This window comes from Streptomyces sp. NPDC001709 (assembly GCF_053596375.1).
Window position 1 is genome coordinate 1 of the sequence record NZ_JBSFGB010000050.1, and the last position, 55955, is coordinate 55955.

Annotated in this window: 52 protein-coding genes and 10 pseudogenes (1 of these 62 running past the window's edge); 32 read left to right on the top strand and 30 right to left on the bottom strand. The window is 68.5% G+C overall.

Annotation, left to right across the window (positions count from 1 at the left end):
• Window positions 1-375: 375 nt before the first annotated feature.
• Window positions 376-738 carry a hypothetical protein gene (locus ACWC0C_RS41890; RefSeq protein WP_450869936.1) on the bottom strand — a complete coding sequence of 121 codons (363 nt, stop codon included), beginning with the start codon at window positions 736-738 and terminating at the stop codon, window positions 376-378.
• 55 nt (window positions 739-793) lie between these two features.
• Here ACWC0C_RS41890 and ACWC0C_RS41895 point away from each other — a divergent pair, with 55 nt between their 5' ends.
• The gene (locus tag ACWC0C_RS41895; RefSeq protein ID WP_450869938.1) at window positions 794-1339 is read left to right on the top strand and encodes a hypothetical protein; all 546 of its coding nucleotides are present in this window, start codon (window positions 794-796) and stop codon (window positions 1337-1339) included.
• Between the two features lie 505 nt (window positions 1340-1844).
• Here ACWC0C_RS41895 and ACWC0C_RS41900 read toward each other — a convergent pair.
• Window positions 1845-2813, bottom strand: coding sequence for an NADP-dependent oxidoreductase (locus ACWC0C_RS41900; protein ID WP_450869940.1), 969 nt, complete (start codon window positions 2811-2813; stop codon window positions 1845-1847).
• Window positions 2814-2942: 129 nt separating this feature from the next.
• Between ACWC0C_RS41900 and ACWC0C_RS41905 the strand changes: the two genes are divergently transcribed.
• Window positions 2943-3923: a GlxA family transcriptional regulator gene (locus tag ACWC0C_RS41905; protein WP_450869942.1), complete on the top strand. Its 981-nt coding sequence runs from the start codon at window positions 2943-2945 to the stop codon at window positions 3921-3923.
• Window positions 3924-4431: 508 nt separating this feature from the next.
• Here ACWC0C_RS41905 and ACWC0C_RS41910 read toward each other — a convergent pair.
• The gene (locus ACWC0C_RS41910; RefSeq protein WP_450869944.1) at window positions 4432-5172 is read right to left on the bottom strand and encodes an SDR family NAD(P)-dependent oxidoreductase; all 741 of its coding nucleotides are present in this window, start codon (window positions 5170-5172) and stop codon (window positions 4432-4434) included.
• Window positions 5173-6062: 890 nt separating this feature from the next.
• On the opposite strand from ACWC0C_RS41910, the gene ACWC0C_RS41915 reads away from it, so the two are divergent.
• Window positions 6063-6971: an aldo/keto reductase gene (locus ACWC0C_RS41915; RefSeq protein WP_450869946.1), complete on the top strand. Its 909-nt coding sequence runs from the start codon at window positions 6063-6065 to the stop codon at window positions 6969-6971.
• A gap of 82 nt (window positions 6972-7053) precedes the next feature.
• Here ACWC0C_RS41915 and ACWC0C_RS41920 read toward each other — a convergent pair whose 3' ends face one another.
• The gene (locus ACWC0C_RS41920; protein WP_450869948.1) at window positions 7054-8592 is read right to left on the bottom strand and encodes a flavin-containing monooxygenase; all 1539 of its coding nucleotides are present in this window, start codon (window positions 8590-8592) and stop codon (window positions 7054-7056) included.
• 147 nt (window positions 8593-8739) lie between these two features.
• On the opposite strand from ACWC0C_RS41920, the gene ACWC0C_RS41925 reads away from it, so the two are divergent.
• Together ACWC0C_RS41925 and ACWC0C_RS41930 are read left to right on the top strand one after the other, a co-directional pair.
• The gene (locus ACWC0C_RS41925; RefSeq protein WP_450869950.1) at window positions 8740-9765 is read left to right on the top strand and encodes an aromatic ring-hydroxylating oxygenase subunit alpha; all 1026 of its coding nucleotides are present in this window, start codon (window positions 8740-8742) and stop codon (window positions 9763-9765) included.
• A gap of 30 nt (window positions 9766-9795) precedes the next feature.
• The gene (locus tag ACWC0C_RS41930) at window positions 9796-11163 is read left to right on the top strand and encodes an MDR family MFS transporter (protein ID WP_450869952.1); all 1368 of its coding nucleotides are present in this window, start codon (window positions 9796-9798) and stop codon (window positions 11161-11163) included.
• Between the two features lie 157 nt (window positions 11164-11320).
• On the opposite strand, the gene ACWC0C_RS41935 is transcribed toward ACWC0C_RS41930, so the two are convergent.
• From ACWC0C_RS41935 to ACWC0C_RS41945, 3 genes and pseudogenes are all read right to left on the bottom strand, one after another.
• Window positions 11321-12400, bottom strand: a complete 1080-nt coding sequence (locus tag ACWC0C_RS41935) for a MerR family transcriptional regulator (protein ID WP_450869954.1) — start codon at window positions 12398-12400, stop codon at window positions 11321-11323.
• A 110-nt stretch (window positions 12401-12510) separates the two neighbouring features.
• Window positions 12511-12642: pseudogene (locus ACWC0C_RS41940) on the bottom strand (IS21-like element helper ATPase IstB); the annotation flags it as partial.
• Window positions 12600-12957: pseudogene (locus tag ACWC0C_RS41945) on the bottom strand (CGNR zinc finger domain-containing protein); the annotation flags it as partial. The pseudogenes ACWC0C_RS41945 and ACWC0C_RS41940, both read right to left, overlap by 43 nt.
• A 252-nt stretch (window positions 12958-13209) precedes the next feature.
• Here ACWC0C_RS41945 and ACWC0C_RS41950 point away from each other — a divergent pair.
• Entirely contained in the window at window positions 13210-13944 is a 735-nt protein-coding gene (locus ACWC0C_RS41950) for a rhomboid family intramembrane serine protease (RefSeq protein ID WP_450869956.1), read from the top strand.
• Between the two features lie 484 nt (window positions 13945-14428).
• On the opposite strand, the gene ACWC0C_RS41955 is transcribed toward ACWC0C_RS41950, so the two are convergent.
• From ACWC0C_RS41955 to ACWC0C_RS41965, 3 genes are all read right to left on the bottom strand, one after another.
• On the bottom strand, window positions 14429-14836 hold the full coding sequence (locus ACWC0C_RS41955; protein ID WP_450869958.1) for a nuclear transport factor 2 family protein: 408 nt from the start codon (window positions 14834-14836) through the stop codon (window positions 14429-14431).
• A 261-nt stretch (window positions 14837-15097) separates the two neighbouring features.
• Complete coding sequence (locus tag ACWC0C_RS41960) at window positions 15098-15259, bottom strand: hypothetical protein (protein WP_450869960.1); 162 nt, start codon at window positions 15257-15259, stop codon at window positions 15098-15100.
• 536 nt (window positions 15260-15795) lie between these two features.
• Window positions 15796-17055: an MFS transporter gene (locus ACWC0C_RS41965; protein WP_450869961.1), complete on the bottom strand. Its 1260-nt coding sequence runs from the start codon at window positions 17053-17055 to the stop codon at window positions 15796-15798.
• Window positions 17056-17114: 59 nt separating this feature from the next.
• Here ACWC0C_RS41965 and ACWC0C_RS41970 point away from each other — a divergent pair, with 59 nt between their 5' ends.
• Window positions 17115-17999 (top strand): winged helix-turn-helix transcriptional regulator, encoded by an 885-nt coding sequence (locus ACWC0C_RS41970; protein ID WP_450869963.1) that lies wholly within the window; start codon window positions 17115-17117, stop codon window positions 17997-17999.
• A gap of 270 nt (window positions 18000-18269) precedes the next feature.
• On the opposite strand, the pseudogene ACWC0C_RS41975 reads toward ACWC0C_RS41970, so the two are convergent.
• Window positions 18270-18612, bottom strand: a pseudogene (locus ACWC0C_RS41975) (NAD(P)H-dependent glycerol-3-phosphate dehydrogenase); the annotation flags it as partial.
• Between the two features lie 431 nt (window positions 18613-19043).
• Between ACWC0C_RS41975 and ACWC0C_RS41980 the strand changes: the two are divergent.
• The gene (locus tag ACWC0C_RS41980) at window positions 19044-20237 is read left to right on the top strand and encodes a hypothetical protein (protein ID WP_450869965.1); all 1194 of its coding nucleotides are present in this window, start codon (window positions 19044-19046) and stop codon (window positions 20235-20237) included.
• A 125-nt stretch (window positions 20238-20362) separates the two neighbouring features.
• Here the strand turns inward: ACWC0C_RS41980 and ACWC0C_RS41985 are convergent.
• Window positions 20363-20407, bottom strand: a pseudogene (locus ACWC0C_RS41985) (hypothetical protein); the annotation flags it as partial.
• Between the two features lie 123 nt (window positions 20408-20530).
• Between ACWC0C_RS41985 and ACWC0C_RS41990 the strand changes: the two are divergent.
• From ACWC0C_RS41990 to ACWC0C_RS42010, 5 genes and pseudogenes are all read left to right on the top strand, one after another.
• Window positions 20531-20726, top strand: a pseudogene (locus ACWC0C_RS41990) (transposase); the annotation flags it as partial.
• 316 nt (window positions 20727-21042) lie between these two features.
• A complete protein-coding gene (locus ACWC0C_RS41995; RefSeq protein WP_450870016.1) occupies window positions 21043-21942 on the top strand; it encodes an oxidoreductase in 900 nt (299 codons plus the stop codon).
• A gap of 432 nt (window positions 21943-22374) precedes the next feature.
• The gene (locus ACWC0C_RS42000) at window positions 22375-22503 is read left to right on the top strand and encodes a hypothetical protein (RefSeq protein ID WP_450869967.1); all 129 of its coding nucleotides are present in this window, start codon (window positions 22375-22377) and stop codon (window positions 22501-22503) included.
• 236 nt (window positions 22504-22739) lie between these two features.
• A complete protein-coding gene (locus tag ACWC0C_RS42005; protein WP_450869969.1) occupies window positions 22740-23051 on the top strand; it encodes a hypothetical protein in 312 nt (103 codons plus the stop codon).
• Window positions 23052-23221: 170 nt separating this feature from the next.
• The gene (locus ACWC0C_RS42010; RefSeq protein ID WP_450869971.1) at window positions 23222-23452 is read left to right on the top strand and encodes a hypothetical protein; all 231 of its coding nucleotides are present in this window, start codon (window positions 23222-23224) and stop codon (window positions 23450-23452) included.
• A 576-nt stretch (window positions 23453-24028) separates the two neighbouring features.
• On the opposite strand, the gene ACWC0C_RS42015 is transcribed toward ACWC0C_RS42010, so the two are convergent.
• Entirely contained in the window at window positions 24029-24544 is a 516-nt protein-coding gene (locus ACWC0C_RS42015) for a transposase family protein (RefSeq protein WP_450869973.1), read from the bottom strand.
• A 56-nt stretch (window positions 24545-24600) separates the two neighbouring features.
• Complete coding sequence (locus tag ACWC0C_RS42020) at window positions 24601-25293, bottom strand: DUF6193 family natural product biosynthesis protein (RefSeq protein ID WP_450869974.1); 693 nt, start codon at window positions 25291-25293, stop codon at window positions 24601-24603.
• Window positions 25294-25533: 240 nt separating this feature from the next.
• Here ACWC0C_RS42020 and ACWC0C_RS42025 point away from each other — a divergent pair, with 240 nt between their 5' ends.
• The 5 genes from ACWC0C_RS42025 (at window position 25534) to ACWC0C_RS42045 (ending at window position 30776) form a co-directional block, all read left to right on the top strand.
• The gene (locus tag ACWC0C_RS42025; RefSeq protein ID WP_450869975.1) at window positions 25534-25995 is read left to right on the top strand and encodes a pyridoxamine 5'-phosphate oxidase family protein; all 462 of its coding nucleotides are present in this window, start codon (window positions 25534-25536) and stop codon (window positions 25993-25995) included.
• Window positions 25996-26455: 460 nt separating this feature from the next.
• Window positions 26456-26665 carry a hypothetical protein gene (locus ACWC0C_RS42030; RefSeq protein ID WP_450869976.1) on the top strand — a complete coding sequence of 70 codons (210 nt, stop codon included), beginning with the start codon at window positions 26456-26458 and terminating at the stop codon, window positions 26663-26665.
• 24 nt (window positions 26666-26689) lie between these two features.
• The gene (locus tag ACWC0C_RS42035) at window positions 26690-28336 is read left to right on the top strand and encodes an NACHT domain-containing protein (protein WP_450869978.1); all 1647 of its coding nucleotides are present in this window, start codon (window positions 26690-26692) and stop codon (window positions 28334-28336) included.
• On the top strand, window positions 28333-29100 hold the full coding sequence (locus ACWC0C_RS42040) for a dienelactone hydrolase family protein (RefSeq protein WP_450869980.1): 768 nt from the start codon (window positions 28333-28335) through the stop codon (window positions 29098-29100). The genes ACWC0C_RS42035 and ACWC0C_RS42040 overlap by 4 nt, the downstream gene beginning before the upstream one ends.
• Window positions 29101-29456: 356 nt before the next feature.
• Window positions 29457-30776: a hypothetical protein gene (locus ACWC0C_RS42045; protein WP_450869982.1), complete on the top strand. Its 1320-nt coding sequence runs from the start codon at window positions 29457-29459 to the stop codon at window positions 30774-30776.
• Between the two features lie 493 nt (window positions 30777-31269).
• Here ACWC0C_RS42045 and ACWC0C_RS42050 read toward each other — a convergent pair whose 3' ends face one another.
• Window positions 31270-31644 carry a winged helix-turn-helix transcriptional regulator gene (locus ACWC0C_RS42050; RefSeq protein WP_450869983.1) on the bottom strand — a complete coding sequence of 125 codons (375 nt, stop codon included), beginning with the start codon at window positions 31642-31644 and terminating at the stop codon, window positions 31270-31272.
• Window positions 31645-31718: 74 nt separating this feature from the next.
• Here ACWC0C_RS42050 and ACWC0C_RS42055 point away from each other — a divergent pair, with 74 nt between their 5' ends.
• Complete coding sequence (locus ACWC0C_RS42055; RefSeq protein ID WP_450869985.1) at window positions 31719-32402, top strand: NADPH-dependent F420 reductase; 684 nt, start codon at window positions 31719-31721, stop codon at window positions 32400-32402.
• A gap of 206 nt (window positions 32403-32608) precedes the next feature.
• Here the strand turns inward: ACWC0C_RS42055 and ACWC0C_RS42060 are convergent, their stop codons facing one another.
• Window positions 32609-33376, bottom strand: a complete 768-nt coding sequence (locus tag ACWC0C_RS42060) for a MerR family transcriptional regulator (RefSeq protein WP_450869987.1) — start codon at window positions 33374-33376, stop codon at window positions 32609-32611.
• Window positions 33377-33675: 299 nt separating this feature from the next.
• Here ACWC0C_RS42060 and ACWC0C_RS42065 point away from each other — a divergent pair.
• Window positions 33676-34396 (top strand): annotated as a pseudogene (locus tag ACWC0C_RS42065) (IS630 family transposase); the annotation flags it as partial.
• Between the two features lie 62 nt (window positions 34397-34458).
• Here ACWC0C_RS42065 and ACWC0C_RS42070 read toward each other — a convergent pair.
• The 3 genes and pseudogenes from ACWC0C_RS42070 to ACWC0C_RS42080 form a co-directional block, all read right to left on the bottom strand.
• Window positions 34459-35112 (bottom strand): class I SAM-dependent methyltransferase, encoded by a 654-nt coding sequence (locus tag ACWC0C_RS42070; protein WP_450869989.1) that lies wholly within the window; start codon window positions 35110-35112, stop codon window positions 34459-34461.
• A gap of 136 nt (window positions 35113-35248) precedes the next feature.
• A complete protein-coding gene (locus ACWC0C_RS42075) occupies window positions 35249-35716 on the bottom strand; it encodes a GNAT family N-acetyltransferase (protein ID WP_450869990.1) in 468 nt (155 codons plus the stop codon).
• Between the two features lie 57 nt (window positions 35717-35773).
• Window positions 35774-36791, bottom strand: a pseudogene (locus tag ACWC0C_RS42080) (IS630 family transposase).
• A 559-nt stretch (window positions 36792-37350) separates the two neighbouring features.
• Between ACWC0C_RS42080 and ACWC0C_RS42085 the strand changes: the two are divergent.
• A pseudogene (locus ACWC0C_RS42085) lies at window positions 37351-37916 on the top strand (ATP-binding protein).
• 21 nt (window positions 37917-37937) lie between these two features.
• On the opposite strand, the gene ACWC0C_RS42090 reads toward ACWC0C_RS42085, so the two are convergent.
• On the bottom strand, window positions 37938-38495 hold the full coding sequence (locus ACWC0C_RS42090; RefSeq protein ID WP_450869991.1) for a GNAT family N-acetyltransferase: 558 nt from the start codon (window positions 38493-38495) through the stop codon (window positions 37938-37940).
• Between the two features lie 202 nt (window positions 38496-38697).
• Here ACWC0C_RS42090 and ACWC0C_RS42095 point away from each other — a divergent pair, with 202 nt between their 5' ends.
• Window positions 38698-38868, top strand: coding sequence for a hypothetical protein (locus tag ACWC0C_RS42095; protein ID WP_450870019.1), 171 nt, complete (start codon window positions 38698-38700; stop codon window positions 38866-38868).
• Between the two features lie 172 nt (window positions 38869-39040).
• On the top strand, window positions 39041-39232 hold the full coding sequence (locus ACWC0C_RS42100) for a hypothetical protein (protein ID WP_449199985.1): 192 nt from the start codon (window positions 39041-39043) through the stop codon (window positions 39230-39232).
• A gap of 481 nt (window positions 39233-39713) precedes the next feature.
• Here the strand turns inward: ACWC0C_RS42100 and ACWC0C_RS42105 are convergent, their stop codons facing one another.
• The 3 genes from ACWC0C_RS42105 to ACWC0C_RS42115 all read right to left on the bottom strand — a co-directional run bounded on the left by ACWC0C_RS42105 (window position 39714) and on the right by ACWC0C_RS42115 (window position 42789).
• Window positions 39714-40493, bottom strand: a complete 780-nt coding sequence (locus ACWC0C_RS42105; RefSeq protein ID WP_450869994.1) for an NAD(P)-binding domain-containing protein — start codon at window positions 40491-40493, stop codon at window positions 39714-39716.
• 342 nt (window positions 40494-40835) lie between these two features.
• Window positions 40836-41816: an aldo/keto reductase gene (locus ACWC0C_RS42110; RefSeq protein WP_450869995.1), complete on the bottom strand. Its 981-nt coding sequence runs from the start codon at window positions 41814-41816 to the stop codon at window positions 40836-40838.
• A gap of 10 nt (window positions 41817-41826) precedes the next feature.
• On the bottom strand, window positions 41827-42789 hold the full coding sequence (locus ACWC0C_RS42115) for an alpha/beta hydrolase (protein ID WP_450869996.1): 963 nt from the start codon (window positions 42787-42789) through the stop codon (window positions 41827-41829).
• A gap of 126 nt (window positions 42790-42915) precedes the next feature.
• Between ACWC0C_RS42115 and ACWC0C_RS42120 the strand changes: the two genes are divergently transcribed.
• On the top strand, window positions 42916-43569 hold the full coding sequence (locus ACWC0C_RS42120) for a TetR/AcrR family transcriptional regulator (RefSeq protein ID WP_450869997.1): 654 nt from the start codon (window positions 42916-42918) through the stop codon (window positions 43567-43569).
• 146 nt (window positions 43570-43715) lie between these two features.
• Here the strand turns inward: ACWC0C_RS42120 and ACWC0C_RS42125 are convergent, their stop codons facing one another.
• Together ACWC0C_RS42125 and ACWC0C_RS42130 are read right to left on the bottom strand one after the other, a co-directional pair.
• Window positions 43716-43883 carry a hypothetical protein gene (locus ACWC0C_RS42125; protein ID WP_450869999.1) on the bottom strand — a complete coding sequence of 56 codons (168 nt, stop codon included), beginning with the start codon at window positions 43881-43883 and terminating at the stop codon, window positions 43716-43718.
• Between the two features lie 626 nt (window positions 43884-44509).
• Window positions 44510-45856, bottom strand: coding sequence for an MFS transporter (locus tag ACWC0C_RS42130; protein WP_450870000.1), 1347 nt, complete (start codon window positions 45854-45856; stop codon window positions 44510-44512).
• A gap of 507 nt (window positions 45857-46363) precedes the next feature.
• Between ACWC0C_RS42130 and ACWC0C_RS42135 the strand changes: the two genes are divergently transcribed.
• From ACWC0C_RS42135 to ACWC0C_RS42145, 3 genes are all read left to right on the top strand, one after another.
• Window positions 46364-46846 carry a hypothetical protein gene (locus ACWC0C_RS42135; RefSeq protein ID WP_450870002.1) on the top strand — a complete coding sequence of 161 codons (483 nt, stop codon included), beginning with the start codon at window positions 46364-46366 and terminating at the stop codon, window positions 46844-46846.
• A 258-nt stretch (window positions 46847-47104) separates the two neighbouring features.
• A complete protein-coding gene (locus tag ACWC0C_RS42140; RefSeq protein ID WP_450870003.1) occupies window positions 47105-47407 on the top strand; it encodes a hypothetical protein in 303 nt (100 codons plus the stop codon).
• 872 nt (window positions 47408-48279) lie between these two features.
• The gene (locus ACWC0C_RS42145) at window positions 48280-48783 is read left to right on the top strand and encodes a hypothetical protein (protein ID WP_450870005.1); all 504 of its coding nucleotides are present in this window, start codon (window positions 48280-48282) and stop codon (window positions 48781-48783) included.
• Window positions 48784-48873: 90 nt separating this feature from the next.
• Here ACWC0C_RS42145 and ACWC0C_RS42150 read toward each other — a convergent pair whose 3' ends face one another.
• Together ACWC0C_RS42150 and ACWC0C_RS42155 are read right to left on the bottom strand one after the other, a co-directional pair.
• Window positions 48874-49257, bottom strand: a complete 384-nt coding sequence (locus ACWC0C_RS42150) for an ISL3 family transposase (RefSeq protein WP_450870007.1) — start codon at window positions 49255-49257, stop codon at window positions 48874-48876.
• A 389-nt stretch (window positions 49258-49646) separates the two neighbouring features.
• Window positions 49647-49724 (bottom strand): annotated as a pseudogene (locus tag ACWC0C_RS42155) (Mobile element protein); the annotation flags it as partial.
• A gap of 135 nt (window positions 49725-49859) precedes the next feature.
• On the opposite strand from ACWC0C_RS42155, the gene ACWC0C_RS42160 reads away from it, so the two are divergent.
• Window positions 49860-50915: an alpha/beta hydrolase gene (locus ACWC0C_RS42160; RefSeq protein WP_450870008.1), complete on the top strand. Its 1056-nt coding sequence runs from the start codon at window positions 49860-49862 to the stop codon at window positions 50913-50915.
• A gap of 338 nt (window positions 50916-51253) precedes the next feature.
• Here the strand turns inward: ACWC0C_RS42160 and ACWC0C_RS42165 are convergent, their stop codons facing one another.
• Window positions 51254-51751: an N-acetyltransferase family protein gene (locus tag ACWC0C_RS42165; RefSeq protein ID WP_449199970.1), complete on the bottom strand. Its 498-nt coding sequence runs from the start codon at window positions 51749-51751 to the stop codon at window positions 51254-51256.
• Window positions 51752-52420: 669 nt separating this feature from the next.
• Here ACWC0C_RS42165 and ACWC0C_RS42170 point away from each other — a divergent pair.
• Window positions 52421-53629, top strand: a complete 1209-nt coding sequence (locus ACWC0C_RS42170) for a globin domain-containing protein (RefSeq protein WP_450870010.1) — start codon at window positions 52421-52423, stop codon at window positions 53627-53629.
• Window positions 53626-54297: a pyridoxamine 5'-phosphate oxidase family protein gene (locus ACWC0C_RS42175; protein WP_449199968.1), complete on the top strand. Its 672-nt coding sequence runs from the start codon at window positions 53626-53628 to the stop codon at window positions 54295-54297. The genes ACWC0C_RS42170 and ACWC0C_RS42175 overlap by 4 nt, the downstream gene beginning before the upstream one ends.
• Before the next feature lie 375 nt (window positions 54298-54672).
• On the opposite strand, the gene ACWC0C_RS42180 is transcribed toward ACWC0C_RS42175, so the two are convergent.
• The gene (locus ACWC0C_RS42180; RefSeq protein ID WP_450870012.1) at window positions 54673-54810 is read right to left on the bottom strand and encodes a hypothetical protein; all 138 of its coding nucleotides are present in this window, start codon (window positions 54808-54810) and stop codon (window positions 54673-54675) included.
• A 169-nt stretch (window positions 54811-54979) separates the two neighbouring features.
• On the opposite strand from ACWC0C_RS42180, the pseudogene ACWC0C_RS42185 reads away from it, so the two are divergent.
• Window positions 54980-55138: pseudogene (locus tag ACWC0C_RS42185) on the top strand (cupin domain-containing protein); the annotation flags it as partial.
• Window positions 55112-55498 carry a helix-turn-helix transcriptional regulator gene (locus ACWC0C_RS42190; RefSeq protein ID WP_450870017.1) on the top strand — a complete coding sequence of 129 codons (387 nt, stop codon included), beginning with the start codon at window positions 55112-55114 and terminating at the stop codon, window positions 55496-55498. The pseudogene ACWC0C_RS42185 and the gene ACWC0C_RS42190, both read left to right, overlap by 27 nt.
• Window positions 55499-55751: 253 nt before the next feature.
• Here the strand turns inward: ACWC0C_RS42190 and ACWC0C_RS42195 are convergent, their stop codons facing one another.
• Window positions 55752-55955, bottom strand: partial view of an FKBP-type peptidyl-prolyl cis-trans isomerase gene (locus tag ACWC0C_RS42195; protein ID WP_450870014.1) — the 3' end only. It continues 822 nt past the right edge of the window; the window shows 204 of its 1026 coding nt (coding positions 823-1026); its start codon lies off the right edge, out of view; its stop codon occupies window positions 55752-55754.

The window sequence follows — 55955 nt, forward strand, 5'->3', positions numbered from 1 at the left end:
AGACCGCGGACCTGACATCGGCGCGGCCGATGTGAACACCGAGCCCCGCCGCCATCCGCGACGTCTCCCTGCCTACCGTGCACGAGCTCGTTAGGTGACCCCAGGGGTGCCGCGCGCCCACGGGTGGGAGATCCGCTTGGTGTCGAGGACGAACGCGAGCGAGCCGTAGTGGAGCATCTGGCAGGTGATGCAGCGCAGGGTCACCGAATTGCCGCCGCGGTGGAGACGGTATATCCGCGTCGTCGTCAGAGAAGCTCTTCGGGGCATGGAGGTAGCAGCGTCGTGGGTCTGTCTGCTCCGCGATGCCCAGCGGCTGTAGGAGGGCCTGGTGCAGCGGAATGCTCCACTCGTGCGTCAGTTCCCGGCGCTCGCGGGTCAGCAGCCCGTACGCGATGCCGCCCACGGCCGGGGCGGGGGCCGCGCCGATGCCGCCGGCATCCAGGCTCGCAAGGGCTTGGTCCCGGTTGTCCCAGAGGTCCTGGGGGTCTGCCCGGTGGCTTGGCGGTCCCGGCTGAGCAGGTAGCCGCTCTCCGTGGCTCCGACTCCCAGCGCGAGGCGGAAGGCGAGGCGATGCCACCCGGCCCGGTAGGAGCGGCGGGGTACGCGGACCTCCACCTTCGGCAGGACGAGGGTGCCCGGCCGCGAGAAGGTGGCGCCGGTGCGCGTCACGCCGTCCAGGTCGCGGCCGGCCACGATGCGGCCGATGCCGAACACGAGGGATTCGGCCGTCTCTTCCACTAGATTCCGTGTGTCTGGGCGGGCAGGTACGCCTTTGCTGGGTGAAGCTGAAGGCGTGAGCATCAGTAGCGAGCGCCCGGTAAGTGTTCAGCAGATCTACGCGGCTCTGGCCGCTCTTGCGGGGGAGCCGGTGGCAGAGCCGGAGAAGCGGCCCGAGGGGCCGCAGGAAGAAGACCGCCTGCACCTGTTGGGCAGTCTGCTGGCGAGAACGGAGCTTGAGATCACCGCCGCAACCCGTCTGACCGAGGAAGGGGAGATCGAGGACGTCCTCGAGACGTTGCTCGGCTGGGGGGAACAGGTAGGAGCGGATTCCGGTCTCGCGGTCAACGTCCTGACGAACCGGCTGCAGCGCACCGCGCTGCAGGTCTCCGAAACCGAGGCGGAAGAAGTGCCACCGGGCCGGGAGGCAGCCTTCGCGGCTTCCATGACAGCGGTGTACGCGCTCAGCGCCCAGCTGCACGCCGAGCGTGGCGACACAGAGGGAACCCGACGCGCTCTGAGCGGGGCGGAAGAAGCCCTCATCGACATCCTGCAAGGCATGCATGACCTGCGCGTCGCCATCGGCGACGCGCCCGGGCCTGAGAACGAAGCCGACGACTGACACGCTCGGCACCTGACCGGCGCCTCCACCCACGGGAGCCGGTACGCGGCCGCAGTTCGATCCCGGCATCCTGTGAGCCCGCAGACTCTCCTGCTCGGGCGCCAATGACCAGAACCGTGTCGAGTTCCGTGAAAGAACCCACCGGAATCCATGGGAGCGCGCGCCTCATCCCCGGGCTGCGTCCACACCGCGCATGCCGGGTCCCGGATGGCGAACCGTCCGGGTCCGTCGCCTGGATGCAGCCGTTGCGTCGGTGATCTCGTTGACGAAAGTAACCGCGCTCCAAGTCGGTCTCATCGCAGCCGTAGTAACACCCCTCGACTTCGCCCCTGGCATCCACAGCTCGATGCCCCCTGCGCAGCAACCAAGCGATACGACATGCCAGGGTGAACGTTGGCTGATGCGGCACTAGCGCAGGCGGTGAACGGGGCCTCGATACGGTTCAGCCAAGAACTGTTCGTCGGTTTGCAGGCGACTCGCCCGCCGCCGCGCGTCGCGGGGTGGGTCAGGGGGCAACGGCGAGGACGATCTTGCCGGTGGTGCGGCCGGTCTCACCCAGTGTGTGGGCTCGGGTGACTTCTTCGAGGGGGAAGCTCTTGTCGACGACCACGCGCAGGCGTCCACCCTCGACCAGGGAAGCGATCTCGCGCAACCCCGCATGGTCGGGCTCGACAAGCATGAACACCGCCCGTGCTCCGGCCGCTTCGGCCTCCTTGGCGGGGAAGGTGTCGTCCAGCGGAAGGATCGAGACCAGCATGCCGCCCGGCCGCAGCGTTCGCAGCGACCGCGCCCAGTTGGGGCCGCCGAGGGAGTCCAGGGCGACATCCACGTCGCGCAGGGTCTCGGCAAAATCCTGGGTGCGGTAGTCGATCAATTCGTCGGCGCCCAGCGAGCGCAGCAGCTCATGCTTGGCGGCGCTGGCCGTGCCGATGACATACGCACCGCGGGCCTTGGCGATCTGCACGGCCAGATGACCGACTCCTCCGGCAGCCGCGTGGATCAGGACGCGCTGGCCGGGCTGGACGTTCGCGGTGTCCACCAGGGCCTGCCAGGCGGTCAGGGAAGCCAACGGCAGGGCGCCGGCCTCGATGTGGGTCAGGCCCTGGGGGCTCGGGGCGAAGTGCCGGGCCGGGGCGGCGATGTACTCGGCATAGGCGCCCGCCGGGTGCGGGAAGCGTGGCATCCCGAACACCTCGTCGCCGACCTGGAAGAGTGTCACCCCGTCGCCGACCGCCTCGACCACCCCGGCGACGTCGAAGCCGAGCGTGAACGGCGGCTTGGCACCGTCGGCGAAGACGCCCCGCTCGCGGATCTTCCAGTCAGCCGGGTTCACGCCCGCCGCATGCACACGGACCAGGATCTCGCCCCGGCTCGGAACCGGCCGTTGCGTCTCGACGAGCTTGAGGACGTCCGGTGCTCCGGCGGTGTCCTGGGAGATGGCGCGCATGGTCGCGGGGGTGGTGGCCTGGTCCATGATGGCTTGCTCTTTTCAGCAGTGGGCTTCTTGTGGTGTGTGCCGGTCCTCTTGGGCACGCCCTCAGACTCCCCGGGCGGACAGCCCCCCAGTAGTGGCCTGATGGTCGCGGAGTGAAAGGATCGGGCCATGCACCACGTCGGCGTTCTGGCCCTGGATGGGGTCGTCCCTTTCGAGCTCGGCATTGCCGCCCGGATCTTCGGCGCCGCCCGCGACGCCGCGGGCAACCGGCTCTACTCCGTGACCACATGCAGCTTGGACGGCCACCCCGTCCGAACCGAAGCTGACTACCAGCTCACCGTCTCCCACGATGCCTCCCTGCTGGCCACCGTCGACACCGTCGTCATCCCGCCCACTCACGCGCTGGGCCCCATCCGTGAGGAGGGCCGCCTGCCCGACACCCTGCGCAAGGCCCTGGCTGCAATCCGGCCCGGGACCCGGATCGTGGCGATCTGTACCGGCACGTATGTGCTGGCCGCCGCCGGACTGCTCGACGGCCGCCCCGCCACCACACACTGGCGCGAGGCCGACCGCCTGCAGCGTATGTTCACCTCCGCGCGCATCGACCCCGGCGTCCTCTTCATCGACGACGGCGAAATCCTCACTTCCGCCGGGGTAGCCGCCGGCATCGACCTGTGCCTGCACATCGTCCGCCGCGACCACGGCAGCGACATCGCCAATGAGGTCGCCCGATCCTGCGTCGTACCGCCCTGGCGCGACGGCGGCCAGGCCCAGTACATCCGGCGCCCCGTCCCCGCCCCCTCTGCCCCCGGCACCGCCCCCACACAGGCATGGGCCATGGAGCGCCTCGCCGAACCCATCACACTGGCTGACATGGCTGGCCACGCCAACGTCAGCGTGCGTACCTTCACCCGCCGCTTCCGCGACGAGGTCGGCACCAGCCCCGGCCAGTGGCTCATCCGCCAGCGCGTCGACCTGGCCCGGCACCTGCTGGAGACCACCGACTGGCCCATCGACCTGGTCGCCAACCGCGCCGGATTCGGCACCGGTGTCTCCCTGCGCCAGCACCTTCACGCCGCAATCGGAGTCACACCCCAGGCATACCGCCGCACCTTCCGCCCCACACCCGTCGGCGGTTCAGCGCAGTAGCGGCGAACAACTCACCGTTCCGCCTGGCCTACGCCACATCTCCGGCGCCTTCTACCCTCCCTGGAGACGCAGACGACGCTCGCCCGCTGGCGCGCCGCGTGGATGAAGTCGCGTGACGCCCATGACGCGGTGGCGCACGTACTGCTCCCGATGCGGGTTGGCCCCTCGCTCTGCGCGCAACGACCTACCGCAGAGCCCCCAGAGAACAACGGGCGGATGCGTAACCGCGCTGGTGCGAGATCGGGACCGTGAGGTCTCGTACAAGGAAATCGGTCAGGGCTACGAGCTTTCTCGGGGGGGATGGACCCGGCGCGGTGCAAGCCGTCAGGTGGACGGTGCCGGTACTGGGGCCATTGTGGAGTGGCCTCAACCGCTTATCGGGATCGTTTTCGCGAGCCTTGGGTGGAGTTGCCGGGGCGTTGGCGAACTTGAGGGACACGCCGAGTGAGGCAGAGGTGATCAGTAGGTCCGTTGAGGCGCGACTCGTCCCGCAGTGAGTGCGCGCGAGTCAGACGATGTGCCGTCCCCCGTCCACAGTGAGCACGTCACCGGTGGTGTACGCGGCGTTGGCAAGGTAGTGCACGGCCTCGGCCACGTCGGCGGGTGAACCGACGCGGCGCAGCGGGGTGTTTGCGGTGATCCACTCGCGGGAGTTCTCCCACACTTCCTCCGCCTCGTCGTACCACGACGTGTCGATGAGGCCGGGAGCCACCGCGTTCACCCGGATGCGCGGGCCGAGCTGGGAGGCGAGCAGCCGCGTCATGTGGTTGAGGGCGGCCTTGCTCACCGCGTAGGGCACCGAACTCCCCAGGGCGCGGGTGGCCGAGACCGACGAGATGTTGACGATTGCTGCGGACTGCGACTGCTCCAGGTACGGGACCGCGGCCGTGGTCAGCTGCCAGACGCCGAAGACGTTGACGTCGAAGATCTCCCGCCAGGCGGCGGCATCGGCCGCCTGCAGGTCGTCCAGCGGGATGAAGCGGGTGGTGCCCGCGTTGTTCACGAGGATGTCGAGCCGACCGTATGTCTCGACCGTCTCCGCCACGATCCGGCCCGCGTCCGCCGTATCGGCCACGTCGCCCTGCACGTACACCGCGTTGGGCAGTTCGGCTGCGAGTTCCTTACCGGCCGACGCACTCCGCGCGGAGTTGATGACGAGCCTGATGCCGTCGGCGGCGAACCGCCGGGCGATGGCCGCCCCAATGCCGGATGACGAACCCGTGACCAGCGCTACTCGGCTCTCACTCACTTCTTCCCCCTCGTGGAATTGATCGCTGACGTGTCGGGAGGCGGAGCATAGTCTATCGGTAGACGGAATCCATATTCCATATTATGGAATTCACTTCTGGGTGACCGTGACCGCAGCGCAACGCGGGCGGTTCCGCCCTTTCTCCGTGTCCGAAGGGCGTGAGCAACCTGCCAACACCAATCCTGGATGGCGGGCGGGGGCGCTTGGGTGGGGGCAGCCGGTGGCGTTCGGCTGTCTCCTGCGTGCGACTCGGCGTGGGGTGCGGGGCCGGTGTGGGTGTACCGGCCTCGGTGTCAGCTACCCGAGCGGCGCCCAACCCGACCTGCTGCGCCCGGCGCTGGAAGCCGCAGGAGTCATCGCGCCACAGGACTCCATCGATGACCTGCTCGGCGACGACAAGGAACTCTCGCCTCTCGAAGCCAAGCGCAAGGCCCTTCAGGTCATCAGTGGTACTTCGGACTGGCCCTGTCGCGACAGTGATCGAGAGCGGGCGGCTTCCCTCCGTGGTCACCCGCACCTCGCCACCCACATCCTGGTGACCATCCGTTGTCTCCTACCGCGCTGATCAGCGCCCAACCCCACTCACGGGTAACCGCCCTTCCTCGACGGTCAAGTTGAACGCACGCAGTCCTTCCCTCGAAGCCCCCGTATCCAATGGCTTGCTGGTAAACGCCCTGCCCTGCCTGCCTGCCCTGCTAGAATGCTGGTCATCACGCAAGCCTTCTCGGTGCGGATTCCAATCCGCCGGGGAGGCTTTTTTCGTGCCCGGGGCCCGTCTGCCTCGACCCTGGTGGACCCGCTTCGAGGTTCTCGCCCTGCCGATCGACCTGAACGCGCCGCAGCGCCGCCCATCGGTTCTTTGTTTCTAACGGCAAGAGGAGATCCATGTCATGAGCTCACGGACGAACACCAGGCCAGCCACGGGTACTTGGCAACTCGGTGACCGGACCGTCAACCGCGTCGGGTTCGGCGCGATGCGCCTGACGGGTACCGCGCCCTTCGACCGCGGTGTGCCGCGTGACCGCGAGCGGTCGATCGGGGTGCTGCGGCGGGCAATCGAGCTCGGCGTGAACCACATCGACACCGCCGCGTTCTACTTCTCGGCGACGCGCTCCGCCAACGAGCTGATCAACCGGGCGCTGGCGCCATACCCGGAGGACCTGGTCATCACCACCAAGGTCTGGCCGGGCCGCGATCCCTCGGGCGCCTGGTGGTGGGCCGCGCCGGCGCAGTTGCGCGGGCAGGTCGAGGAGAACCTGCGCCAGCTCGGTCGCGATCACCTGGACGTGGTGAACCTGCGCGTGCCTCCGAGCCGGCGGACCGGCTCGATCGGCGAGCACTTCGGCGCGTTGGCCGAACTGCGCGATGCCGGGCTGATCCGCCACCTCGGCGTCTCCAACGTCACGTCCGAGCAACTGGCCGAGGCCCGGGCCATCGCCCCGGTCGTCTGCGTGCAGAACCCCTATGGGATCGGTGCGTCGGGCGAGGACCGGGCACTCCTGCGGCTCTGCGGTGAACTCGGCCTCGCCTTCGTCCCGTTCTTCGCGATCGCCGGTCCCGGGCGCGAGGCGGGTCCGGCTGTCAGCGACCACGAGGCGGTGTGCGCCGTGGCCCGCGCGCACGGTGTGTCCGTCGCGCAGGTCCGGCTGGCCTGGACCTTGCAGCAGGGTCCGCACGTGCTGGCGATCCCGGGGACCGGTGATCCGAACCACCTCGCGCAGAACGTGGCGGCCGGCGCGCTGCGGCTCTCGGAAGACGAGATGGCGCGCCTTACCTCGCTGCGGCCGACCGGAGCCTAGCGGCGCCACCGCCGGCCGGATCCATTCCACCGGCCACCGCTCGCACTGAAAGGGTCCGCCAGAGCCGTACTGGCGGACCCCCTTAGTCATGCAGTTCGCGTCCTGCGACAGATGACAGGGTGGGGACGGACTCGGCGGGCTGTGGTGCTGTCGACCAGGTGTAGGCGCCGGGGGCGAAGGAACGCAGTTGTCTGACGAGCCGGTTCGTGGACCACGGCCAGCAGAAGGTGTTCACACCGGGGAGGCCGAAGTAGTAGCTGGAGTAGTCGGCGGTGTTGTAGACGGTGGTCCGCAGGGCCGACTGCAGGGCGGCGTAGTACGCCTCCTGGACGTCCGGCCGGACATCGAGGGCTGTGTGTCCGCCGGCACGGAGGTGGGTCAGGGCGCTGATGACATGACGGAGTTGGGCTTCGACGACGGTGGGGACCGCAGTGGTGCCGGAGAGCAGGTTCGGTCCCGTGAGCAGGAAGAGGTTGGGGTAGCCGCTGACGCTGGTCCCGAGGTAAGCGGGGCGGTGGTGTGCCCAGGCATGGGCCAGGGGGGTGCCGCCGGTGCCGTACAGGTGGCGGGCGAAGGGCGGTTCGCCGATGTGGAAGCCGGTGGCGAGGACGACGGCATCGGCACGGACTCGGGTGCCGTCGGCACCGATGAGGTCCTGGCCTTCCACGGCGGTGAGCCGGGTGGGGTGGAGCCGGACGTTGGGGCTGGTGAGGGTTGGGTAGTAGGTGTCGGAGGCGATGATGCGGCGGGCCCCTAGGCGGTAGCGCGGTGTCAGTGCCCGGCGCAGGGCGGGGTCGGGCACGGAGGTGCGCAGATGGTGCCGGGCGGCGGCCTCCAGCGGCGGCAGCAGGCGGGGGTGGCGCAGGAGGAAGCCGATGGCCTCCTGGGTCCAGTAGTGCTGGCCGCGGAGCGCGCGGCGCACCGCCGGGTGACGGGCAAGGAACCGGTGGAGGGCCGGGGGCAGGGCGTAGTCGGGTTTGGGCAGCACCCAGTGCGGGGTGCTCTGGAAGACGTCGATGAGGGCTGCCCTGGGCTGGATCTCGGGGAGGAACTGCACGGCGGAGGCCCCGGTGCCGACCACGGCGACGCGACGGCCGGTCAGTTCGGCGTCGTGGTCCCAGCGGGCGGAGTGGAAGACGGGGCCAGGAAAGGTGTCCAGGCCGGGGATGTCCGGGTAGCGGGGGCGGCGCCAGGAACCGGCGGCCGCGATGACGACTCGGGCGGTGCGGGTGCCCGCAGTGGTCCGCAGGATCCAGTGGTGGGCGGCCGTGTCCCATCGGGCCTCCAAGACCTCCACGCCGTGGTGGACGACCTTGTCCACACCATGTTCCGACGCCGTGGCTCGCAGGTAGTCCAGGATCTCGGACCGGGAGGCGAAACACCTGCTCCAGGCGTGGGGAGCGAAGGAGTACTCGTACAGCATGGCGGGGACGTCGCAGCCGCAGCCGGGATAGGTGTTGTCACGCCAGGTGCCGCCCATCCGCGCGGATTTCTCCAGCACGGCGACATCATCGATGCCCGCCCGCCGCAGGGCGATCGCGGCCGCCACACCGGACATACCGGCACCGATGACAAGGACCTCCGTCGTGCCGGACTCGTGGTCGACGGCATTGTCGCTCATGGCATCGCCCCCTTGGTTGCCCATCGAGGCGGCGAACCTACCCAGGGGGCGAACCGGGAACGCGGGTGCGGGATGAAAGCAACTCGCACGGGTGACTCGCCCCGTTGGACGGTGTACTGAGGCTCTCCCGTGTGCAGGCTCCCTGTCATGACGATGGGTGTGGAACCGCCGAGCAGGGTCGGCCGACGTCGCTCCACAGACGGACAAGCCGGCAGTCCGGCAGGTGAACTCCCCTTTCCAAGCGGTTGGTTCGCCCTGGCACGCTCCGGCGAACTGGCCCCCGGCCGCGTGCTGACCCGTCGGCTGGCGGACGAGGACGTGGTCCTCTACCGCACCCGCGACGGCCGGCCGTACGCGGTACGGGCCTACTGCCCGCACCTCGGTGCCCACCTGGGCGTCGGCGGCACCGTCGAGGACGACAACCTGGTGTGCCCTTTCCACCGCTTCGCATTCGCCCCCGACGGTGTCTGTGTCAGCACGCCCGACGGCCCGCCGCCACGTGCCCGCCTGGAGCACCACACCGTCCGTGAGCGCAATGGCTTCGTCTTCGTGTGGCGCGGGCACGACGGTTCTCCGCCCACCTGGGAACTGCCCGACACCTCCCCCGCGTCGGCCGCCCCAACCGCCAGCTGGGCAACCGACGTTCATGCTCACATCCAGGAACTCGCCGAGAACACGACCGACCTACGGCACCTGCCCGTCGTACACGACGTGACCGTATGGAAAGCCGACCCGGCACAGGTTCAAGGTCCCTACCTGCGCACGTACTTGCGTCTGGGGCCCAATCACTCTCTCCTGAAGAAGATCCAGTGGGATCACACGTTCCTGCTGGCCGGGATGGGATACCTGCGTATCGAACTCCCTCTGCCCGCGCTCGGACTCGTCGTCCACCTGTGGGTCATGCACATCCCGACCGGGCCACGGCTCACCCGCCTGATGCTCGCCACCGCCTGCACGGACACACGGCCACGCTCAGCCGGAGCTTCGCTCCTTCGGCGTCCTGTGCGCCGCGCCATCGCCCGCGCCATGCTGTGGACCGCGGTCGGTAAGGTCCAGGACGACGTGAGGATCTGGAACGCCAAACGCTACGAGCCGCGCCCCCGCCTCGCCGCCGGCGACGACGCCATCGGCCTCTACCGCCACTGGGTCCGCCAGTTCTACCCGCCCACGTGAGGCCGCCCCATGCTACTGACGATTCCCCTGATGCTCGCGCTGTTCATGGCGAATCTGGACCAGACGATCGTCGCCACCGCCCTGCCCAGCATCGGCCGTGACCTCCATGCGGGCGACGGCGTGTCCTGGATCGCGGCCGCCTATCTGCTCACCGGATCGGTGTCCACCCTCCTGTGCGGGAAACTCGGCGACCTCTACGGCCGTAAGAGGGTCCTCCAACTGGCCGTCGGCGTCTTCCTCGCGGGTTCCCTGCTGAGCGGCATCGCCACCTCCCTGCCTCTGCTGGCCTCCTCACGCGCACTGCAGGGCATCGGCGGTGGCGGAATCACCTCACTGGTCCTGGCGATCACCGGCGACCTCGCGTCCCCTCGTCGGCGGGCCAGACTCCAGGCCGCCCTGGGCACGGTCGCGGCCCTCGCCCTCATCGCCGGCCCGTTGTGCGGAGGCGCGTTCTCCGACGCACTCTCCTGGCGCTGGATCTTCTACGTCAACCTGCCCATCGGGGCCGTAACCCTCGTCGCGGTCGGCAGGAGGCTCCACCTCCCCGGCCCGGGGGTGGCCGACGGCACGGTCGACATCCTCGGCGCCATGGCGGTCACCGTGTTCACCACCACCGTGACCCTGCTCACCACCTGGGGCGGACACAACTACGCCTGGTCGTCCCCCGTCATCCTCGGCCTGGCCGTCCTCGGCGCCTTGTCCCTGGCCGGCTACCTCGTCATCGAACACCGTGCAGCCGAGCCGATCACGCCGCTGCACCTGTTCCGCTCCGCCAACTTCGGTCTCGCAGCCGCCCAATTCCTGCTCTCGGCGCTGGTGCTGATGGCCGGCATGCTGTACGTGCCGATGTTCTTGCAGACGGTCCAGCGCAAGTCCGCCTTCACCGCCGGTCTGTACGTCATCCCGCTACTCCTCGGTCTGGTCGCCGCCGCAGTGATCTCCGGCCTCCTCATCACCAGGACCGGCCGCTACAAGGCCTACCCGGCCGTCGGCGCCGTCCTGATCGCGGCCTCCATGGCGGCCCTCAGCCGCGCCGACCAGCACACCGGAGCGGTCTTCCTGATCATGCCGCTGGCAACCGCCGGAATCGGCATCGGCTTCTTCGTCCAGGTCTGCATTCTCGTCGGTCAATACGCCGTCGAACACGCCCACATCGGCACCGCCACAGGCGTACTGAACTTCTTCCGATCCCTCGGCGGAGCCTTCGGTGCCGCCATCTTCGGCGCCATCCTCAGCGCCAACGCGCCCCGCCCAGCAGGAGACAGCACGGCATTCCAAGCCGTCTTCACCTGGACCATGCCCTTCATGGCACTTGCCTTCGCCCTCGCCCTCCTGACCAGGGAACAGCCCCTGCCCGACGAACCTGCGCAAGTGCGCCTCGCCGCCGGTACCGACTGAACCGCCACAGGCGCGTCCCGGCGGGCGCAGACGCGCGGCGCAGAGCGCCTTCGGCGTCGTCTGCTGTCCCGTCCCCGATAACCGTAGGAAGCGTGATGTTCACCGCGGAGCCACGCCAGCAGGCGCCGTGGAGTCCGTCGCGATGTGCTGGGTGCTCCTACTGCTGGAGCTCCATGACGTCGGCGACCACGCAACTGGCGTTGTCGGGGCCGCCGGAGCCGTTGGCGAGGGCGATGAGTTCGCGGACGGCCTGCTCGGGTTCGCTGACCTCGGCAAGTACTCGGCGGATGTCTTGGGCCGGTACGACGGTTGACAGGCCGTCGGAGCAGAGCAGGTATCGGTCCTCCCGCTGGGCATCGTGAAGACGCATGTCAGGGGTGGTGTCAGTTCCTGGGCCCAGGGCCCGGACCAACAGCGACCGCTGGGGGTGGGAGACGGCTTCTTCCGGGCTGAGGCGTCCTTCGTCGACCATCGACTGGACCATGGTGTGGTCGTGGGTGATCTGGAACAGTTCTCCGTCGCGCAGGAGGTAGACACGGGAGTCGCCGATGTGGACGAGGGCCAGCTGTGATCCGGTCCAGAGCATCGCGGTGAGTGTCGTGCCGGAGGCTTCGGGCGAAGGGCCGCTCCCGGTGATCTCGTGCACGGCCTGCTTGGCCTGTTCGATGACGTCTTCGAGGACGTTGAGGAGATCGCCGGCCTGGATACTGTCGGTTTCGAGGGGCTTGAGCGCGTCGATGGCGGCCGCGCTGGCGAGGGCTCCTTGGCTGCCGCAGCCGTCGGCGACGGCGAGCAGCCGGGGTCCGGCGTAGGCAGCGTCCTGGTTGCTCTTGCGGACGAGGCCCGTGTCGGACAGAGCGGCGTAACGGATTCCCAGGGGCGTGGCGGTCGGGGACATGGCGGGGTCCTTCCGTGACAGGTGGTCGATGAGGAAGGTGGCCAGGTCCCGTCGTGCGGCGGTGTCGGCCTCGACCTGGGACCAGAACGCTCGGACCTCCTGGGCTGCCGCGACTGCATCCAGCGTGCGGACGTGCTGGATGCGGGCCAGGGGCATTCCCAGGCGGCGGAGCCAGGCGACCAGTCGGGCCTGGTCCAGCTGTTCCGGTGCGTAGAGGCGGTAGCCGGTCACCGGGTCGACGCGGGCGGGGGGCAGCAGGCCGAGCTCGTCGTAGAGACGTAGTGCCTTCGGCGACAGCCGGGATGCCTTCGCGAACGCCCCGATGGTCAGCAACCCCATGCTCGTTCCTCCTCATGCCGAGCGCCTTCCCGGCCCCACTGATGCTGCGGGCTCCCCCAAGGTGAAGGTCAACCAAGGTTTCTGCTTGGCCCCGTCCGATGGTCTCCCACTCAGCTGGCCTGGGTTTGTTCGGCCTGGGCCTTGGTGTGGGCGAGGCGGTAGGACTCGGCGCCGGTCGGGATGATGGCGCCGTTGAAGGTCAGCCGGTCAACGATGGCCGCGCAGAGCCGCGGATCGGTGAAGGCCGCGTCGGCGAGCAGCTCGTTGAGCGGGAGCGTTGGTGGGCTGCGGCCCGTTCGCGGGTTGCGCATCGGCGGGGGCAGTCGCGGCGTTGCGGGCCGCTGACTTGGGTGATGAAGACGTTCTGGCAGCTGGGTGCTGCGCGGAGCCTGCCGGGCGGGCGTTGGCGGTCCCCAGACGAGGACAGTCAGGGCCATGCAGGACGAGGCAAGAAGCCACTCGCCCCAGGGGGCGATGTCGTCGCGGTCGAGGTGAGGATGCCAGGGGGTGGTGCCACTGTGCGACTTCAGGCCGATCGCTCCGGTGTGTTCGTAGAGGGTGGTGACGGGACCTCTGCGGCCGCGAGGCCAGCTCCTCCGACGCGGCGGCCGCAGGGGGTACGGAAGGAAACCTCGGAAAGATCACCGACACGTGCGCCCGCGTTCAGCAAACGGGCGCCGCCGCGGATGATGGGGGTGAGCGCCGTATCGAAGCCCGGCACGGACGTCGCCCGCAGCGACCGCCCGACACTACGTAGAGTGTGCTGCATTGCGGTGCGGATGCGGATCCGCCGGGGGAAGGAGCGTGCCATGGGTACGTCGTACAGAGACCAGACCGACGCCTTGCCTGTCAGCGCGGAGCAGGTTATCGCGGAGGCGCGAAAGGCGTTCTTCGTGATGTTCGGGGGTCTCGCGCTCGTCTGGGTTCTGCAGCTCGTCAACTACACCGATCACTACGCCCTTTCCAGGGACTACGGAGTCAGGTCCGGCGACATCGGCACGCTGCCCGACATCCTCGTCGCGCCTCTGCTGCACTGGAGCTGGGCACACATCGAGAGCAACTCCGGGCCACTGTTCGTCTTCGGTTTCCTCGCCGCCTACCGAGGGGTGGCGCGCTTTCTCTGTCTGAGCCTGCTGGTCGGCGTGACCAGCGGGCTCGCGGTGTGGTTCTTCGAACGAGGCGACGTGGCTACGGTCGGCGCCAGCGGCCTGATCTTCGGATACTTCGGCTACGTCGTCGTGCGTGGGCTGTTCGACCGGCACCTGATCGACACGCTGATCGGTGTGGTCATGGCAGCATCCTTCGCTTACCTGCTCACCGTGGCCGTCCCCGGGACGCCGGGAGTGAGCTGGCTGGGACATTTGGGAGGGCTCATCGGCGGCCTGGCGGGGGCCTGGGTGTTCCGGGACCGGCGCTCGCGGGCCGACGCAGGCGCGGGCTCTCGCCCGGGACCGGGGCTGGCCACGCGCGGCGACGTTGAAGCGCGCTCCGACCACCCTCGCGCCGACCTTCACAAGGAACTCGGCGACCTCGGTCTGCTCTAGGCGGCCCTGCAACAGGTGCTGGACCCCTGTCGGCAGGAGGGTACGAAACAGGTGATTCTGGACAACACCTGACCGGGGGCAACCGCGTCGCCGGAGCCCGCTAGAACGGCAATGACCTGTGTGGTTCAGCCAAAGCCAAAGGGTGTTCAGTGGGAACGTGCGGTTCCTCTCGGCCCCCGACGTCAGCCTGCGGTCAGAGGCTGACCGGTCGGCGTAACCGGTGCGGCCGGCGTGCATTGTGCCCTGCATGGACTAACTTCTCGATCCCGCCTTCGGTATGCCGGAGCTGTGCGAGTCGCGCCTGCCGCTGTTCACGCTGGCGGAGGCCCCAACTCCGGGACGTCCTGAAGCACTTCGGCGGCGGCCGGTGCCCCGCTACCGGGAGGCACCCGTGCCGGTAGCGGGACTGGCAGGCGGGCCGACGCGGGCCAAGGAGCGGCTGAGAAGTCAGCGCGTGCCTGCAACGGGCACTGCTCGGACGTCCTCAGCTCATCAGCTCGGGCGTGAAGTAGTCACGCAATCGAGCGATCTTCCCGTCGCGGATGCGAAAGATCTGTACCAGTGAGACAACCACGTCCTCTTCGTCCGCGTCGAATACCGTGTCGATCTCGGCGATGAACACGTCGGGATCAGAGGTGGTGTGCAGCACGTACCCGGACTTCTCAAGGTTCGGCGAGCGGTCGCCCTTCACCTGCTGCTCGTAGTACGCCGCCATCGTGCTACGGATCTCCTCACGACCCACCAACCTCCTGGGGAAGGCGGCGCCGGCAGGCATCAGCGGCGCCTCGAAGACACCGTCCGCGGTGAAGTTCTCGGCAAGGGCATCAGCATTCCGGGTCATGGCACCGGCGTAGACGTAACTCTCGAAGATCTCCTGCGGCGTTCGGGACACGACGGCCTCCCTCGACTCGGACGTAGAAGGCCACATCATCACAGTCACGCTTTCGGGAAGGCGGTTTCCGGGGACGATCACGATGCGCCCGATCGGCCGACCTCCAGTCGCCGCGGCCGGCGTGGGCGATCGTCGCGGGCCCGTGGAGGAACCGAATCGGCCGGGCCACTCGCAGTGGACCGTGCACGAGCGCGCCGTGAGAAGGACTTCCGCAGCCAGGAGCTTCGACGCCAGGTGCATGGCGGGTACCTTGTCGCCCTGTCACGGGCCCGGAGCCAGTTGCGCGACATAGCCCATAACGTCCAGGAGCCGCCAGAGCAGCGGGCCAGGCAGGCACTCGACACAGTACGCGAGAGCGGCGCGTACGAGCTCCGCCACCAGTTGCAGCTCTGCGCGCCAGCCGAGGTGCTGGCTGGCACTCACTGAACAGGTGCACGCAGCGCTGCGGGACCTTCGGGAGCAGGTGCTGAACGGAGCCACTTCCGAGAGCGAGACGTACCGGGCAACGCGCGCAGCCTACGAGACTGCCGCCCGGGCCCTCCGCGAAGCGACGCGTCGCGACCTGGATGTCGCCCCGGGCCAGACGTGACCCGCTGTCGGCCCCGGCTTCCCCACGGAGATGAACCTTGGCCATTGCCTCCCAAAGCCCCGCGCCCGCCTGCGTCTCGTACCCTTGGCCCGTCTCGCCGGCGTTGACCGGTGTCTCAACAAACCTTGGCCGCCTTGTCGTAACAGCCGCGCGCCGACCAGCAGCAAGACCGGTCAAATTGAATTGAGATCGGTCAAGGTTCGGCGAGACGGGTCAACCTGTGACCCGCCTCAGTGCACTTTGACTCACCGCACCGAAGTTCAACCGGTGTCCGCCCTACGGTCGCGACTCCCAGTCAGCCAGACCCCCTCTGCACGAATCCACCCGCGCCACACGAGTGACACGGCCCCCAGCCCCCACCGCACACCGTTCACACAAGCTCGCGCATTCGGCGGATCGGGCTCGCGAGGAGGATCGCCGGGCTGACCGTGGAAAGCACGGCCATGAGTGCGAAGGAGGCACGGGTTCCCCACAGGGCGGCGGCACCTCCCGCGGCCAGCGCGCCGAATGGGACCGCGCCCCAGGAGATGAAGCGGACCGTTGCCATCACCCGCGGCAGCAGTTCCGGGGGCGTGGCGGTCTGCCGGTAGGTGCGGGTGACGATGCTCGTCACCACCACGGCCCCGGCGAAACCGCTGTTCCCCAGGGCGAACAGGCCCAGTGCCACGGAGTGGCCGGCCAGCGGCATCAGCGCCGCGAAGCACGGGGAGACCACCGCGGCCCAGCGCAGCGCCCGACCGCTGCCCAGGCGTGCGACGATCCGAGGCGTCAACGCCGCACCCACCAGGGTGCCGAGGCCTTCGGTCGCGATGAGCATCCCGACCAGGGCGGGCGGCGCGTCGAGCGTGCGGACCAGGAAGACCGGGGTGAGCGCCATCAGGCCGCCACAGACGAAGTTGACGGCGGTCGCGTCCGCCGTGCAGGGGCCGATGACAGGGTGGCGGGTGACGTATCGCCAGCCTTCGCGGATCATCTCGCCCATGCCGCGGCGCGGGCCCTCCTGCGCGGGGTGCGCAACCCGCGGCAGGCTGCCCATGAGCGCGGCCGAGACGAGGTAGCTCACCGCGTCAACCACGATCGACGTTGCCGCGCCGACCAGCTGGACCAGCACCCCACCGAGGGACGGGCCACCGAGCTGGGTCGCCGCCCTGGTTCCCGAGGTGAGGCTGTTGCGGGCGGTGAGCTCCTCCTTGCTGACGAGGGACGGCAGGAACGTCGAGTTTCCGACGTCGAACACGACGGACGCCAACCCGACGACCAGGGCCACAACGATCAGCTGCGGCAGGCTCAAGACACCGAGCGCGGCAGCCACCGGCACCGAGGCCACCGCAGCGGCCCGGATCAGATCCATCGCCACCTGCGTCCCGCGCAATGGCAGACGATGCACGAGGACTCCGGCCGGGAGGCCGACCAGGAGCCACGAAGCGAACGAAGCGGCCGTGATCAGGCTGACGGCGAACGCCGAGGCGTGCAGCACCAGTACCGCGAGCAACGGCAGGGCCACCGCCGTTACGGCGTCGCCGATCCCGCTCACCGTGGACGCACCCCAGTACCGCCAGAACGCCGCCACGCGCGACGCGCTGTCCGGCTGCTTCTCCTTTTCTCCCCGCCCCTGCGCCGTCGTCGTCATGCCCGCCCCCTGTGACCACCGAGTGAGTCTCTTTAGGGAACTCACTATACTCATGAGTCATGCGGTACACAGAGCTCGACGACTCGGATTGCACGATCGCGCAGGCGCTGGCGGTGGTCGGTGACCCGTGGACGCTGCTGCTCATCCGCGATGTCGCGGGCGGCACGCACCAGTTCGACGCGCTCCAGGACGGACTCGGCATCAGCCGCAAAGTGCTGACAGGGCGCCTGAAAGCCCTTGTCGCGGACGGGGTGCTGGAGAAGCGTCTCTACAGCCCGCGCCCTCCCCGGTACGAGTACCACCTGACGCCGGCCGGACGCGGCCTGCTACCGGTCCTCGTCGCCCTCCAGGATTGGGGCGCCCGCCATGTAATGGGCGACGGCGTCCTCTCGGCCACCAGCGCGACCGACTCCGCCGAGACCCGACGCGTGCACGCCCTGGTGGGGCGTCGGCTCCGCGAGCTCGAACTCGCCGGTCCGGAAGGCCTGCCGGTCGACCCAGTCTCCACGGACCGGGCCTGGACGGTCCTGTACTGCTTCCCCGGGGCCTACGCACCCGGCGGGGACAACTACCCGCCAGGCTGGGGCCAGATCCCAGGCGCTCGTGGCTGCACCCTGGAGTCGTGCACCTATCGCGACCGGATGGAGGCCTTCGCCGAGCGCGACGTGAGGGTGCACGGAGTCAGCACGCAGCGTTCCGACCAACTCGCCGCCTTCGCAGAACACGCGCGGATCGCGTTCCCGCTCCTGTCCGACGCCGACCTGCAGCTGGCCGCGGCGCTGCGACTGCCCACCTTCCGCGCAGCCGGCGTAGACCGGCTCAAGCGGCTCACCCTCGTCCTCGACTCCTCCCGTACGGTGCGCGGCGTGCTGTACCCGATCAACGACCCGGCAGGTTCCGTCGACGACGCCTTGGCCCTCGTCGACTCGCTGGCTGGGGCCTGACAGCCCAGCCTGCCGAGACGGGGGCTCCACAACAGCGAGTGGCGCGGCCTGGTCACCTGATGGTCATAGTTCGGTGAGACTGGTCGAATTTCACTGAGACAGGTCAACCTGATCGCGCTGCAAGCGGACTGGCAGCGCTGGCCGCTGCCCTCGAACCCAGTCGGCGCCGAGCCTGACCGTCCAGGTGCTGACGGCTCACCAGCCCGGATGGGGTGACTCTTCCCCACGCTCGGGTTTGGTGGCGCGCGACATCAGAGCCTGCACGGCGTCCTAGGGGTTCCGGCCGTTGTGGATGATGTCGACCCACGGTTTCGGTGACGGGCAGTTCGACCTGGTGGCGTTGACCGAGGTCGCTGATGACCTTGCAAGAGGCGACGCCCTCGGCTGTCTGCTTCGTCTGTGATCGGGCTTCTTCGATGCTCAGGCCCCTGCCGAGGTGGGCGCCGAAGGTGTGGTTGCGCGACAGTGTGGATGAGTAGGTCGCGACGAGGTCTCCCATGCCGGCCAGCCCGGCCAGCCCGGCCAGGGTGAGCGTGTCGGCTCCCATCGCGGTGCCGAGCCGGGGTGCCTCGGCGAGGCCGCGGGTAACCCTCTCGCCGCCTACCGTCCCACCGGGAAAGGCCGCGTCGAACGGCAGGTCCTCATCGTCCGTGACCATGTCCTGGCCGGCCGGGCCTTCTCCTCGCTCGAGGAGATGGACGCCGCCTCCATGGCCTGGGTGCCACGGCGACGAGCCCGCACGCACGCGACCCATCACGAGGTCATCGGGCACAGGGCAGCCCGGGACCACGCGTCCCTCAAACCAGTGCCGCCCGCCCCCTACCTGGTGGCCGAGCGAAACCTTCAGCGGTCGGCAAGGACTGCCTGCCTGCTGTCCTGGCGGCGGTCGCGAACGTCTCATCTGTGGCCGACCGCCCACTGTTTGGCCGATCGGAACTGATGTACAAGTGAAGGCCGTGCAACGTCTGGTCGGCGCGTGCCCTGGGGAGGGCACAGTGGTGTGCCGAACCGTGTTCGTTTCGATCGATCGTTCAGGGGGGCATCATGCGCATACGTTTACGTGCCTGGATTCTGGTGGGCGCGGGCCTGCTCGCCGCGGGCGCCGGTCCGGCGTACGGGGCTGACACGACGTCGGCCGAGTCGGCGGCGGGGTCCGTGCAGTACACCGTGCAGGACCTCGGCACCCTGGGCGGTACCCGCAGCCGGGCGACCGCCATCGACGGCAACACGGTCGTCGGGAGCTCACTGACGAGCGGCAACGCCGCCGAACACGCCTTCGCATACGACCTGCGCAGGCACACCATGACCGATCTCGGCACGCTGGGGGACTCCAGCCAGGCGACCGGCGTGGAGGGCGATTACGTCGTCGGGCAGTCAGACCTCTCCACCGACGGCCCGACTCATGGATTCGCCTACAACATCCGGACCCGCCGGCTCGTCGACATCGGCACTCTCGGCGGCAGCAGAACCAACATCACCGGCCTCAACGGTGACACCGTGGTGGGGACGTCGTCGCTGTCCGGCGACGTGGTCACCCACGCGTTCGCGTACAGCCTGCGTACCCGGACCATGACCGATCTCGGCAGCCTCGCCGGCCCGTCGGGCGGCAGCAGCGCGGCGGCAGTCAGCGGTGCGATCGTCGTGGGCAGCTCCTCCCTGCCGAACACGCCCGCCACCACAATGCACGGGTTCGCGTACAACCTGCGCACCCGGACGATGACCGATCTCGGCACCCTCGGCGGAAGCTCCAGCACAGCCAACGACATCAGCGGTTCAACCGTGGTCGGTCAGTCTCGAACGGCCGGCAACACCCTCACCGGATACGCCTACGACCTCCGCACCGGCACCCGCACGGACCTGGGGTCCCACTTCCTGACCGCCCAGCTGATCAGCGGGAGCACTGTGGTCGGCGGCGACGGCTTGCTCTCCAGCTCGTTCGATCTCATCACGCACACGAGTGCCGTGATCGGCTCCGGGCGTGGTGTCACCGAGGTCAAGCAGATCGCCGGGAACCTCATGGTCGGTGACAACTTCGCCCCCAACTCCTTCGCCTTCGTCGCCCGCGTCGACAACGGCGACTTCACCTACCTGGCTTCCCTTGGCGGCCTCAACTCCTCGGCGACGCAGGTCAACTGCCACGGCGTCGTCGCAGGCAGCGCAGCACTTCCGTCCGCTGACCCGTTCACTGCCAACGGGCCTTTCCACGCCGCGGTCTGGGTGGCGCACACGGTGTCGTAGGGAAGCGAAGCCGCGCGGGTGAAGGCGTGCGGCCGATCGCCTGCTTCGTCTCCAGCTCGACCAGCTGGTAGTGCACGCTGGCCCGGCTGCATGCCGACCGCCTTCCCGATCTCCCGCACCGTCGGCGCCTCGCCACGGTCGGCGATCGCCTCCCGGATACAGCGCAGGATGCGTTCCTAAACACGCCAGCACAGCGCGGAGGTGTGGCTGAGCGATCTAGGTCGTGTCTCTTCGATCAGGTACGTCGCTGTCATGGGCATGCTCAGTAAGGGGGGACGGACGGCGAGTGGGCTGTGCTGGAGCCGCTGCTGCCGGTAACCAACAACCGGTGCGGCCGGTGGCGGGATCATCGGCAGGTGATCAACGGCATCATTCATCGACTCAGCACCGGGGTGTAGTGGCGAGAACTGCCTGAACGCTTCAGCCTGCGACTGGAACATCAACGTCGACTCCACCTCCGTGCGGGCTCACCAGCACGCTGCCGGTGCACCCAGGAACCCGCCGCCCCTCCCTCTCCGGTCTTCAAAAGGGGCGTACAAAGATCGCAACACGGTGGAACCGGCGATTGGAGAGCTGAAGCAGTTCAGGGCCGTGGCCACTCGCTGCGCTCGTGAACCGAGTTCACGGGGTGAAAGCGACACCAGTAACAACCGTGCGTTCCCCAGCGTAGATTCCCATTTTGGCTGTGACATTCCTCCGCCATCAGGCTCCTTCTCGTCACGGCTCTCGCCTGGGCATACTCCACGCCTACTCCCCCTCAAATCATCGATGAGCGTGGGCTGTTGCGAAGGGACTGATGGAAGAGATGACGCTGGAGACAGTCTCTGCGGGGACCGCAGGCACCTGGCTGTTGGGGGACCTCACGGTCAACCGGATCGGATTCGGTGCCATGCGATTGACCGGCAGTGCCGCCTTCCACCAGGGCATCGCGCGTGACCGCAGCCAGGTGATCGGCGTACTGCGCCGTGCGGTGGAACTCGGCGTCAACCATGTCGACACCGCTGCGTTCTACTTCTCGCGGCTACGCTCCGCCAATGAGTTGATCAACTCGGCATTGGCTCCGTACCCGGACGACTTGGTGATCGCCACCAAGGTTGGCCCCACACGGGACGCGTCCGGTGAGTGGACGACCCCGGCCCGGCCCGATCAGCTGCGTGGCCAAGTCGAGGAGAATTTGCGTCAGCTCGGCCGCGACCATCTCGACGTCGTCAATCTGCGCCTCATGGGCCACGACTCGATCAGCGAGCACTTCGGGGCCCTCGCCGAGCTGCGTGATGCCGGACTCATCCGCCACCTCGGCATCTCCGGGGCACGCCCCACTCACCTGGCCCAAGCCCAAGCGATCGCACCCGTGGTGTGCGTCCAGAACCGCTACGGCATCGACGCACGCGCCAGCACTGAAATGCTCCACACGTGCGCCGCACACGGCATCGCGTTCGTACCCTTCTTCTCCATCGCCGGCGAGGGACGCGAAGCAGGCGCCGTCCACGCTGAGCAGGAACAGATCCTCGCTGTCGCCCGTGCGCACGGAGTGTCGCCGGCGCAGGTACGTCTGGCATGGATCCTGCGACAGGGCAAACATGTCCTGGCCATACCAGGAACGGGCGACCCGGACCACCTCATCGACAACCTGGCGGCAGGCTCGCTGCATCTGACAAAGGAAGACCTCGAAGTCCTCGATTCGATCAACTCCACTGCAGCCTGATATCGACTGCCGGCAGACGCGTGAGCAGATTCAACCCGGTCTTGATCAGGGAGACAGGCCCTTGTCGTTTGTGACCGCGCTTCCGTGATGGCTACGACTGCTGGAGGATATCCGCGCGAAGATGGCGGTAGTCGGCTACTGCGACCGGCACATCGGTGTGTCGTGTCCAAAGGCTGAAGTGCGGGCGCATGATCCATGAGGTGGTGGCCTCAGCGGCAGCGGCAGCACGTCGTCTGGGAGAGGCTGGCGCAGGGGCAGCGTGAGGGCCTGACAGCCCTCGGCATCACGCCCCGCCACAGGAGCCACAGGAGCAGAAGGCACCCGCGAAACGCTCCAGGGGCGTTCTACGGCGTCCGAGCGGGGGGCGCGTCCTCGGGCGCAGTACTGACAGCGCACGGGCTCCACGGAACCGGTCAGCCGCTCCCCCACCGAATGCTGCCCGCCCGAACCCAGGTCCGGCTCGGAGCGTTCCTGTCCATCACCAAGCCCGACGCGAAACTCAGCCGGGAACAGCTGGAACAGCTGGCCGCCCTCGGCCTGGAATGGACCATCCGGGTGTAGCCCCGGAGCGGCGTCGAAATGCCGAGTGACGGAGGTGGCACTAGTTTCTATGAGTGAGATCCGCAGCACACAGTGTGACCGGCACGAGGTTCCGGATTCCGGGAAACGGAAGACCCGGCGGCGACGGCCGTGCGGCCAATCCTCTGCGGCGACACCTGAAGAATGTCCGTGCCTTCCCCTCTTGTAAGCACGGCGCCGGCCATCCACCCCGTGTCCTCCCCAGGAAGTCGCGGGAGATGATGAAAACAGAAGGGCGATTTCCCATGCGAATACAGCGCATCAGGCGTTATCTCGTGATGTCCGCAGCAGGCATGCTGCTCGCCGGCGGAGCCGCGATCGGCGCGGCGGGCACCGCCTCAGCAGCCCCTGCACACAACTACTGCGGCGGTTGTCACGGCCAGCAAGGACAGCAGGGACAGCAGGGGCAGCAGGGCAAGCAAGGCAGCCAGGGACAGCAGGGCAGCCAGGGACAGCAAGGCAAGCCAGGACAGCAGGGCAGCCAGGGTCAGCCGGGCAAGCAAGGACAGCCAGGCCACGGATGCGACTGATCCGACGCCGATCGCGCCTTGGACCGTGTGGCTCCGCTCGCGGGGCCACACCGCGCCGCACAGGCCGTGCGCGGTTGGCGGGCCTCGGGCCGGGGTGCGCGGCGCAGGTGCTGAGCGCGGTGTAAATAGGTCGTTGTATGTGGGGTTCAGCGAGTGATCGAACTGGCCGGGTGGGAGCCGCTCGGGAACTCCGTCGACTGGGCGGCGATCGAGGGAGAGCTGGGGGTTCCGCTGCCGGCAGGGGGCGCGACGAGGGCCTCGCGTTCGACTTCCTGACACAGTGGCCGCTCTCCCTGTCGGTCGACCAGGACAGCGAGCTCGGAGGCGTCTCCGCCGTCGAGTCGTATGCGATCTACGCGTCGGGCGGCAAGGGGCTGATCTCCTGGGGCGCCACCGAATGAGCCGACGAGTAGCTCTGGCTGATCGATTCCGAGCGGCCCGGCCAGTTCTCCGTCCTCGCGCGGGCCAATGACGTCGGCGCATGGCACCGGTAGGACATGCCCACCCCCGAGTTCGTCTACCGCTTCCTTGCCAATGCCGATTTCCAGCCGTTCGGGATCGCGCGGTACGTACCCGACCCGCCCCTTCGAGCCCGGCTCCGGCGACGATGAGTGACGGCGTGTCGTATCTGGAGCCGAGCTGGGAGGTGCCCTCATCGCTGAGGAGCCGATCGACTTGACCCGACTGCAGGGCGGGACACGGCGTTGAGGACCACCGACGTAATACGGGCCGCAACACAAGTCCAGAGTCGTCGAACGCGCCCTGGGTCTGGGCCCCGGTGGCCAGGCCGTGGACGTCCGCGGCGTTGCTCTCGACGTCACCGCGCGGAAGCACCCGACTTCTACTGCGATGCCATCAGGCAGTCTCGCCAGACGATCTCGGCGCCGGGGTGCTCCTGGAGCCACGCAGTGACCGTGCCAGCCTCTCGATCAGGCAGCACGTCCACCGGCCGAGAGATCTCGATGTCGACGAGGACGCTACCGTAGGCCCCTGTCCTTGCGGAAGGCGAACTCGTCGAGGCCGAGTATCCGCGGTGCCCTGGCTGACACGGGTGGTGCTTTGAGCTGCCCCAGCGGTGCAGTGCGTCGGCCATGGAGTCGCGGCTTCGTGCAGAGGCGTTGACCCGGACGGCCTCCAAGCTCCACCGCGACTGTCCTCATGGCTGACCGCGACGCGGTCGAAGAACGGAGCCGTGGCTCGGTCGGACCCGCCACCTGTTCGACGAATGTCCGACGCCTGCACCGGCCTTGATCGCAGAAGAAGCGACGCACGCGGAGACGCACAACCATTTTCTGGCGGGCGAGGGGCAACCCGGCTATGTGCCGCCAGTATCGGCTGTGAACGCGCACGCCAGGGTGGTCGCACTGCGGACACGTCCCGGCCGGAGCGCAGGCGGCGGCATCGACTATCAAGGCTCCTTCACCCACCGCCAGCTGCCGCACAGCGATCTTCAGCCCAGGGAAGAGCAACTCTTCGAACACTTCAGCCTGCATAGACAAAGCATCCCCAGACTGAACGCTCCTGCATGCTCCGTCTGCGCGTCGGGTGGCTACGAATCCGGAGCGGAAGCGAAACAGGCAGCGGCGACCTCAAGTGCCGCACTCAGCGAGGACACCTCACGCCAGAACTCACCCGGAACCATGGTCACTCGATAGCGGCCTTCCCCCAGCGGCCAGATCTTCACAAGGCCCGATTCCAAGTCGAATGGCGTCCGGCACAGCGTCAGACTCCTGTGGCTGATGTCGGGCCAGAACCTCCGCAGTTGAGGGTGTGCGTGGGCCGCCATCAGGAATGGTCGATCACGCAGGTGCCACTCGCTGGAAAGCAGCTCACGCCACTTCGCGGGAGCAGGGTCACCATCCTCGAACGCTTCCGCCAGCTCGCTCCAGCTCATGAACGGAAAGCGGTCACGCAGCTCCCGCAGACTGCCGCCCTGGTGCCACAGATTCGCGACCCCCACCGCAGCGACAAGGTCGTTCGTCCACCCCTCCGAGGACGCGAAGACACGGTGGCGGAGGATCCGTATGCAGAAGGAATCCTCCGCGCAAGGGGAAACAACGACCGTTCCCCGATCGGTGCTCACCTCGGCGCCGGCGTCCCATCCCGAGCGAGTCCGCACCTCGCCCAAGTCGAAATCTTGAGCCAGTGCGATGTGCTCGATACGCCGCACCAGATCCGCAGGCGACGCTGGATCGGGATCGGCCGCAACCCGCATTTCCGCCTCTTGGTCACCCGTTGCCATGTCCGCCCCCGTGATTGCGATGCCCCTTGCCTGGACACGATATGCCGCTCCGCATCGGTATCGCCCGGGTCCCCTGCCGGGCGTACTCGTCACGGAAGGTCCGGCAAGAACCCTCCAGTTGGCCATGCCGAACACCCCAGTTGGCCGTCCCCGAGTCGGAGGCTGAGGGGTTCATCGGTCGCTGGGAGTAGGTCCATCGCCTCATGCGCGCTTCGCGTCTGCTGGCTAAGGTCGGCACTCATGCAGACCACGGGGATTGTTCGCCGCCAAGCGGCGGAGCGTAGGCGCGATGCTCTCGAACGGCTGGTTAACGAGCGGGATATATGGGTGTCGACAGGACATCCTGATCACGGGCCGCACCAGGTGCCGCTGTGGTTCTTGTGGGATGGGCGAGCGGTGTGGATATGTACCAGTGCCACCTGCGTGACTGCGCGGAACGTCCGCGAGGAGCCGCGCGTGCGCCTGGCGCTGCCGGACACCTTCGACGTGGTGCTTCTCCAGGGTGAGGCGGAGTGCTTCCTGGACCAGGATGTGCCCGGAGACGCGGCGGAAGCCTTCGCCGCCAAGTTCGGGTGGGACCCGCGCGCGGAGGAAGACTCCTTTCTGTATGTGCGCGTGGTGCCGAAGACTGTGCGCGCTTGGCGCGGCGAGCCGGAACTGCGCGGTAGAGTAATCATGCGCGACGGGACGTGGCTGGAATAGCGGCCGTCCCTGGTCGACGCCCCTCTCCCCGCCAGCAAGATCACGACCTACGGCTGGAGTGCTAACTCCCGGATCGGTGTGGCCAGTTCGAGAGGGAGCGGCTGGCAGCGGGCCGTGCCTGGCGTACCCGTCCGACGTTCCCTGTGTACGTCCTCCACCTGCGCACCTTGCACGAAACGCTGCTGGCGCAGCGCGACAGTGTCGACGACCAAGCCACACGGTCGACAACCGCACTGTCGCCTACGCCCTCCCACCGACGGCGAGGTCGGCAGCAGCGACCTGTGGAACGAACCCGCGAACGGCACGGGGACTCCCCTGCTGATCGCGGCGGCTTCCTCCCCCGCGCCGTAGTAGCCGGGCAGGGGGACAGGCGGCCGGTGATCACCCGGACCGTCACCAACTTCGCATCACCGCCACGAAACGACCATTCCGCCCACACAATGCGACGGTTCACCCCATCATGGGCCCGTGGACATGGATGGGGGCGTCGCCGACGACGCGGTTGGCACTCATCGGGATCTCGGCCCTGGTGCTGGTTGTGGCGAGCACGGTGTACTCGGTCTGGGCGATCCGTCACGGCACGTGGAAGGCGACCGACCTGGTCACGCTGGCCGGTCTGCCGGTGGGCACGGGGAGCCTGGCCGTAGCGATCCTGGCGTTGCGGAAGTAGGCGGGCAACGAGGCGGACCTGGCGATGAGCTGGACCCGGACCCTGGCCCGGAAGGTCGCCGAGGCCGAGGGCATGGTGCGCTTCCAGCTTCTGGGCAAGGACTTCCAGCGCATCAACCTGCGCTACCCGCTGCAGACCGCTCCCGCCCGGCCCGCGCTTGCCCCGCCCGCCGGAGTGACCTTCGCCGACGGTGCGACATCGCTGCCGGACATCACCGCCTACTACCGTGACACCCCGCCGGCCCGGCTGGTCATCACCGGGTCCGCCGGGGCGGGCAGGACCGTGCTGGCCCTGGAGCTGCCCCTCGCCCTGTTGAAGGACCGGACGGAAAACGCCCGCGACTCCGCCCCGGTTCCGATCCGCGTGCCGCTCGCCCACTGGGACACCAGGGGCTCTTTGCGGACCCTGCTGATCAAGCGCCTGGACGACACATACGGATGCTCTGCCGTGCAGGCCGGCACCCTCGTCGATCAGGGCCTCATCCTGCCCGTCCTGGACGGGCTCGACGAGATGGATCCCACACTGCCCGACGGTACACCCGACCCCGAGGCCCCTCGCGCCCGGGCCGCCCCCGAGCGGCTCAACGAGTACCAGGACCGGCACGGCCTCGGCGCCACCCCGGTGATCCTGACCTGCCGCACCCACCACTACGACGCGATCCCCCCGACCAAGGCCCTCCTGGACGCCGCCCGCGTCACCATCGCTCCGGTGGACACCGGCACCGCCGCCGCTTATCTCGACGCTCGGACCGTCGGCGACCCACAGCGCTGGCAACCGCTCCTACGGCAGCTGACCGCCCGTCCCACCGGCCCGCACCGCGAGTTGCTGTCGACCTTCTGGCGGCTGTGCCTGATCGCCACGGTCTACTACGAGGCCGAAGACCTGACCGACCTGCTGCGCCATGCCACCGAGGCTGACCTCGACCGTGACCTCCTGGGCCGGTACATCACCGCCGTCGCGAAAAACATCGAGAACCGCCATGGCTACACCCTCGGTCAGATCCACCGCTGGCTCCACCAGCTGACGGCTCGTCTCGCCCCCACCCCCGACAGTCCGGCGGTCGGCACCGATCTGGCGCTCCACGATCTGTGGCCCCTGACCGGACGCGTCCGCGTGGGGGCCACGGACGCCCTGCTCTCCGCCGCCCTCGTCCTCCTGCCGGCTCTCCCTTTCGCGTGGCACACCGGCAACCCGGCCCTGTTCACCGCGCTGGTCGCCGCCCTGGCCCTCAGCACCGGTCTTGCCCATGCGGTACCGCCCCTGCCCCGCCGTCTGCACATCGGACGGCTGCCCACCGCCCGGGGGCTGCAGGACTTCGCGTTCTCCCTCGCGGGCGGTGTCGTCTTTGGGCTGGGGGTCAGTTTCGGCAGCAAACTCATGTTCCAGAACGCGGGCGCACCCGAGGTGGGCCTCACTTTGGCGAGTACAGCACCCACGAACTCGGCATCCAGCCCGGGGCGTACGACCCGAAACCCGACGTCGACTTCACCCCGCTATCCTGCTGCGAGGGTCAGGCCCGGGCAGGTGATCCGATGGCGCTGCCGAGGGGGCGGGGTTTGTGACGGTTCTTGTGGGCCCTCTCCGTATTTCAGAGGGATACCCGCGCTGTTCTGCCAGCGGCAGAACACCGGCTGGACCGGGCTCGACGATCACTACAGTCCAGTCTCATGACGACGATTACGACGCGTACGGTCGAGTATCCGGCCGACGGTTTGACGATGATCGGGCACCTCGCGCTCCCGGCCGGTGTCGACCGCCGGCCCGCGGTGCTGCTCGGACCAGAGGGCATGGGGCTCAGCGACGTCGAGCGCCGCCGGGCCGATGCTCTCGCCGAGCTGGGATATATAGCGCTGGCCTTCGACCTTCATGGCGGGCGCTATTTGGGCGACCCCGAGGAGATGCTGGCCCGTTGCCTGCCGCTGCTCGCTGATCCCGAGCGGATGCGAGGCATCGGCCATGCGGCGCTCGACGTGTTGCGCACCGAACCGCGGACCGACCCCGACCGGATCGCCGCCGTCGGCTATGGCACGGGGGGTGCCGTCGGGCTGGAACTCGGCCGCGACGGCGTCAACCTGCGCGCAATCGGGACAGTCAACGCACTGACCACGGGCCGACCGGGCGAGGCGGCGCGCATTCGCTGCCCGGTGTGGGCCGGGGTCGGGTCGGAAGACCCGATCATGCCGCCCGCGCAACGGAACGCGTTCACCGCCGAGATGCAGGCCGCAGGCGTCGACTGGCGCCTCACGGTCTACGGCGGAGCCCTGCACGCCTTCCACCACCCACCGGTCGACCACACCGTGGTCCCCGGCGTCGGCTACCACCCACGGCACGCGCAGCGAGCCTGGCGCGACGTCGTCGACCTGCTCGCCGAGTGCCTGCCCGTGACGGAGGATCTGGGGCATGACCCAGGTAAGCATGCTGACCCCGGGCACTGACAGTCCACTCCCCCTCAATTCCGCACAGTAGAAACGCATTCGGGCGGTTACTCGGTCGCGGAGACGTATTCACAACTACCGCAGTAAATACCGGATTTACTGCGGCGGACCAATCCGGCCGCCGGGGCGAGGTGTACGCATTTACTGCGGCGGTATCGGAAGGGCGGGACGGCGTGACGGTCAAACCGGTGACCGAACTCGGGAGCGGGGGCGCACTTCGGTTGCCGCGTGCTCGGGTCCTACCTCTGTCCGCCCCGTCGTCGTACACCGCGGCGGTCGAGCGGTACCTCACCGGCGATGGCATCGCGAAGTCCTCCGCGCGGATCTAGCGGATCTCCCTCACGACGTGGGGATGGATGCTCGCCGGCGAACCGCCGCCGACCGGATCCGCCCGCCGAGGCGCGAAACCGCCCGTCTTCCCCGTCGTCGCGATCAACGACACGGCGCTGCCGGAGGTCTGGGCCGACCTGGCGGCGGCGCGGGCGGACGAGATGGACGCCGACACCGTCAACCGGGAGCTGTCCATCGCGGGCAAGGCGATCGGCTGGTGGCAGCGCCAGGGCTGGATCGAGTGCGATCCGACGATCGGCATCGAGCGGCGGTCGGCGCCGCCGGACCGCACCAAGGCTCTCGCGGAGAACCAGATCGCCGCCCTGTGGAGCCTCGACGTCGCGCTGCGGGAGAAGACGCAGTGGAAGATGCTCTACGAGTCCGCCGCACGGGCCGCCGAGGTGCTGTGCCTCAACGTGGAAGACCTCTACCCGCAGGACAAGCGCGGCAGGATCACCGCCAAGGGCGGGGCGACCGAGTGGATCCACTGGCAGTCCGGCACCGCCCAGCTCCTGCCCCGCCTCATCGCCCGCCGTACCCGCGGCCCGCTGTTCCTCACCGACCGCAAGGCTCCGGCCGGAACACCCACGCTCGACGTGTGCCCGGAGACCGGCCGGGCCCGGCTCTCCTACCGCCGCGCTGAGGAGATCTTCGAGGAGAACACCCGGCTGCTGGCAAACCCCCCTCGCCTCGCCCCACGATATCGAGGACCTGGACGGCTGGGCCCTTCACCGGCTATGTCACGGTGCCCTGACGCACGACGCGGAGGACGGCACCTCCACCCCGATGCTGCTGGCCCGCTCCCGCCACGCCTCCGTCCGCTCCCTGGAGCGCTACGCCCGCCCCGGCGTCGACTCCGTCGCCCGCCACGTCGCCGAACGCGACCCCGCTACACGTCGCCGCAGGTAGATCCGAGCGGATCAGTGCTTCAAGATCATCCCGTTGCCCCTTTGGCGCGTATCTCGGTCACACCCCATGACAGGCAGACGGAGCCCCGGGATGCGGCCACACCCCGCACCGTCATCGGCGAAGCCGCCGCCTGCTGCCTCGTCGGCGCCTTGGTGACCGGTCTCGCGGGCGGACTCGCGGGGGCGTCACTGGGCGGGCTGCCGGGCGGACTCGCTACGGGCATCGCGGCCGCGCTGGCGGTCGGGCTCGGCGGCCGTGAGGCCCGGCGGTACGTCGTGTTCCTGATGTGCTCACATCGGCGCCTGCCGTTCCGGCTCGCCCGGTTCCTCGACTGGTCCTGCAAGGCGGGACTGCTGCGCCACAGCGGCCCCGCCTACCCATTCCGCCATCGCGAGCTGCAGCACTGGCTCACCGAGAATCCCACGCCGGTGACTTGAACGAGTGTCGGCTCGGGCATGACCTGCCGGCGCCGCCTGACCGAGTGGACCGAGGTCGGCGTGTGGCCCCGGCTCCACGAGATCCTCCTCGCCAAGCTCCACAGCGCGAACGCCCTGGACCTCTCCCCGGGCGGCCGTCGACGGCTCCCATATCAGGGCGTTGAAGGGGGAAGGCGGGACGGAGTCCTGTTGACAGCGACGTCACCCAGCTCGTCCCGCTACTCGAAGCGGCGCCGCCGATGGGGGCGAGCACGGCCGCCCCGGCGCAGCCCGGACGTAGTGCTGGATGACCGCGGCTACGACCACGACGAGTACCGCAGCCTCGTCTGCGACCTCGGCGTGAAGCCGCTGATCGCCCGCCGGGGCACCTCGCACGACTCTGCCGCCTCCCCCGGTTCCGCTGGGAGATACGTGACGACATCCATGACGCCTTGTTCAACCTGGGCCGTGCACTCAGCTGCTGGCGACGTCTGCGCTCACGCTGTTGACCGGCCTAGCAAGCCGGAGGAGACGGGGCTGGCGTACACGCAGCCTCCTGGGCGGCCATCACCTCATCGCCGTACTCGAAGGCCCATGCGCCGACGGCGTCGATGGGCACGAGCAACGTCCGGCCCAGAGCGGTGAGTTCGTACTCGACCCGTGGTGGTGCGCCGGGGTGTGTATGCCGGTCGACCAGTCCATTGAACTGCAGCCGGCGCAGAGTCTCGGTGAGGACCTTGGAGCTGATGCCCCCGATCCGTTCCCGTAGTTCGACCGGGCGCCTGCGGCCGTCGCGCAGCGCCCAGAGCACCACGGCGTTCCAGGTGTTGGAGAGCAGGTCGAAGGCGAGGCGGGCGCGGCAGTCAGCGAGGAAGGCGTCGGTCGTCACGTACCAAATGGTGCCCGAACGGCTCTCTAGTGTCGGTACGAACGATCAAAGCAGGCACGGAAAGGGAACGTGTGATGAGAATCGGCGTGCTGGGAATGGGCAACATGGCTGACGCGCTCGCCACCCACTGGGCGCGGGCCGGGCACGAGGTGATTGTCGGGGGACGGGACGCACACAAGTCGGAGCGGCTCGCGACGCGCGTGGGAGGCAGTGCGAAGCCTGCCAGTCTGCGCGCGGCGGCCGAGTCCGGTCAGGTGGTGTTGGCGGCCTTGCCCTTCGGGGCGGGAGTAGACGTGGCACGGGACCTGCACGCAGCCCTGGAGGGCAAGGTGCTGATCGACTGCTCCAACCCGGTCGGGCCGGGCTTCCGGCTGCTGACGGAAGGAGGCCCCTCAGCCGCGCAGCAACTTGCCGCGGCGGCACCGGGAGCCCACGTGGTCAAGGCCTTCAACCTCTGCCACGAGGACGTGTGGCGCATGCGGCCGCCCGTCTTCGACGGGCGACCCCTGGCCGTGCCGGTCTGCGGTGACGACGAGACGGCCCTCGCGCGCGTACGCGAGTTGGTACGGGCCGTGGGCTGCGAACCCGTGGCTGGCGGCGGTCTCGAACGCGCGGGGCTCCTGGAAGCGACCGCCGCGCTGTTCATCGCCCTATGGGTCGGCGAGGGAGCGGATGCGCAAGCAATCGCACCTCCGCTGGCGTACGCGGCCGGACCGAGCCACCAGGAAACGGAAGGCGGCACGGCCGCTTCCCGTTAGGGGTTCCTAGTAGTGCTTCGTTAGGTTCTGGTTCTGCTGGCCGTCAGGGGTCGGCTCCTCGATAACTGGCTGCGGAGCAGCTCCACTTCCCCCCAACTTCACACCACGAAGATGCCCACCACCAGGCGGATCACACGACGTAACGAAGCACTACTCCGGGGTGAAGACACCGACGTCCCTCCAGACCCGGAAGCGGGACAGAACATCTAGCTCTGGCTCAGGCGGGCGTCGGCGTAGGCTGCCATGGCGTCGCGCTGGTAATCAGCCAGGCCCGGTGCGATCCGCTCGTAGTTCGCCTTGAACCGCTCGTCATCGACGTACATCTGGCCGAGGCTGCGGTAGGCCGCCGCGTCCGGGGTCCAGAAGTTGCAGAGCCAGTGGTACTGCCGGTCGACCTCGTCCAGAACGGCCGGGTCGTCGGCCGGTACGCCCGCGACCATGAACTCGGCCATCCGGATCATCGCCGCGGTCACCTCCTTCTGCATCCGCTCGGTGTCCTCGGGCATCAGTGTCGCGGCGAACTTCTGGGACTTGTCGTACTCCTGCGGCCAGCGTTCGCGCGCCTCGGTGTCGTACTGCGTGGTGTCGAAACCCTCGAACAGGTTCTCGGGGCGGTTGATCGTTGGCATGGTCGGCCCTCCTTGCGTCGTTTCGAGCTCGGAGATGGTGCGCCTAACCGTGGCGATGACCGCCCCGAGCCGGTCCTGCTCGACGAGCAGTTGCTCAAGGTGACCTCGCAACGCCTGCACCTGGTCGGTCTGGCGGCCGAGGATCTCGGTGATCTGCGGCAGTCCGAGGTCGAGTCTGCGCAGGATCAGGATCTGCTGCAGCCGCAGCAACTGGTCCACCTCGTAGTAGCGGTAGCCGTTCGTACCAACGTGGTCAGGCGTGAGCAGGCCGATCTCGTCGTAGTACCGCAGCGTCCGCGAGGTGACCCCCGACATCCGGGCAACCTCTGCGATCGGCCAGGCCATAGCGTGTTCCATCTCGCTCGCGTGGGCCGGGCTCTCCGGCCCACGTCCTCGACGGTAGAAGTTGACGTTACGGCAAGGTCAAGCCGGTGGCCCACCGAAGATCCCTGGCAGATACCTCCCCGTCCGGGTGACCGCTGGCCCGACCCACTCAGGGGCGCGGTACATCACGTGCAGCCCGACCCCAGTTTTCTCGCGCAGGTCAGTGTCCGCACCACGCTACTGCTGTGACCGCAAACGATCACCGGGGTAGTGCTCGTGGTCCTCGGGCCGGTTGGATGTGATGACACGTCCGATCGGCGTGGGGAGGCGGGATGGTGCAAGAGGACTTCGTCATCCAGACGGCCACCACACGGCCACCACTTGGCCGGTCAAGCTCGGTCAGCCCTTCACCCGCTGGCCGTCCGGAAGCTCTCCGAGCACCCGCGGCGCAACGTCGCCCGCCCGATACGTATGGGCCGCGAGGCCCTGCGCTGCCTGCTGAAGCGTCGCGGCATGACCTTCCAGCGGGCCAAGACGTGGCAGGGAGTCCACCGACCCCGACTTCGACGCCAAGCTGGACCGGATCGAGTACGCGCTGACGGAGCGGCCCGAGCGCGCCTCCGCCTTCGACGAGTTCGACGAGTTCGACGAGTTCGGCCGGCTCGGCATCCGCCCCCACCGCCGGCCTGTGCTGGGCGAAGCAGGGCAAGCCCGACCGCTTGCCGGGGACCTATCACCGCACCCACGCAGTGCGCTACTTCCACAGCTGCTACTCCGTCGGCGACGACACTCTCTGGGGCGTCAACCGGCGCCGCAAAGGCGCCGACCACAGCCTCGCCGTACTCAAGAGCATGCGGGCGGCCAGAAACAAGGTCGAGCTCTGCTTCACACCGACCAACGCGTCCTGGGCGAACCCGGTCAAGGCGCACTTCGGGCCGCTGTGGCAGTGGCGTCCTGGCCGCGCAGCGCCGGGAACGCGCCCGCATCCGCAGCGAGAAGGGCATCCGCTGGGGTGGCCGCCCTCTCAACCCAGCGGTCTGACCGCCCGCCCCGTGATCGTCGGCGATCTGGCACGAGCGGCCTCACCCCGGGAACGAGCCCCGTCAGGGCGTTTCGGGCTTGTGGGCCAGGAGGCAGGCGTGCGGTCTGTTCACGCGTGCGCCGGGCTCCTGTTCCAGTCTCGCGGTGACCACGAGTCCGGCCTGCTCCAGCAGGCCGACCACGCGGTCCAGGGGCAGGAGGTACGACTCGTAGGACACCGGACGGCCATAGCCGTGGGTCGGCCGCAGCCGCTCATTGCCGACATAGTCTCCCCAGAGCAGGTAGCCGCCGGGCGCGAGCGTGCGGTGGAACTCGGCGCACACATCCGGCAACCACTGCGGGGGCGTGTGATGGGTGCAGTACCAGGCCAGGATGCCGCCGAGCTCGTCCTCCCTCATCTCCAGCGCGGTCATCGAGCCCTCAGTGAACCGCAAGTCCGGATAGGCGCGCCGAGCCAGCCCGACCATCTTCGGCGACAGATCGACGCCGAAGACGGACACCCCCAGCGCGGCCAGGTGTGCCGTCACCCGTCCGGGGCCGCACCCCAGGTCCGCGACCGGCCCCAGACCGGCCGTCCGCACCAGTTCGGCAAACCCCGCCAGCATCGCGCGTGACAGCGGGTCCATCTCGGCTGGAGGCGGGACGCGTTCGACGTAATCGACGGCGACCGTGTCGTACGACTCACGGACGGCGGTCAGAAAGGAGGGCTCATCCATGCGGGCGACCCTAGACCAGGCAACTGACAGACCATGGCACGACCTTCATCCGACCCGGGCGACATCCACCGCTGCCGACACGGCCAACGTTCTCCGGTTCGACGCCTGTCACAGTCCGCAATGACCAGTGGTCAGTTCACCGTGCCTCCAACAGCTCGGTCGGAGAATCGAACCCGGATCGGCGGTAGAGCGGAACACTGCGTTCGGACGGCCAGACGATCAAGACGTCCATGCCGCTGCCCTGCGCATGCCCCCTCAGAGCTTGGAGGAGGGCTGCTCCGAACCCTCGATTGCGGTGTTCAGGCACCACGTAGAAGTTCGTGACATAGCCGATCGGGGTGTTGTCCTCGTAAGGCTCCGGCATCCTCTCCACCATGTGGAGGAAGACGTGCCCGCAGATCTCGCCGTCGCTTTCGGCGACCCAGGCCAGCCAGCGTTTGCTCGCGAGCCGCTCCCGGATCCAGTCCTCAGCGTGACTCACGGGCCGAACCGGCTCGGAGAGGTCTCCTTCATGGTCCTCATGCTTGAATGCCCAGCGCAGACCGGCTAGTACCGGAGCATCAGCGGCATCAGCCTCGCGGACATGGATGTCAGTGATCATCATGCGAGTCTCGCGCACCCCCGTGTTGTCGCGCTCCCAGATTTGTGGGTCCAGCCCCCGTCAGCCTGCCGGTCGGCCATCCATGATCAGGCTGGTTCCGGGCAAGCAGCCGTTGACCAGGTCCGAGCGGCACTGGATCTGCTTGAGCTGACGCTTGACGGCCGCGGTGATCTGGCTCGGTCGGCCGCGGCAAGGTTGCCGATATCGCGCTTGACCAGCGACCAGATGCCGTCCCGCGGGTTCAGGTCCGGCGCATAGGTCGGGAGCTGGAACACGGCCAGCCAGTCCTCGCTCGCCTCGATAGACTCCTGTAGCGGCTTGGTCAGGTGCAGGCGAACGTTGTCCTAGACCACAACGATCGGAGCGCAGAGCTGGATACGAGCACGAACGATCAGGTCACGGAAATCGCGCCAGCCGAAGCCCTTCCGCTCGTCCTTGGGGCCCCTGTACGCGCCGATGGCGTAGATTCAGCCGGGACCGCTCACCTGGCTTGTAGCAGGTCATACCTGCCATCGACCCGCGTCCGGCGCCTCGGCTGCGTACTCGCACGACCGGCGTCCGGCCGAACCGACCCCAAGTTCTGGCAGGCGGCGACGTCAACGACCGGCCGGCTTCGTCCTCGAAAACGATCCAGGTCCCGAGCGCCGCGTCGATGCTCTTACCCGCGGCCAGGTCTCCTTCTTCCACGCCTCGCCCGCCGTGTCGTCACGCTCGACCGCTCGGCGGGTGGGCTGCTGCCATGACCAGCCGTGACGCTTCAGCAACTGCCAGGTCCCGGCCCACCGTTTATGAGACGTGGAACAGCCAGCCGATCAGCGTCTTCACCCGCGCCAGGGGCCACCGTTGCTCTGCCCAGCCATGGACGAGCGGGCCGCGCTCCAACTCACGCTCCAGCCTGGCTCTGGGCCGGACCGAGCCGCGGGCGGCCCGGCGATCCCTTGAACAGGAGCCCGGCCTCACCGCGCTAGCGCCAGGCCCGGTGCCACCGCTCCACCGACCGCTCGCTCACTAGCAGTTCGCCGACGGTCTCCCTATTCGTGCCTCCGCTCTCGAAGCGTGCCAAGGCCTGCAGTCGGATCCACTCCCGCGCAGGCCTCCGCGTCCGAGCTGGCGGTCTACGACGGCCACCAGAAAGTCGCCCGCCACGAACGGCCGATCGGCAAGAGTAAGACCCTCGTCGATCTGGCCCACAACCTGGAAGCCGTGAACAGGCGGGCTTCGCAGGGAAGTTCACCCCCATTCATGACGCCTGGTGGGAGGCTGCGAAGGCCGCCCACGGCCAGCGGGACCGCACCCGGGCCCTGATCGAAGTCGTACTGACGCGCCGCCGCTTCTCCCACGAACTCTTCGTCACCGGACTCGCCTCAACCCTGCGGGCCGGCGCTCTGGCCGCGGACGCCGTCGCCCTGGAAGCACACGAGACGGACGAATCCGAAGAGGATCCGGCTGCGCCCGTCCCCGTGGAACCGGACGAAGCAACGTAACCCCTCTGACCGAACGGCGGCTGGCCCAACTGCCGCCCGACACCCGGCCGCTGTCCTCGGTCGCGGCTACGACCAGCTGCCGCGCGCCCGGCAGCCAGCCGACCGCCCCACCACCCGGACAGACATGCCGTGACAATCTAACGACACCGCAGACTGACCGAACAGGCCGCCGACGACGCCGTCGACCAGGCATGCCGCATGCTCCGGCTGCCGACCATCCGGGCCCAGTTCCCCGAGCTGCCCGAAGCAGCCGCCCATGACCAGATGTCCTATCGAGAGTTACTCGCCGAACTACTGATGGCCGAATGCGACGACCGGGCACGCCACCGCTCCGAATGCCGGATCAAGGCCGCCGCTGTCCCCGGGGAAAAGTCGATACGGGCCTTCGCCTTCGCGGCGCCTCAAGAAGGGACTCACTGGCCACCAAGTTGGTCAACGAGCGCAGGAGCGCTGAGCTGCTGTTCCAGGTTCTGACGGAACGCAGGGAGAAGAACAGCCTCACCATTCTGACGGAACGCAGCGAGAAGAACAGCCTCACCATCGCTTCCACCGAGTCGTTTGGAGGGTGGACGAAAACGTTCACTGATCCCCGCCTTTGCGCGGCCGTCGCCGACCGGCTCGCCCTTGGCGGGAACATCATCGAGACCGGCACCGAGTCCTACCGCCTCGCCGGCACCCGGGCGGCCCAGGCACAGGCACAGGACGCTGCCGCAAACTGACCTCGACCACCATCGTCGTCCTCAGCGGACGTGTCCCCCTGGCCACAGTCGCTCAGCCCCCGAGGCCGCCTCGCAGGTCTTCTCCAGGAGGGTGAACGACTTGGGTGCGCCGCCCGGCTGCGGCTTGCCTGCCTTGTGGCCGACGACCCTGTAGCCGGCGTTCAGGTAGTAGGCGTTCAGGCGTGCGTTACCGGCCAGGCAGTCCAGACGCACGAACGCCCGCCCCGCCGCGGCAACGCGGCGCTCCGCAGCACGCAGCAGAAACCGCCCCATACCCGGCTGGGCTCTGCTGCGGTCCACCATCAGCCGATGCACATAGCCGGCCACCGGCGGCTGCGGTCCCCAGGCGTCCTCGTCTTTCCACCACAGCTCCCACGCCCCGGCCACGCGGCCATCGGCCTCAGCGAGCCAGACCTCACCACTCGCCATGGTGTTGCGGAAGTGGTCCTCGTCCAGCTCGCCGGGCTGCCACTGGCCAGTGATGCCCTGGGCGAGCATCCAGCGGGCAGCGTCGTCACGCAGCCGAACGAGAGTGGTGAGGTCGGTGTCCCCGGCGAGGCGGAAGCGTAGATCGTTCACGTCGCGATCCTCGCACGGCTCGCACGGGCGCTCGACGCTGTCCCTCCAGTCACAGTCGAGCGCCATCGTTGTCGGTTCTCATCGAGATTCTCGAGCTGCTCAATCGCCGAGTGTGGCCCGAAACCGTCGACAGACGTTGCTCGCTCTCGCTTACGAAACCTCACACAACTCGGATGCGGTGGAACTCCTGGAGATTGCTCCCATGGGATGCTGCGGACTGACGGCCCACAACTGCTGGATCGTCGAACGCACCATCGCCTGGCTCACCGGCTGCCGACGCCTGCGCCGTCGCCATGAGTGCAAGCCCGACCACTTCCTGGCCTTCACCGCAGTCGCAGCCGCCCGCATCTACCACGGCTGCCTCCCCGATTGAAATGGCCCGTATGGGACGGCCGTTCACGGACGCCGACGAGCGGCCTAGAGCCCGCGCGCTGGGGCTGGGGCTGGGGCAAGGTTCTGAGACTCACGCGAGAGCTGCCGCACGAGGTGCGCCGCGGGGGGTCATTGGGCCGGTGGTGGCGGAGCTGCGGGTATAGGTCGAGGACGTGGTCCGCGAGATCCAGAAGCTCATCGAGGACGACGAAGACTCGTACGACCGGGAAGCCGCCGAGCGGGCCGAGGACATGGCGCTGTCTTGCCGGACCATGGCCGGGATCTATCAGCGGCGGCCCACCGTCACAGCGAGGAGGAAGGCTGCGACTGACACGCGACACAGGCGTAAGGGTGCCATCACCTGATGGCGACGTGCCAGCTGCCTGAAGAACACCGGCATCATCCGTCTGTACCGCAGATCGATCCGTTGGGATGTGATCGCCCAGCAGTACGACCAGATGGGCCAGTACGCCCCTGCCTTGCGCCTGGGGTGCCGCGGAGGTCGAACAGGTCCTGCGCTCCAAGGCTGTCGAGAACTGGAAGAGCGCCCCCACCGTCATGCACTACGGCAAGGACAGCGCGCTCACCAGCGCGCACAAGTAGCACGCCGAGACCGCGTGCACATCAACACTCTGCTCGTCCACCGCCCGATCGCTCGCAGAGCGCCGATGACAGACTTCCACGACTCCTTGGACCGCACCGGCCCTCGTAGGAACGAGGCGGCGTGGTGGGCCCAGGGCTGCTGCGGGCGGGCGCCGGGCGGTCTGGCAGGATCCTCCGGCATGGTTGTGCGGATGTTCCGTCCGGCGCCTGGACGTGGCTTGGAGCCCGTCTTTGCCGACGTGGCTATGCGAGGTCGGCGAGGAGGTTGTCGAGGGCGTTCGTGAGGGCCTCGACGTTGGCCGGGTCGAACCAGGTGGTGCGGATGCGTTCGTTGTTCCCGTTCGGCGTCTCGTGGTCGGCCGCGAGTCGGCCCAGGGAGCGGGTCTCGTCGCCCAGGGAGCGGCCGACGCCCTGGAACAGGCCGCGGACGTAGCGGTCGGCGTCGTCGGGGGCGATGCCGTGGTCGGCGGCCCACGAGGCGAGCGTGGCGAGATACGCGTAGTGGGTGGTCAGCGTCCCGGTCAGCGCGGAGAGGACGTTGAAGGCGGCCTCGTCCGCAACGGGGAGCGCTCCTCCCATCCGTGCGAAGAAGGAGTCCACCACCGGGTGCGACGGGTGCACGACCGTGACCGAGCGGCGTTCGCGGATGGTCGGCAGGGGGATGGCACGGACCAGCGGGGCGTTGGTGCCGAGCTTCCGGCGCAGGTCGTCGTTGCCGACACCGGCCATCACGTTGACCACGATCCTGTCGTCGCCCACCCGCACTCCGGCCAGGGCATCGTGCCAGTCCCGGCGGCGCACTGCGAGGATCACCAACTCGGAGCGGTCCATCACCTCCTGGTTGTCGGCGCACACCTCGACGCCCTCGTAGTGATCGGACAGCTCCGCGGCCGTGCGGGCTCCCCGCGGAGAGAGGAACACCTCCGGCGAAGCGCCGCCCCCATGGCGCAGGCCCGTCACGATGGCCCGGCCGATCTCGCCTACCCCGATGATGCCGATGCGCTTCACTGTGTCTTCCTCCATGTACGTGGTGATCACTACGATGTTGGTCGGGTTCTGTGGCGTTGAAGCTGTGTCAGGTGAGCGGTCCGGTCAGCCCGGAGCTTGTGCCAAGCGCGGAACATCGGGGTCGCGGCGGGCGCCTGGATGTGGTTGGCCAGCAGGTGGGTGGTGGCGTGGTCGGCGTACGGGACGATCGTCGCAATGACGGTGAGACCAAGCCCCGTGCACATCGCCGCGATTGCCCCTCGCTCCAGGGTTGTTGTGGCCATCGGAGTGCATTCCCTCGTGTCATGTCGAGTCGCTCGGCGCGGGTGGTTCCGAGGATCTCGATGATCTTCGTCCGCGCGGCCTCTCCTTCCGGTCTCATTGGTCGATCATGCGGATGCCGTGGTCGCCGTATCGGGCTCCCTGGGCGCCGGTGGCAGGGACGGTGGCGTCGATGGCGCTGAGGTCGGCCGTGGTCAGGTGCAGGTCGAGGGCGGCCAGGTTGTCGCGCAGGTGGGGGCGGCGCGAGCTGCCGGGGATGGGGATGACGTCGCTGCCGCGGGTGAGGAGCCAGGCGAGGGCGACTTGGGCGGGGGTGGCGCCCTTGGCGGCGGCGAGTCGGGTGATGGCGTCGGCGATGGCCAGGTTGGCCTTGAGGTCATCGCCGTTGTAGCGGGGGGCGGTGGCGCGGAAGTCGCCGCGCTCGTAGCGCGTGGTGGCGCGGACGGCTCCGGTGAGCAGGCCGCGGCCGAGCGGACTGTAGGCGACCAGGACGGCGCCGAGGTCCCGCAGCGTGGGCAGGATGCCGTTTTCGACATGGCGTTCCCACAGCGAGTACTCGGTCTGGACGGCGCTGATCGGGTGGACGGCGTGGGCGCGTCGCAGGGTGGTGGCGGACACCTCGGACAAGCCGATGCAGCCCACCTTGCCCTGGGCGAGCAGTTCCGCCAGCGCGCCGACCGACTCCTCGACGGGGACGGTGGGGTCTATGCGGGCGAGGGAGTACACGTCGATGTGGTCGGTGCGCAGCCGGCGCAGGGACGCTTCGCAGGCGCGGCGGAGATCGTCGGGTGAGCCGGCGGGCACCAGGCCTTCGGCGGTGCGCCGGACGCCCGTCTTGGTGGCCAGCACGATGCGGTCACGGTGCGGGGCGAGGGTCCGGCCGAGGAGTTCCTCGTTCGCTCCGTCGCCGTAGAAGTCGCCGGTGTCGAAGAGGGTGACGCCGGAATCGAGGGCTTCCAGCAGGGTGGCCGCGGCCTCCTTCGGGTCGGCGGGGCCGTAGGTACCGGTCATACTCATGCAGCCGAGGCCGAGCCGGGAGACTTCGGAGCCGACGGGCCCGAGAGTGGTGGTGTGCATCGTTCCTCCGTCACCCTGCCAGGGCCGCGCGGAGGAACTCGAGGATCTCCGCCTGGGCGACCCCGGCCTGCGGCTCCACGCCCGGCATGGCGAGGAACGCGTGCCTCGCTCCCGGGTATTCGGTCAGCCGCACGGAGGTCCCGGCCGCCCGCAGTCGCTCGGCGTAGCGGCGGCCGTGATCGGCGAGGGCGTCCTGGGTCGGCACCACGAGCAGCGCGGGGGCGAGCCCGCTCAGGTCGTCCGCGTATAGCGGTGAGAATGCGCGGGCGTCGGTTCCCGGTGGGACGGCGAGCCGCTGGATCAGCTGCAGTTGCGGCACGGCACGGGTCGGGCTGTATGCGTACTCGGCGATGGAAGGGTAGTCGTACATCGTCTCGGTCACGTCGACTACGGGGTTGACCAGCACCTGCGCCGTGAGCCGCAGGCCGGCCTCCCGGGCCCGGATGGCCGCCAGGGCGCTGATCAGCGCACCGAAGCTCTCGCCGAAGACGGCCGCGCGGGTCGGGTCGATGCCCCACTGCGAGGCGTGCCGCACCACGTGCTGGAGCACGTCCCAGCCGTCGTCCGCGGCGTTCGCGAGCGGGTTGTCCCGGGCGACGAGGCGGTGCTCGACCGAGACGACGAGCGCGGGCAGTTGGGCGGCGAGGTGGCTGTTGGTCCAGTCGCACTGCACCGCCGTGCCCACGAAGCCGCCTCCATGGACATGGAGCACGAGTGGCAGGTCGGTCCGGGCGGCGACCTCGCCGTCGCCCGTCGACAGCGGCCGGTACACCCGGACCGAGAGGTCGCGGCCCGGCAGCGCGACGTCCTGCCACTCGATCGCGGCGCCGGGGTCCGGCTCCCCGGTGATCGCCCGCGCCGCGCTGGACGCCCGGAAGCGGTTCTCCGCATCGCGGTAAGCGATCAGTTCCTCGGCTGTTATCGCCGAGAAGTCCGGCTCCGGCGGCCGCTTCACAGCAGTGGTCTCACTCATGTCTCCGTCTCTCCTTCTCTTCTCTTCTCCCGGCTGCCCTCTCGGCCGGCATGCGCCTCCAGTATGCACGCACCGCGCGCAACAGTAAGTGCATAGACTAGACTGGGCCTGGACGAGAGGGGCGAGATGGCGGGCCGAAGGCGTTGGTCGACCGAGGAGATCCTGGACAAGGCGGCGGAGCTGCTGCGTACGAGCGACGCCGAGTCGTTCAGCGTGCGCAAGCTCGCCGCAGCGCTCGGGACGGACTCCTCCAGCCTCTACCGGCACTTCCGCAACAAGACCGAGCTGCTGCGCGCGGTCGCCGACCGGATCCTCCTGGCCGCGATGGACGGCTACCACCCCGAGGGCGACTGGCAGCAGCGCATCACCGCCACCGCCCTGCGCCTGCGAGATGCCTTCGGCCAGCACCCCCAACTCGCCGCAATCTGGGGACGCTACGCGTCCGGCGGCACCGGCTCCCGGCTGGTCATGGAAGAACTACTACAGGCGTTGCGGACCTCGGGCCTGCCCGATGAGGAGATTCCGCCCCGCTACCACCGGATCGTGATCCTCCTCGCCGCGCTGATCGCCTCCGACGCCGGCATCGACACCCTCACCCCCGGCGAGTACGAACAGGGCATGGAGCACTTCCGCGTCGCGGTCCTCGGCGCCGACCCCGACCGCTTCCCCGCCCTGGCCCACTTCGCCCGCGAGATCCGCCCCCTCGGGGCCGACCGCCGCACCGCGTTCGAAGAGATCCTCGCCGCCCACCTCGCCCGGATCGAGTCCGCGATTCCCTGAGCTTGGATGACACCCCGGAACAGTGGCTGCCCTGCGTGGTCCATGGCCGCCACCACGACGGTGGCAGGGTGAACATCAGGATGCTGCTCAACCACACCAGCGGGAGGGCAGCCGACGGCATGATCTCCACCGCCCCATCCGTATCTTCACCGACCTGCTTCAGGTGAAGTTCTACCGCCGGATCGGTACCTGAACGCCGGAGTCGCAGCGGTGGTGGCGCGGTCGATGCGCTCGTACGCGGCGACGGAGGAGAACTCGTCGGTGAAGCCGGTTCGGAAGTCGGCGTTCTTCAGCACGTTCAGCAGATCGAGCACGCCCCACCGTCGTACGACCTCGTCCTTGAGGGCCTGGAGGCCGGTGGGCTCGTCCGGCGGCTGCAGCTTCGGCTCGGTGGTTCACGGCTCGACCTTGCGGGTGGTGGCCGCGTTTCCGGCCCGTGACGAATTCCTTGGGGCCTCGGACTGGTGGATCGCGGCGTAGTGCACGGTGCGGCCGACTCGAAGTCGCCGGGCAGGTCGTCCTCCGGGTTGCGCCACCGCATCCCGCCCTCGACGTAGATCTCGCGGCGGCGGATCGCCTCCCGTAGTGCCACCAGCACGCACAGCTCGTACGGGCTGCTCGATGCGGCCCGCGTCGTCGACGGCTGCCCCGCGCCGATCCATGCGTACGACGCCGCCCCATCGGCACCGCGTCGCCGGCGTCGTACCAGCGGGTCTTGTCGTCGACGTCGGCGTACATCGCCAGCAGCGCGAGCGCATCCATCAGGGGACAACACACCACGTGGTCCCGTCAGCCGCTGTCACGGAAGACGAGCAGACAGCGCCAGAAGACACGGCAGGGTTTCGACAACCACACCCGACGACGCCACTGGGCGGGGTCAGCCATACGAAGGGCTCACCGCGTCCCGCAGAACAACGTAGGGAGTTCCGCCAGCACTTCTTCACGTCTTCGGCCGTGAAGCACGGGCCACGAGAAGCAGAAGGAGTCCGCAGGCGGCGACCACGATCCAGCCCGGATGGGAGGCATGTGCGAGCCCCGCCGGGGTGGCATGCGCCACCAGGCCGCCGCCGAGGGCGATGCCGAGCGCAGAGCCGAATTGCCGTGCGGTGGACGTGATCGCTCCGGCCACGCCGGCTCGGGCGGGAGGCAGCCCGCTGACCGCGGTGTTGGTGAGCGGGGCGTTGGCGAAGCCGAACCCGATGCCGATGAGCAGGTAGGCGACCAGGAGCAGGGGCATACCCGTGTGCCGATCGAGCCCGACCATGCACAGTCCGCCCGCCGTGATGAAGCCGCCGGCCAGGGTCAGCGGCAGCCGCGGTCCGATGCGACCGACCAGACGGCCGGACCAGGGTGCGCAGAGGGTCGCGCCGACGGCCATGGGCAGGGTCGCCACCCCGGCGGCAAGTGGTGTGAATCCCCGCGCACGTTGCAGGTAGAGAGTATTCAGCAGCAGCGTCACGTTCAGCGCGACGAAGACCGCCATGGCGCCCAGGACCGCGCTGCTGAACACCGGACTGCGGAAGAGGCGCAGATCCATCAGCGGTGCGTGTTGGCGGGACTCGACCCACATGAATCCGGCCGTCGCGAGGGAAGCGACCCCATAGGCGGTCAGCGCTGCGGGCGACGTCCAGCCGATGCGCGGCCCTTCGATGAGGGCGCCGACCCAGACCCCGATGACCACGGTCAGCAGGGCCTGACCCGGAACGTCGAGCCGCTGCGCCCGCGGCGCCCGGGACTCGGGCACGAACACCGCGCTGAGCACCAGGGCGGTCACGATGACCGGGGCGTTGATCCAGAACAGCGACCGCCAGCCGAACCCCGCGAGGAGAGTGCCGCCCGTGACCGGCCCGACGGCCATGCTGAGCCCGAAAACGGCCGCCCAGATGCCAATCGCCTGCGCGCGCTCCCTCGGGTCGGGCATCGCGTTCACCACGATGGCGAGAGCCACGGGACTGAGCATCGAGGCGCCTATGCCCTGAACGGCACGGGCTGCGACGAGCGCGCCAACCGAAGGTGCGATCGCGCAGGCCAGTGAGGCCGCCCCGAACACGACCAACCCGGCCTGGAACATCCGTCGGCGTCCGAACCGATCCGCCAACGCGCCCGAGGAGATCAGCAGACCTGCCAGGGCGATCGTGTACGCGTCCACAGTCCACTCGAGACTGCGTGTGCCGACACTCAGGCCGCGCCCGATGGCGGGCAGGCCAACGTTGACGATGGTGGTGTCCAGGCCCACCAGGAACATGCTCAGGCAGCAGACGGCCAGTACCGTCCAGCGCCTGCGCACGCTCAGAGCGGGCGGAAGAGGGTGAATCGTCGTCGCAGTCACGGGCTGCCTCTCAGATGCGGGAGTACCTGCCCGGCAAGGCTCAGTCAGATCGACACGCATCGACCAGCACTTTTGCGAGGACCGCAAAGAACCGCACACTGAGCCACGTGGACGCAGAACCTGAGCAGGTCCTCGACGACATCGGGCTACGGCTGCGTACGTAGGCCGGAACCGAGCAAGCGCGTGCGGGCTCCCCGCGAGCCGAAGCTGGTGACTCACGACGGCTACGAGTGACTCTACGTTCCCGCAGGCGAACTACGCCTCATCCTCGGAGAACATGAATGCTTTCTCCACCCCCGGCGAGGTGGCCGAGTGCGACACCAGAGAACCGCACTGGTTCGGTCCGGCGAACGCGAGCGCCGGGGAGATCCCGCACCTTCGGGCCACGAGGCGACCAAGCCGTCGTCCGCGCGAGTCCCTCGGCCACCGATCCCACCCTGGCGACCGCCCCACCCCCAGGTGAGGGTGCTGGCGTTCGCACTCGGCCAGCTCGGCACCCTCATCGAGTACATCTCGGACGACACGGCCACGACCCAGACGGTGAAGGGAATCGGCTTCGTAACAGTGATCGTCGGGGTCATCGCGATACCGGTGGCCTTTGGCGCAGCTGTCCTAGGAGAACAAGCCTCCTTCGCAGAGATAGCTCAGCTGTTCGGCAAGGGCGGCCTCCTCACCCCACCGGAACCCGAAGAAGCTCTGCAGACAGCACTTCGTGACCCCACCCTTCGCCTGATCTTGTTCCCGCCGCAGAACACACCGTTCTCCGGCTCCACTCAAAGCCAGACCCTGATTGGAGAACCTCCCCTCGGGACACTGCTCCACGACCGATCGCTCCTCGACGAACCTGACCTGCTCGACGCAGCCACCAATGCAACCCAGTTCGTCATTCAGCAATGGGGCAGCCGGACCGATAAAAGCGACTCCGGCAAGACCGCCCACAGGCCGTGACATTGTGCGTCAGGTCGCAGTGCCGAAGACGTCGCCAGCTCGTTCAGGTCGATCCGGATCACGAGCAGCCCCCTCCCGCTGCGATCGTCTTCGAACACAATCGAATCATTCGACGACTGAAGGGTCATCCGATTCCCTGGAGCCAGGAAGTCAAACAGCACCGGAGGCGATGCGCCTTTGGTCAGGGAGGGAATCATGGGGATCGGAAAAAGGGCAAAGCTCGCTGTCATCGGAGTCGTTGCAGGCGGTGCGCTTTTCGTGTCCACCACTGCCGCGTCCGCCGCCACCTACGACGGCGGTGACGTCTGGAACTACGGGTGCCACGGATACATCCTGAAGGACTCCGCCCACTGGGCGGAGGCCGCGGTCTCCGGCCCCTGCTACATCAGCATCGACCAGACGAACAAGACCACCGGCGGATGGGCCAAGCCGGGCGGCTGGTACTACTACTCCACGGGCGACGCGTACTTCGCGGACGGCGTGCACGGCGTCACCGCTTGCATCACGCCGTTCGGCTCCGACTTCTCCTACGAGACGTGCGGACCGCTGGTCTGGTCCTGAATCCAGGCGCGGCCGGCCGACCTGGCTCTAAAGTCCCGAGTCCTTGATCCATCATTGACCAGCGCATGGCATGCCCGGGGCCGAAACCGGCCGAGCCGGTGTTGTCGGATCACGAGCGGCAGGTGCTCGGGACATGGGTGCGGGAGCAATCAACGCCGCGGGCCCCGGGGTTGAGAGCGCGGATCGTGCCGGCCTGCGACGAGATGGAGCCTTATGGGCTTCCCCGCACAGCCCAGCTCGCGGTGGCGGCCGCGACCGACGTAGTCACAGAGACGGTGTCCAAGTGGCAGGAGCGCCTTCTCAAGGACCGACTGGACGGCCTGGGCGGCGCACCCCGGCTCGGCCCAACCCGACCGGATGGTTACGGCCACTGATGAGCAGGTCGCCGAGCTTATCCGGATGACGCTGGAGACGATGCCCAAGAACGCCACGCATGGGTCGACCCAGTCGATCGCCGAGCGGGTCGACCTGTCGTAGTCGCACGTCTCCCGTGTGATCCTGCCCGACCGAACCTCACAGACCTTCGCCGCCCGACTGACCGCCCACCGCGGCACGGAAATCACCTGCCGCGACCGCGCCAGCGCCGACACCAAGGCAATCAAGGACACTCCCCCGGCTGCCTTGGAGGTGGCGGACCGCTGCCATCGGAACCCAGCTCACCGCCGAACACTTCCACCTCGCCAACGGCCGGATCGACACCATCCGCCTGATCTTCGACGCCACCCCCTGGCACGCCGTCATGCAGACAGCCACCCCGTCCTGACGCCGAACACTCTGGCCGCAGTTCCGTGAACCACAGCGGCTGGTGCGCCAGGAGAGATGCACCGATCGGCCGTTCGCCCGTTTCCCCGACCCTAGGGCATTCTGTTGCGGTGAGTGATCCTCAACCAGCATGGCAGGAGTGGCTGAACAGCCTGGACGTGCCGCGTAAGACCGCTACTCAGTGGCTGGGTGCCCAGTTCAGCGCCCTCGGCGTGACCGATCCTGTCGACTTGGTCAAGTCGGAAGTCCTGGAAGATCTTCCGCGGCTCGCGCGATTTGTGCTGCTGCGAAGTCTGTGGCGAGGTGCGGTTGACGGCTGGGCCGAGCCGGCCTCGCTCGATCAACTGCCTGCCGCCCAACGCCTTCTTGCCGCCAGGGCGGACAGGGAGGACCTTGTTCGCCTGGTCCGAGCCGTTGCCTATGAGGCGGTGTTCGCGACGCTCGACGAACTGGACGCCGGCGGCGATGTGAACTCGTCGGGTGTGGATGTCGGCTGGGTCGTCATGGAGTCGAGCGAAGACGGCTCCCCGACTGGGCGGGCTCTGTCGGGCCTGCATGAAGACCTCCTGACGATGGATCCCAGCGGGCGCGACGGAGCTGACCTCTGGCAGTGAGGGCAGCCCTTCGGGCTGGTTGATCAAGCGGTTCACCGCGCTTCGACGACGCCGGAACTCCACGGCAAGGTGAGGCTCACAGTGAGGGCGTCAAGGTCCGGGCGGAGGAAGCTGGCGAAGGCCTCGCATCGGCTTCGGCTCGTCCTGTTCGGCCGTAGGCTCTGGCTCTTGGTCAGCGTGTTTACGCAGGCAGTTGCGGTGCTGATGACAGGTCTGCTCCACCGCAGCGGACAGGATCTGCGGCAGATGCCATCGATGAGCGAATTCCAGGGCGCTGGGGGCGGCCTCCTTAACCGCCTTGGTGTAAGCGCTGGCCCGGTCGCGGCAGACGATCTCCGCGCTGGGATGGTCCTTGAGCCAAGCCGCGAACGTCTCTGACGTGCGGTCGGGCGGCACGTCCACGACCCGGGCGTCCTCGGCGTCGACCAGGACGGTGGCGTACGTGCAGCCTTTACGGAAGGCGAACTCGTCCACCTCTGGCACCCGCGGGGCCAGGTCCGGCACCGGCGGTGCCGGCAGGAGTCTGAGCAGCCGGGATTCGGCCCCGCAGCCAGCCGTGACCTCCGGCACGGCCGCGCGGCTGGACGGCCGGACGGCCGCCCAGCTCCACCGCGTCCGTCGGCAGAAGAACCACCGTGCTCGATACCGGATCATGACTCGTCTGTCGTCTAACGGCCGTTCGTCCAGGTCCGTTGGTACGAGCTGTGAACCTTTCTTGCGCGCTTCTGGCAGTCCGGGCACAGACCCAGTGGTCCGTTGGACAACGCGCCGCGCACTCGCAATGCGCGCCGGGCGCTCGCCCCTGCACGACCCTCGCCTGCTCTGGCCAATCGCGCACTACGGGCGCAGTGTTTTGTTGCCGGCGTGGTCGGGTGCGTGCCGTCGAGAGCGAAGTAGCGCAGGGCAGTGAACTGGGCCTGGATGCGGTTCAGCCAATGAGAAACCTTTAGTTCGGGCGACTGCTGGGGCAAGCCTGTGGCCTGCATGTTCCTGTCTTCGGCTCAGGTCGGCAGCCCTTGGCTGGCGTACTGCGGAATGTGGAGGCACATGTGGGCTGGTTTCGAAACGATGTGCGAGTGCGGTTTGTTCTCGGGCTGGCCGCGCTGCTGTCGGTATGTGTGCCCAGCGGGGCAGCGCAGGCAGCGCCGGTCTCGTGCCAGGGTGCCGACGTCCCTGTCACCGGTGCCGTGTCGGCGACGATGCACGGCACGTTGTGCGTGCCCGCAGGCCGTACGGCCGACACGGTGATGGTGCTGGTGCCCGGCGCGACGTACAACCACACCTACTGGGACTTCCCATACCAACCCGAGACATACGACTTCCGCCAGGCCATGAATGGGGCCGGCTATGCCACGTTCGTCGTGGACCGGCTTGGAACCGGCGCGAGCTCACGCCCGCCCAGCGCCGTGGTCACCGCGACCGTCCAGGCCGGGGCCGTGCACCAGGTGATCCAGGCCCTGCGCGGCGGCCGGATCGGCGGCACGGTCTTCCGCAAGGCCATCCTCGGTGGCCATTCGCTCGGCTCGCTGATCAGCGTCATCGAAGCGGGCACCTACAACGACGCGGACGCCGTGCTGCTCACGGGCATCACCCACCGGATCGTCGCCCCGAGGGTCGTGGACATCTTCACCTCGTCCTTCTACCCCGCGGCCCTGGACCCGGCATTCGCCGGAAAGTCCTACGACCCGGGGTATCTGACCACGAGGCCCGGCACGCGGGGCGCCGACTTCTACGCCCCCGCGACCACCGACCCGGCGGTGCTCGCCACGGATGAGGCGACCAAGGACGTGTTCAGCACCGTCGAGGCGCCCGATGGTCTCGGCGTGGCCGATCTCCTGCCGTACTCCAGCCAGATCCGGCACCCGGTCTTGCTCGCCGTCGGCGACCAGGACGGATTCTTCTGCGATTCTCTGAGCGGCAACTGCGCCAGCGCCGCGGCGCTCAAGGCCCAGGAGGACCCGTACTTCGGATCTGCGGCCTGTCTGCACACGTACGTCCAGCGCGGGGCGGGCCACGACCTGAATCTGGCCACCAACACCGTCCCCTACCAACGGGCGGTACGAGACTGGGCCGACGCGTTCGTCGGAACGGGGCTCGAACGGATCACACCGCCCGCGAAGGCCTGTGTCTAGGGCCGCGTCACGGGTACGGTGCGGACCACCCGGCCACCCGTAGCCCCAAGGCTACCGGCATGCCGAGGTCCGCACCCGGGCTGCTGACAATAACGTCGAGCTGGTGTTTCTGCCGACCTACGGCTCATGGCTGGCTGGATCGAGTCGGAGCTCGCGGCCCTGCGCTACTTCGCCCTCAACGGCCCCGACCACCGCACTCACGACGAGCAGAACGCCGCCGTCGCCGCCTACATCCGATGGCGCAACGCGCACCCCGCCCCACCAAAGCCGCCTGAGGAGTCCGCAGGACCTCTGCCCGTGCAGAACCATCCTCACGGGGGCCCGTCCGCCCTACGCCGTCACTCCGAGACGGGCATGACCAGCGTCTCCACGAAGTCGACAGCGCCTTCACGCCGGTAGAAACGCAGAGCGCCGTCGTTGCCTGCCATGACGGAGATTTTCATGACCTGGACACCTGACTCGGCGAGACGCTCACGCGCCGCTCTGACAAGGGACTGCCCGACTCCGGCGCCGCGAGCCTCGTCATCGACCACGAGGGTTTCCAGGACGCCGACGTGGTCCCCCCACTGCCATGATCCCGGGGCGTGGAGGATGCGCACCACCGCATAGCCGAGCAGGTGATCCCCGTCCCGAGCGACCAGTACCGCGGTGCGCGGCTCCCGCATCCATTCGAGGTACTGTTCCCGCCGCAGACGCCATGAGTCCTCGGGCGAGCGAACCGCGCCCAGGGCCGTCAGATGCGCGGCCTCCCGGCTGTGGTGGAGCAGGAGCTGCCCCCAAAGGCGCTCCAGACAGTCCACCTCAGAGGGAGCCAAGACGTCGATCACGGGATTCACGCCGGGAAGCGTAGCCAGCAAGAGTGCCTTGGCCCCAATCGATTACCGGGTCAACCATCCGAGCTGAGCACCAGCCCATGATCTTCAGCCGCCGTTTCGCATGATGGGCCAGACCAGGGCACATCGCTGACAAAATCCTACCGCCCGGCAAACCCCCCTGAACCTGCCCACCGGGCTGCCTCGAACGCATGTCGACATCTTCGAACGCTAGGGTGACAGGCGCCTGGGGTTGCCCGTCCTAGGCAGCCGGGCTGTCGGCGCAGGACCTGTTCGCACTCGTGCGCCGGCTCCGGCAGCTTCGGCCCAGCGCCCGACAACGACGTCGCCCTGCTCTGGCGAGCGCGCCGACGTGGTGAGAGAAAGGTACGTGCATTCCATGCACAGCGCCCGCCAGCGCACTGGTGTCAGACATGGCGTACCCATGCCGCGCCTTGGTGAAGGCCGTTCCGGGAGCCACCCGGCGATATCCGTGTCGGACGGACGGGACGTCTTCCTTGCACACGTCCTGCCGCAGACCCCCGCCAGTGTGGCATCGGCGACGGAACACACCCGGGACCAACGGTGACGGGCAGATACCGGTCCATGCAGCACACCCGGGACCCAGACACGCCGCCGGGGCCGGCGGATGGCTGGAGCAGGGCCGCCCCATCCGGCCCGGTCCCCGCCCCGGTGACCCATGACGCCGTACCCGCCCAGCCCCCTGTCAGTGCTGAGGACGTCGCGCTGGTGCGGGCCAGCCTGGCGGTTGTCGCACCTCACGTCGCCGAGCTGGCCGTGTACTTCTACGACATCCTCTTCGCGCGTTATCCATCGGTCAGGGAGTTGTTCCCGGCCGAACTCGACGTCCAGCGGGAGCGTCTGGTGCGCGCTCTGCTGCGCATCGTGGAGCTGGTCGACGACCCCGCCAACCTCATCGCGTTCTGCTCCCGTCTGGGCCGCGACCACCGCAAGTTCGGCACGCAAAGCGCTCATTACCCGGCCGTCGGCGAATGCCTGCTGCAAGCCCTCTCCCACTACGCGGGCCCGGCCTGGAGCCCGGAGTTGGCGGCGGCTTGGCGGCGCGCCTACACCGCTGCCGCGGACGTGATGGTCCGCGCCGCCGAGGAGGACGCACATCACCGGCCGGCCGTGTGGGACGCACACATCGTCGAGCACGTGCACCGCGGACACGGAATCGCCGAGATCACCGTCCAGCCACAGCTGCCGTACCCCTTCGTGGCGGGCCAGTACGTGAGCATCGAGACGCCCTGGGCGCCGAGGCTGTGGCGGCATTACTCCCCCGCGCACGCCCCACGGCCCAACTCCCAGCTGACCTTCCACGTCCGTGCGGTGCCCGGAGGCACGGTCAGCAACGCGCTGGTCCACCACGCCCGTCCGGGAGACCCCGTCCGGCTGGGCCCGCCAGAAGGCGATATGGTGCTGCGTCCGACCGCCGGACGGGACCTGCTCTTCGTCGCCGGCGGCACCGGCCTGGCTCCGATACGCTCCCTGATCGAGCAGGCGGCCCGGAACGGCATCGGCGACGCACGGGAGGTCAGTCTGTTCATCGGCGCCAGAACGGCGGACGAACTGTACGGGCTGGATGACATGCTGCGCATGTCCCAGCGCTACCACTGGCTCCGCGTCCGGGCCGCGGTCTCCCACGAGCGCATCGTGGGCCTGGAGGGCACCCTACCCGAGGTATTGGCGGAATTCGGCCCCTGGTACCGGCACGAGGCGTACCTGTGCGGCCCACCGCAGATGCTCGGCGAAGCCGTGCAGGCCCTGCGGCATCACGGTGTCCCGCCTCATCACATCCACTACGACCCCTGGGATGTCCCCGTCCTGACCGCCCCTCTGGGGCCGCCCCCGCCTGAAGAGGAGACCGACCAGCTGTGAACAGCCCCGAGACGAACGGCTCCTTCGGTGAACGACTGCTGCAGCAGCAGCTCGGCACCGCTGACCGAGCGGCCGACTTCTACGACCGCCAGGTACACCCCTACCTGACACCCGCCATGCGGGAGTTCATAGCCCGGCAGACCATGATGTTCCTGTCGACCGCCGACTCCCGAGGAGCCTGCGACAGCAGCTTCCGCTCCGGGCCGCCGGGATTCTGCGTCTCCCTCGACGACCGCACTCTGACCTACCCCGAATACCGGGGCAACGGTGTCCTGGCCAGTGCGGGCAACATGACCGAGAACCCGCACCTCGGCATGCTGTTCATGGACTTCACTCATGATCACATAGGGCTGCACGTCAACGGCACAGTGCGCCTGTACACCGACCGCGACCTCCGCGCGTGGTACCCGCATCTGCCGACCGACACCGCGCCCGGTCGCCAACCCCACCTGTGGGTCCACCTCACCGTCGACGAAGCCTACGTCCACTGCTCCAAGCACATCCCCCACTTGGAACCGGCCCCGCGCCCCCGCCCGACCACGGACCGAAACCGTCCCAAGGACAGCGCCTACTTCACGGAGTCCGCCCCCTCTCACCAGGCCCCCGACGCGGCAGACGCCGACACCGGCCGGACCTCATGGCGACACCGCTTGGGGCTCCGCCACTGATTCCGCTCATCTAGCCGCTCCGGCGACACCTGACCCCAAACGCCTGGGCCGCAGGATGCGTTCGCACAGCACCCTGATCGTCTCAACACCGTTGGCCGTACGCAGTGACTCCAGCAGGGAGCAGCCACAGACAGTGGCTGCACGCCCTGGGCAGACACCCGGGCGTACCCGTCGCTCGACCGGCTACACCACTCCGCGGGGCACCATCGGGAGGTCTATGCGGGCCTCGTTGATCACCTGCTGGTTGCTGCCGGTGAGTCTCTTTCTGTGCCCCCTGCGGCAGTTGATCGTAGATGTCAAACAAGACCGATCGCGTCCATGCGCGCGCTCTGCGAGCACGCGTTCACGCACCTGAAGAAGTCGGAGAAGTCCGAATCAGCCCTGCAGGTTCTTGGACAGCTGCGCCGCGCCCAGCACCTCGCTCGTTGGAGGGGCGGCGATCTTGGGGGCGCTGCCGTAGGCGGAGTAGGTGGTCTGGATGCCGGCCTTGTAGGGCAGGCCGGGGTCGCTCACGCGGACCGATCCGCCACCGCTCACGGTCGTGACCACGCTCGCCGGTCACGCGGCGGTGCGGATCGACGACACCTTCTCATCACCCGCCCCGGCCGCTACACGATCGCCGACGCCCCTTCCGCCCCACCTCGGGTTCTGATCCACGGGCGGACGAAACGGCGACGTCGGCGACTGCCTGCTCGGCATGCTGCCGCTGCTGGCGGTCGTTCCCGCCGGGCCGGCGACCCGCGCGGCACTGGACCTGCCCACCACCGAAGCCACCCGCGACGAACCCGGCCAGGACGCCGTCCCGGAGCGGCTGCTGGGCCTCTTCCTCGTACTGAAGTTGCGCGCCTGGTACCAGGCGCCGTCCGATCCGCTGATCGGCAAGGCGCTGCGTCTGCTGCGCGAGGATCCTGCCCGTCGGTGGACGGTCGCCGAGCCGGCCGCCCGGGTCGGCATCTCCCGTGCGGCGTTCGCCGCCCGCCTCTCCGCGCTGGTCGGCGAGCTCACGCTCACCTTCCTCACCGGCTGGCGCATAGCCCTGGCGGCGGACCTGCTACAGGACGCCGAGACGACAGTCGCCGCCGTGGCCCGTGAGGTCGGGTACGAGGACCCCTTCGCCTTCAGCGTGGCGTTCAAGCGCACCCCGTCCGGTTCACTCAGACCGCGTGAGCGAGCCCCTTCACGCCAACCTGACGGACAGTAAGGCTTCTGTGGGGCTCCCCTCGCACTTCCCCCAGCCCCTCTCACCACCGCGCACTCGAACTCGCGCCGCGAACCGCCGGCGGATCGACCTTCCCTCGGCGACCCGCACCCCGTCCCGACCGTGCTGCTCGATCAGCGCGCGGCAGCCCACGTCACGGCTCGCCCCGCCCACGCCTCGGAGCCGCGGCCCCTCCCCCGCCCACGGGACCGAGTGACTGCCGCCCAAGGCCGTGGGTGAGGTGCGGCCCCGGTACTCAGGCCGCCGCCAGGACGTCGACCACGTAGACCAGGGTCGACCGGGCCGGAACGCCCTTGCGGTCACTCGATCCGTATCCCAGGCCGGGCGGGACGACCAGCAGGACCCTGCTGCCCACGCGTGCGCCGACAAGCGCGCGGTCCCAGCCCTCGATGACATTGCCGCGGCCGATGACCACTGTCGTCGGACTGTGGGCCGCCCA

Coding starts and splice junctions, on each gene's coding strand:
- ACWC0C_RS41900 (WP_450869940.1), bottom strand. CDS start 2,813: ATGGACCAGGCCACCACCCCCGCGACCATGCGCGCCATCTCCCAGGAC.
- ACWC0C_RS41905 (WP_450869942.1), top strand. CDS start 2,943: ATGCACCACGTCGGCGTTCTGGCCCTGGATGGGGTCGTCCCTTTCGAG.
- ACWC0C_RS41915 (WP_450869946.1), top strand. CDS start 6,063: ATGAGCTCACGGACGAACACCAGGCCAGCCACGGGTACTTGGCAACTC.
- ACWC0C_RS41920 (WP_450869948.1), bottom strand. CDS start 8,592: ATGAGCGACAATGCCGTCGACCACGAGTCCGGCACGACGGAGGTCCTT.
- ACWC0C_RS41925 (WP_450869950.1), top strand. CDS start 8,740: ATGACGATGGGTGTGGAACCGCCGAGCAGGGTCGGCCGACGTCGCTCC.
- ACWC0C_RS41930 (WP_450869952.1), top strand. CDS start 9,796: ATGCTCGCGCTGTTCATGGCGAATCTGGACCAGACGATCGTCGCCACC.
- ACWC0C_RS41935 (WP_450869954.1), bottom strand. CDS start 12,400: ATGGGGTTGCTGACCATCGGGGCGTTCGCGAAGGCATCCCGGCTGTCG.
- ACWC0C_RS41950 (WP_450869956.1), top strand. CDS start 13,210: ATGGGTACGTCGTACAGAGACCAGACCGACGCCTTGCCTGTCAGCGCG.
- ACWC0C_RS41965 (WP_450869961.1), bottom strand. CDS start 17,055: ATGACGACGACGGCGCAGGGGCGGGGAGAAAAGGAGAAGCAGCCGGAC.
- ACWC0C_RS41970 (WP_450869963.1), top strand. CDS start 17,115: ATGCGGTACACAGAGCTCGACGACTCGGATTGCACGATCGCGCAGGCG.
- ACWC0C_RS41980 (WP_450869965.1), top strand. CDS start 19,044: ATGCGCATACGTTTACGTGCCTGGATTCTGGTGGGCGCGGGCCTGCTC.
- ACWC0C_RS41995 (WP_450870016.1), top strand. CDS start 21,043: ATGACGCTGGAGACAGTCTCTGCGGGGACCGCAGGCACCTGGCTGTTG.
- ACWC0C_RS42000 (WP_450869967.1), top strand. CDS start 22,375: ATGCTGCCCGCCCGAACCCAGGTCCGGCTCGGAGCGTTCCTGTCCATC.
- ACWC0C_RS42005 (WP_450869969.1), top strand. CDS start 22,740: ATGATGAAAACAGAAGGGCGATTTCCCATGCGAATACAGCGCATCAGG.
- ACWC0C_RS42015 (WP_450869973.1), bottom strand. CDS start 24,544: ATGCAGGCTGAAGTGTTCGAAGAGTTGCTCTTCCCTGGGCTGAAGATC.
- ACWC0C_RS42020 (WP_450869974.1), bottom strand. CDS start 25,293: ATGGCAACGGGTGACCAAGAGGCGGAAATGCGGGTTGCGGCCGATCCC.
- ACWC0C_RS42025 (WP_450869975.1), top strand. CDS start 25,534: ATGCAGACCACGGGGATTGTTCGCCGCCAAGCGGCGGAGCGTAGGCGC.
- ACWC0C_RS42030 (WP_450869976.1), top strand. CDS start 26,456: ATGGGCCCGTGGACATGGATGGGGGCGTCGCCGACGACGCGGTTGGCA.
- ACWC0C_RS42035 (WP_450869978.1), top strand. CDS start 26,690: ATGAGCTGGACCCGGACCCTGGCCCGGAAGGTCGCCGAGGCCGAGGGC.
- ACWC0C_RS42040 (WP_450869980.1), top strand. CDS start 28,333: ATGACGACGATTACGACGCGTACGGTCGAGTATCCGGCCGACGGTTTG.
- ACWC0C_RS42045 (WP_450869982.1), top strand. CDS start 29,457: ATGCTCGCCGGCGAACCGCCGCCGACCGGATCCGCCCGCCGAGGCGCG.
- ACWC0C_RS42055 (WP_450869985.1), top strand. CDS start 31,719: ATGAGAATCGGCGTGCTGGGAATGGGCAACATGGCTGACGCGCTCGCC.
- ACWC0C_RS42060 (WP_450869987.1), bottom strand. CDS start 33,376: ATGGCCTGGCCGATCGCAGAGGTTGCCCGGATGTCGGGGGTCACCTCG.
- ACWC0C_RS42070 (WP_450869989.1), bottom strand. CDS start 35,112: ATGGATGAGCCCTCCTTTCTGACCGCCGTCCGTGAGTCGTACGACACG.
- ACWC0C_RS42075 (WP_450869990.1), bottom strand. CDS start 35,716: ATGATGATCACTGACATCCATGTCCGCGAGGCTGATGCCGCTGATGCT.
- ACWC0C_RS42095 (WP_450870019.1), top strand. CDS start 38,698: ATGGGATGCTGCGGACTGACGGCCCACAACTGCTGGATCGTCGAACGC.
- ACWC0C_RS42105 (WP_450869994.1), bottom strand. CDS start 40,493: ATGGAGGAAGACACAGTGAAGCGCATCGGCATCATCGGGGTAGGCGAG.
- ACWC0C_RS42110 (WP_450869995.1), bottom strand. CDS start 41,816: ATGCACACCACCACTCTCGGGCCCGTCGGCTCCGAAGTCTCCCGGCTC.
- ACWC0C_RS42115 (WP_450869996.1), bottom strand. CDS start 42,789: ATGAGTGAGACCACTGCTGTGAAGCGGCCGCCGGAGCCGGACTTCTCG.
- ACWC0C_RS42120 (WP_450869997.1), top strand. CDS start 42,916: ATGGCGGGCCGAAGGCGTTGGTCGACCGAGGAGATCCTGGACAAGGCG.